The organism is Paenimyroides viscosum (assembly GCF_003858535.1).
Lineage (GTDB): Bacteria > Bacteroidota > Bacteroidia > Flavobacteriales > Flavobacteriaceae > Flavobacterium > Flavobacterium viscosum.
In genome coordinates this window covers 1-57671 of the sequence record NZ_RQTJ01000017.1, presented here as the reverse complement: position 1 = coordinate 57671, position 57671 = coordinate 1, and the positions used below count along the sequence as shown (strand labels likewise).

Annotated in this window: 57 protein-coding genes, 1 tRNA gene and 1 pseudogene (1 of these 59 running past the window's edge); 42 read left to right on the top strand and 17 right to left on the bottom strand. The window is 34.1% G+C overall.

Going from position 1 to position 57671, the window contains the following annotated elements:
* Positions 1-334 carry the 3' end of an Ig-like domain-containing protein gene (locus EG242_RS09220; protein ID WP_124899608.1) on the top strand. Its footprint begins 4550 nt before the window's first position, so only the last 334 of its 4884 coding nucleotides appear in the window; the start codon falls outside the window, past its left edge; it ends in the stop codon at positions 332-334.
* A 71-nt stretch (positions 335-405) separates the two neighbouring features.
* On the opposite strand, the gene EG242_RS09215 is transcribed toward EG242_RS09220, so the two are convergent.
* From EG242_RS09215 to EG242_RS09205, 3 genes are read right to left on the bottom strand one after another with little or no spacing between them, the layout of a single operon-like run.
* A complete protein-coding gene (locus EG242_RS09215; protein ID WP_124899607.1) occupies positions 406-1704 on the bottom strand; it encodes a mechanosensitive ion channel family protein in 1299 nt (432 codons plus the stop codon).
* A 41-nt stretch (positions 1705-1745) separates the two neighbouring features.
* The gene (locus EG242_RS09210; RefSeq protein WP_124899606.1) at positions 1746-2624 is read right to left on the bottom strand and encodes an OmpA/MotB family protein; all 879 of its coding nucleotides are present in this window, start codon (positions 2622-2624) and stop codon (positions 1746-1748) included.
* A 17-nt stretch (positions 2625-2641) separates the two neighbouring features.
* Positions 2642-3403: an exodeoxyribonuclease III gene (locus EG242_RS09205; protein ID WP_124899605.1), complete on the bottom strand. Its 762-nt coding sequence runs from the start codon at positions 3401-3403 to the stop codon at positions 2642-2644.
* Positions 3404-3629: 226 nt separating this feature from the next.
* Between EG242_RS09205 and EG242_RS09200 the strand changes: the two genes are divergently transcribed.
* The 4 genes from EG242_RS09200 to EG242_RS09185 all read left to right on the top strand — a co-directional run bounded on the left by EG242_RS09200 (position 3630) and on the right by EG242_RS09185 (position 8616).
* On the top strand, positions 3630-5444 hold the full coding sequence (locus EG242_RS09200) for a GNAT family N-acyltransferase (RefSeq protein WP_124899604.1): 1815 nt from the start codon (positions 3630-3632) through the stop codon (positions 5442-5444).
* Positions 5445-5614: 170 nt separating this feature from the next.
* Positions 5615-6526, top strand: a complete 912-nt coding sequence (locus EG242_RS09195; protein ID WP_124899603.1) for a hypothetical protein — start codon at positions 5615-5617, stop codon at positions 6524-6526.
* A 10-nt stretch (positions 6527-6536) separates the two neighbouring features.
* Positions 6537-7526, top strand: a complete 990-nt coding sequence (locus EG242_RS09190) for a T9SS type A sorting domain-containing protein (RefSeq protein WP_124899602.1) — start codon at positions 6537-6539, stop codon at positions 7524-7526.
* Positions 7527-7605: 79 nt separating this feature from the next.
* Complete coding sequence (locus EG242_RS09185; RefSeq protein ID WP_124899601.1) at positions 7606-8616, top strand: T9SS type A sorting domain-containing protein; 1011 nt, start codon at positions 7606-7608, stop codon at positions 8614-8616.
* A gap of 284 nt (positions 8617-8900) precedes the next feature.
* On the opposite strand, the gene EG242_RS09180 is transcribed toward EG242_RS09185, so the two are convergent.
* A complete protein-coding gene (locus EG242_RS09180; RefSeq protein ID WP_124899600.1) occupies positions 8901-11174 on the bottom strand; it encodes a zinc-dependent metalloprotease in 2274 nt (757 codons plus the stop codon).
* A gap of 148 nt (positions 11175-11322) precedes the next feature.
* Between EG242_RS09180 and EG242_RS09175 the strand changes: the two genes are divergently transcribed.
* The gene (locus EG242_RS09175) at positions 11323-12255 is read left to right on the top strand and encodes a bifunctional riboflavin kinase/FAD synthetase (protein WP_124899599.1); all 933 of its coding nucleotides are present in this window, start codon (positions 11323-11325) and stop codon (positions 12253-12255) included.
* A 2-nt stretch (positions 12256-12257) separates the two neighbouring features.
* Positions 12258-13634: an HTTM domain-containing protein gene (locus EG242_RS09170; RefSeq protein ID WP_124899598.1), complete on the top strand. Its 1377-nt coding sequence runs from the start codon at positions 12258-12260 to the stop codon at positions 13632-13634.
* Here EG242_RS09170 and EG242_RS09165 read toward each other — a convergent pair.
* Positions 13534-14352: a UDP-2,3-diacylglucosamine diphosphatase gene (locus EG242_RS09165; protein WP_124899597.1), complete on the bottom strand. Its 819-nt coding sequence runs from the start codon at positions 14350-14352 to the stop codon at positions 13534-13536. The genes EG242_RS09170 and EG242_RS09165 overlap by 101 nt on opposite strands.
* Before the next feature lie 2 nt (positions 14353-14354).
* The gene (locus EG242_RS09160; protein ID WP_124899596.1) at positions 14355-14807 is read right to left on the bottom strand and encodes a 6-pyruvoyl trahydropterin synthase family protein; all 453 of its coding nucleotides are present in this window, start codon (positions 14805-14807) and stop codon (positions 14355-14357) included.
* Positions 14808-14878: 71 nt separating this feature from the next.
* On the opposite strand from EG242_RS09160, the gene EG242_RS09155 reads away from it, so the two are divergent.
* The gene (locus tag EG242_RS09155) at positions 14879-15421 is read left to right on the top strand and encodes a hypothetical protein (protein WP_124899595.1); all 543 of its coding nucleotides are present in this window, start codon (positions 14879-14881) and stop codon (positions 15419-15421) included.
* Positions 15422-15755: 334 nt separating this feature from the next.
* Here EG242_RS09155 and EG242_RS09150 read toward each other — a convergent pair whose 3' ends face one another.
* The gene (locus EG242_RS09150; protein WP_124899594.1) at positions 15756-16517 is read right to left on the bottom strand and encodes an enoyl-CoA hydratase/isomerase family protein; all 762 of its coding nucleotides are present in this window, start codon (positions 16515-16517) and stop codon (positions 15756-15758) included.
* A gap of 99 nt (positions 16518-16616) precedes the next feature.
* Between EG242_RS09150 and EG242_RS09145 the strand changes: the two genes are divergently transcribed.
* Entirely contained in the window at positions 16617-18152 is a 1536-nt protein-coding gene (locus EG242_RS09145) for a hypothetical protein (RefSeq protein WP_124899593.1), read from the top strand.
* 1 nt (position 18153) lies between these two features.
* On the opposite strand, the gene EG242_RS09140 is transcribed toward EG242_RS09145, so the two are convergent.
* On the bottom strand, positions 18154-18738 hold the full coding sequence (locus EG242_RS09140; RefSeq protein WP_124899592.1) for a thymidine kinase: 585 nt from the start codon (positions 18736-18738) through the stop codon (positions 18154-18156).
* 100 nt (positions 18739-18838) lie between these two features.
* Between EG242_RS09140 and EG242_RS09135 the strand changes: the two genes are divergently transcribed.
* From EG242_RS09135 to EG242_RS09125, 3 genes are all read left to right on the top strand, one after another.
* Positions 18839-19813: a hypothetical protein gene (locus EG242_RS09135; RefSeq protein WP_124899591.1), complete on the top strand. Its 975-nt coding sequence runs from the start codon at positions 18839-18841 to the stop codon at positions 19811-19813.
* Between the two features lie 153 nt (positions 19814-19966).
* The gene (gene rsmI / locus EG242_RS09130) at positions 19967-20662 is read left to right on the top strand and encodes a 16S rRNA (cytidine(1402)-2'-O)-methyltransferase (RefSeq protein WP_124899590.1); all 696 of its coding nucleotides are present in this window, start codon (positions 19967-19969) and stop codon (positions 20660-20662) included.
* Positions 20655-21077, top strand: a complete 423-nt coding sequence (locus tag EG242_RS09125) for an OsmC family protein (RefSeq protein ID WP_124899589.1) — start codon at positions 20655-20657, stop codon at positions 21075-21077. The genes rsmI and EG242_RS09125 overlap by 8 nt, the downstream gene beginning before the upstream one ends.
* Before the next feature lie 77 nt (positions 21078-21154).
* On the opposite strand, the gene EG242_RS09120 is transcribed toward EG242_RS09125, so the two are convergent.
* Positions 21155-21823 carry a hypothetical protein gene (locus tag EG242_RS09120; protein ID WP_124899588.1) on the bottom strand — a complete coding sequence of 223 codons (669 nt, stop codon included), beginning with the start codon at positions 21821-21823 and terminating at the stop codon, positions 21155-21157.
* 155 nt (positions 21824-21978) lie between these two features.
* Between EG242_RS09120 and recJ the strand changes: the two genes are divergently transcribed.
* The 12 genes from recJ (at position 21979) to EG242_RS09060 (ending at position 36934) form a co-directional block, all read left to right on the top strand.
* Positions 21979-23673 (top strand): single-stranded-DNA-specific exonuclease RecJ, encoded by a 1695-nt coding sequence (gene recJ, locus EG242_RS09115; protein WP_124899587.1) that lies wholly within the window; start codon positions 21979-21981, stop codon positions 23671-23673.
* 111 nt (positions 23674-23784) lie between these two features.
* Positions 23785-25824, top strand: coding sequence for a T9SS type A sorting domain-containing protein (locus EG242_RS09110; RefSeq protein WP_124899586.1), 2040 nt, complete (start codon positions 23785-23787; stop codon positions 25822-25824).
* A gap of 115 nt (positions 25825-25939) precedes the next feature.
* Positions 25940-26932 (top strand): aspartate-semialdehyde dehydrogenase, encoded by a 993-nt coding sequence (locus EG242_RS09105; protein ID WP_124899585.1) that lies wholly within the window; start codon positions 25940-25942, stop codon positions 26930-26932.
* 60 nt (positions 26933-26992) lie between these two features.
* Positions 26993-28168 carry an MFS transporter gene (locus tag EG242_RS09100; RefSeq protein ID WP_124899584.1) on the top strand — a complete coding sequence of 392 codons (1176 nt, stop codon included), beginning with the start codon at positions 26993-26995 and terminating at the stop codon, positions 28166-28168.
* A 20-nt stretch (positions 28169-28188) separates the two neighbouring features.
* On the top strand, positions 28189-28521 hold the full coding sequence (locus EG242_RS09095) for a hypothetical protein (RefSeq protein WP_124899583.1): 333 nt from the start codon (positions 28189-28191) through the stop codon (positions 28519-28521).
* Positions 28522-28697: 176 nt separating this feature from the next.
* On the top strand, positions 28698-31043 hold the full coding sequence (locus EG242_RS09090) for a TonB-dependent receptor (RefSeq protein ID WP_124899582.1): 2346 nt from the start codon (positions 28698-28700) through the stop codon (positions 31041-31043).
* Positions 31044-31061: 18 nt separating this feature from the next.
* Positions 31062-31511, top strand: a complete 450-nt coding sequence (locus EG242_RS09085) for a DUF4625 domain-containing protein (RefSeq protein WP_124899581.1) — start codon at positions 31062-31064, stop codon at positions 31509-31511.
* Positions 31512-31659: 148 nt separating this feature from the next.
* Complete coding sequence (locus EG242_RS09080; RefSeq protein ID WP_124899580.1) at positions 31660-32100, top strand: DUF4625 domain-containing protein; 441 nt, start codon at positions 31660-31662, stop codon at positions 32098-32100.
* Positions 32101-32112: 12 nt separating this feature from the next.
* Positions 32113-32850, top strand: a complete 738-nt coding sequence (locus tag EG242_RS09075; protein ID WP_124899579.1) for a hypothetical protein — start codon at positions 32113-32115, stop codon at positions 32848-32850.
* Between the two features lie 85 nt (positions 32851-32935).
* On the top strand, positions 32936-33670 hold the full coding sequence (locus tag EG242_RS09070) for a hypothetical protein (protein ID WP_124899578.1): 735 nt from the start codon (positions 32936-32938) through the stop codon (positions 33668-33670).
* Between the two features lie 78 nt (positions 33671-33748).
* Complete coding sequence (locus EG242_RS09065; protein ID WP_124899577.1) at positions 33749-35860, top strand: prolyl oligopeptidase family serine peptidase; 2112 nt, start codon at positions 33749-33751, stop codon at positions 35858-35860.
* Between the two features lie 72 nt (positions 35861-35932).
* Complete coding sequence (locus tag EG242_RS09060; protein WP_124899576.1) at positions 35933-36934, top strand: toxin-antitoxin system YwqK family antitoxin; 1002 nt, start codon at positions 35933-35935, stop codon at positions 36932-36934.
* A gap of 64 nt (positions 36935-36998) precedes the next feature.
* Here the strand turns inward: EG242_RS09060 and EG242_RS09055 are convergent, their stop codons facing one another.
* The gene (locus EG242_RS09055; protein WP_124899575.1) at positions 36999-37247 is read right to left on the bottom strand and encodes a hypothetical protein; all 249 of its coding nucleotides are present in this window, start codon (positions 37245-37247) and stop codon (positions 36999-37001) included.
* 102 nt (positions 37248-37349) lie between these two features.
* Between EG242_RS09055 and EG242_RS09050 the strand changes: the two genes are divergently transcribed.
* Together EG242_RS09050 and EG242_RS09045 are read left to right on the top strand one after the other, a co-directional pair.
* Positions 37350-38387, top strand: a complete 1038-nt coding sequence (locus tag EG242_RS09050) for an NAD(P)-dependent alcohol dehydrogenase (protein ID WP_124899574.1) — start codon at positions 37350-37352, stop codon at positions 38385-38387.
* 168 nt (positions 38388-38555) lie between these two features.
* Positions 38556-38759, top strand: coding sequence for a hypothetical protein (locus EG242_RS09045; protein WP_124899573.1), 204 nt, complete (start codon positions 38556-38558; stop codon positions 38757-38759).
* 35 nt (positions 38760-38794) lie between these two features.
* Here the strand turns inward: EG242_RS09045 and EG242_RS09040 are convergent, their stop codons facing one another.
* From EG242_RS09040 to pepE, 3 genes are all read right to left on the bottom strand, one after another.
* Complete coding sequence (locus EG242_RS09040; RefSeq protein ID WP_124899572.1) at positions 38795-39112, bottom strand: GNAT family N-acetyltransferase; 318 nt, start codon at positions 39110-39112, stop codon at positions 38795-38797.
* 61 nt (positions 39113-39173) lie between these two features.
* Positions 39174-40523: an acyl-CoA dehydrogenase family protein gene (locus tag EG242_RS09035; protein WP_124899571.1), complete on the bottom strand. Its 1350-nt coding sequence runs from the start codon at positions 40521-40523 to the stop codon at positions 39174-39176.
* Positions 40524-40579: 56 nt separating this feature from the next.
* Positions 40580-41287 carry a dipeptidase PepE gene (gene pepE, locus EG242_RS09030; RefSeq protein WP_124899570.1) on the bottom strand — a complete coding sequence of 236 codons (708 nt, stop codon included), beginning with the start codon at positions 41285-41287 and terminating at the stop codon, positions 40580-40582.
* A 109-nt stretch (positions 41288-41396) separates the two neighbouring features.
* Between pepE and EG242_RS09025 the strand changes: the two genes are divergently transcribed.
* From EG242_RS09025 to EG242_RS08995, 7 genes are all read left to right on the top strand, one after another.
* Positions 41397-42098: a hypothetical protein gene (locus tag EG242_RS09025; RefSeq protein ID WP_124899569.1), complete on the top strand. Its 702-nt coding sequence runs from the start codon at positions 41397-41399 to the stop codon at positions 42096-42098.
* A 50-nt stretch (positions 42099-42148) separates the two neighbouring features.
* Positions 42149-42877: a hypothetical protein gene (locus EG242_RS09020; protein ID WP_124899568.1), complete on the top strand. Its 729-nt coding sequence runs from the start codon at positions 42149-42151 to the stop codon at positions 42875-42877.
* Positions 42878-42911: 34 nt separating this feature from the next.
* Positions 42912-43304: a twin-arginine translocase TatA/TatE family subunit gene (locus EG242_RS09015; protein ID WP_124899567.1), complete on the top strand. Its 393-nt coding sequence runs from the start codon at positions 42912-42914 to the stop codon at positions 43302-43304.
* Positions 43304-43894, top strand: coding sequence for a phosphatase PAP2 family protein (locus EG242_RS09010; protein ID WP_124899566.1), 591 nt, complete (start codon positions 43304-43306; stop codon positions 43892-43894). The genes EG242_RS09015 and EG242_RS09010 overlap by 1 nt, the downstream gene beginning before the upstream one ends.
* A gap of 234 nt (positions 43895-44128) precedes the next feature.
* On the top strand, positions 44129-45043 hold the full coding sequence (locus EG242_RS09005) for a hypothetical protein (protein WP_124899565.1): 915 nt from the start codon (positions 44129-44131) through the stop codon (positions 45041-45043).
* 9 nt (positions 45044-45052) lie between these two features.
* The gene (locus EG242_RS09000) at positions 45053-46051 is read left to right on the top strand and encodes a T9SS type A sorting domain-containing protein (protein ID WP_124899564.1); all 999 of its coding nucleotides are present in this window, start codon (positions 45053-45055) and stop codon (positions 46049-46051) included.
* 196 nt (positions 46052-46247) lie between these two features.
* The gene (locus tag EG242_RS08995; RefSeq protein ID WP_124899563.1) at positions 46248-47285 is read left to right on the top strand and encodes a hypothetical protein; all 1038 of its coding nucleotides are present in this window, start codon (positions 46248-46250) and stop codon (positions 47283-47285) included.
* Here EG242_RS08995 and EG242_RS08990 read toward each other — a convergent pair.
* Positions 47262-48145: pseudogene (locus EG242_RS08990) on the bottom strand (IS982 family transposase). The gene EG242_RS08995 and the pseudogene EG242_RS08990 sit on opposite strands and share 24 nt — an antisense overlap.
* Before the next feature lie 213 nt (positions 48146-48358).
* On the opposite strand from EG242_RS08990, the gene EG242_RS08985 reads away from it, so the two are divergent.
* Positions 48359-49417: a T9SS type A sorting domain-containing protein gene (locus tag EG242_RS08985; protein ID WP_124899562.1), complete on the top strand. Its 1059-nt coding sequence runs from the start codon at positions 48359-48361 to the stop codon at positions 49415-49417.
* A gap of 167 nt (positions 49418-49584) precedes the next feature.
* Here the strand turns inward: EG242_RS08985 and EG242_RS08980 are convergent, their stop codons facing one another.
* Together EG242_RS08980 and EG242_RS08975 are read right to left on the bottom strand one after the other, a co-directional pair.
* A complete protein-coding gene (locus EG242_RS08980) occupies positions 49585-50286 on the bottom strand; it encodes a Dph6-related ATP pyrophosphatase (protein ID WP_124899561.1) in 702 nt (233 codons plus the stop codon).
* Between the two features lie 5 nt (positions 50287-50291).
* A complete protein-coding gene (locus tag EG242_RS08975; RefSeq protein ID WP_124899560.1) occupies positions 50292-50933 on the bottom strand; it encodes an O-methyltransferase in 642 nt (213 codons plus the stop codon).
* Between the two features lie 174 nt (positions 50934-51107).
* Between EG242_RS08975 and EG242_RS08970 the strand changes: the two genes are divergently transcribed.
* From EG242_RS08970 to EG242_RS08935, 8 genes are all read left to right on the top strand, one after another.
* Positions 51108-51287 (top strand): hypothetical protein, encoded by a 180-nt coding sequence (locus tag EG242_RS08970; protein WP_124899559.1) that lies wholly within the window; start codon positions 51108-51110, stop codon positions 51285-51287.
* 25 nt (positions 51288-51312) lie between these two features.
* Positions 51313-52353, top strand: a complete 1041-nt coding sequence (rlmN, locus tag EG242_RS08965) for a 23S rRNA (adenine(2503)-C(2))-methyltransferase RlmN (RefSeq protein ID WP_124899558.1) — start codon at positions 51313-51315, stop codon at positions 52351-52353.
* 233 nt (positions 52354-52586) lie between these two features.
* Positions 52587-53207: a hypothetical protein gene (locus EG242_RS08960; protein ID WP_124899557.1), complete on the top strand. Its 621-nt coding sequence runs from the start codon at positions 52587-52589 to the stop codon at positions 53205-53207.
* An 88-nt stretch (positions 53208-53295) separates the two neighbouring features.
* A complete protein-coding gene (locus tag EG242_RS08955; RefSeq protein ID WP_235831894.1) occupies positions 53296-53829 on the top strand; it encodes an RNA polymerase sigma factor in 534 nt (177 codons plus the stop codon).
* A complete protein-coding gene (locus EG242_RS08950; protein WP_124899555.1) occupies positions 53830-54513 on the top strand; it encodes a hypothetical protein in 684 nt (227 codons plus the stop codon).
* Complete coding sequence (locus tag EG242_RS08945) at positions 54513-55544, top strand: hypothetical protein (RefSeq protein ID WP_124899554.1); 1032 nt, start codon at positions 54513-54515, stop codon at positions 55542-55544. Before EG242_RS08950 ends, EG242_RS08945 begins: the two co-directional genes overlap by 1 nt.
* Before the next feature lie 10 nt (positions 55545-55554).
* Positions 55555-56043: a thioredoxin domain-containing protein gene (locus EG242_RS08940; protein ID WP_124899553.1), complete on the top strand. Its 489-nt coding sequence runs from the start codon at positions 55555-55557 to the stop codon at positions 56041-56043.
* A 107-nt stretch (positions 56044-56150) separates the two neighbouring features.
* Positions 56151-57125 (top strand): porin family protein, encoded by a 975-nt coding sequence (locus EG242_RS08935; protein WP_124899552.1) that lies wholly within the window; start codon positions 56151-56153, stop codon positions 57123-57125.
* 34 nt (positions 57126-57159) lie between these two features.
* Here the strand turns inward: EG242_RS08935 and EG242_RS08930 are convergent.
* Positions 57160-57230 (bottom strand) — tRNA-Trp (locus EG242_RS08930).
* Positions 57231-57671: the final 441 nt, after the last annotated feature.

The window sequence follows — 57671 nt, the reverse complement described above, 5'->3', positions numbered from 1 at the left end:
TCAAACAACGTATTACGGTGTATTAATAAATGCCAACAATTGTGGAAGCGCAGTGCCAACCCCGGTTACGGTAACGTTAGATTTAAGTAATGAATCGTTAGATTTGGCACAGTTGAAATACTATCCAAACCCGGTAGATTCTGAATTAAACATCAGCTATATTGAAGAAATCAAGAAAGTTGAAGTGTATACGATAACAGGTCAGAGGGTATTTGGAAACGATTACCAAGGCAACGAAGTAAAAGTTGACTTATCAAGATTAAGTGCAGGAACGTATTTAGTTAAGATTGAAACAGCTAAAGCTTCACAGTTTGTGAAAATCGTTAAAAAGTAAGATTTAAATAATAATAATTGAAAAACCGGTGAGTGTAATGCTCACCGGTTTTTTTGTTTTACAATTTAATGTTATTGTTTTTCATTCATTGTTGCTAAAAGCACTTCATGAATATCGGAAGCACTTGGTAGCTCAAAAAGCTCTAATTTGAAGTAGGGAACAACAGCTAGCACATGATCAAATATATCAGCCATTATGCCTTCGTATTTAGGCCATTCAACTGTGTTTGTAAAGGTATAAATTTCAATAGGTAAACCGTGTTCGGTAGGTTGCATGTGCCTAACCATTAAATGAAACTGTTTATGAATGTTACTGTTGTTTAATAAATAACGTTTTATGTATTCGCGAAACAAGCCAATGTTTGTCATTCTACGTCCATTTACTAGCATTGTAGGGTCATCTACATGATTTAGGTTATATGTTGATATTTCTTGCTGACGTTCAATAATATACGATTTTAAAAGTTTTATTCGTTTTAAATCCTCGATCTCATCTTGTTGTAAAAATCTAATAGATCCCATTTTAATATTCAATGATCGCTTTATACGACGACCACCAGATTTTTGCATGGTTCGGTAGTTTTTAAACGAATCGCTAATCAATGCGTAAGTAGGAATTGTAGTTACGGTTTTATCGAAATTTTGAACCTTTACGGTACTTAAATTGATCATTAAAACGGTTCCGTCTGCGCCGTATTTTGGCATTTCGATCCAATCGCCTACACGAACCATATCGTTTGATGATACTTGAATACTGGCTACAAATCCTAAAATAGTATCCTTAAAAACCAAAATAACAATTGCCGATGCCGCACCCAAGGCAGTTAGTAAACCATAAGGTTCTTTGCCGGTTAATTCAGAAAAAATTAAGATAAAACAAACAATATAAAGTAAAATAGATACTACCTGAAAATAGCTGTCTAAAGGTTTGTCTGTAAAACGTTTGCGGCTGTGTAGTACGTCTTTAAACGTGTAAAAAACCGATTTTAATAATAATGTAAAGGCAACAATTAGCGCAATGTCTACCATTTTTACCGATAGATACGTTATTTGTGGAAAACCAGTAAAGATTAAAGGTAACGACTGTTTTGCTATGATAAGCGGAATTAAATAGGTAAGGTATTTTAGTACTTTATTATGAATTAAAAAATCATCGAATCTAGTTTTGCTTCGTCGAATGGTTTTAATAAGTACCAACATTAAAATTCTACGCAATACAAAGGCTATAAAATACAACAGCACAAAGAATACAATTAGTAGTGCAATGGTATTAATGTAGTGTGCTGCCTGACTATTTAATCCAAATTGTATTAATAAATTGTATCCAAAAGAGTAAATAGCACTTTGTAATTGTTCGTGTAAAACGTTCATAATATTTAATTTAAAAATCCCGGTTTTAGCCGGGATTAGTGTTATAAGTCATTTAATAATTTTGATATTTCGTCTAATTTCGGGGTAAGAATTACTTCAATACGTCGGTTTTTAGCTTTCCCAGTTGCAGAACTGTTTGATGCCATTGGTGCATATTCACTACGTCCGGCGGCAGTTAGGTTCTTTTTGTCGATACCATTGGTTTGTTCAATAATATTTACAATAGCGGTAGCACGTTTGGTTGATAAATCCCAGTTAGTGGTTATTCCTCCGCCTAAATTACCCATGATTTTATCGTTATCGGTATGTCCTTCAATTAAAATAGAAATATCTGGGTTTTTAGCTAAAACTTCGGCTAATTGTTCCACTGCATTTTTACCCTCGTTACTTACGGTCCAGCTTCCAGAAGGAAACAACAATTTGTTTTCCATTGATACATAAACTTTTCCGTTTTTTTGTTCAACCGTTAAGCCTTTTCCTTCAAATTCAAACAAAGCTTTAGAAAGTGTTTCTTTTAAATTGCGGAGGTTTTTATCTTGTGCAGCCAATTTACCTTCTAGCTCTGCAACACGTGACGATTTTCCGTCTAACTCGTTTTTTAAACTGTTTAAGCGTTCAATTTCTGCCTTAATTGCTTGGTCGCTATTCTTTTCTAAACTTTGGTAATCTTTCTGTAGTTGATCGTAAGAAACTTTTAATTTATCACGTTCTGCAACAGCATCTTGTAACTGACTTTGTAATGATTGATTCTTTGTCCCTAAGTCAAAAGATTGCGATTTTAGATCAGATGATTCACCAGTTAATCGTTCTAATTCTTGTGAACAGTTTTTATACTTTTCGTCTAATTCGTTATATAATCTTCTGGTAACACAACTTGTTAAAAAGGGTATGCAACAAGCTGCTAATATTATTTTTTTCATATTTCTAAATGTTTTTATTAATCAATTTCTATCGCAACAGGGCAATGATCAGAATGTTTAGCATCGGGCAGAATATAGGCACGTTTTACACGATCTTTCATATTTTCTGCAATTAAATTATAATCAATTCTCCAGCCTTTGTTATTGTTTCGGGCATTTGCACGATAGCTCCACCACGAATAGTGATGCGGTTCCGGATTCAACATTCTAAACGAATCAATAAATCCGTTTTTCATAAAAGTATCCAACCATTCACGTTCTTCAGGTAAAAATCCCGATACTTTTGCATTGCGAATAGGGTCGTGAATATCAATTGCCTGATGACAAATGTTATAATCACCACAAATAATAAGGTTTGGAACTTCTTTTTTCAGCTCATTAATGTAATTCTGAAAATCTGCCATGTACTGAAATTTATGCCCCAAACGATCAATATTCGTTCCCGAGGGCAGGTATAAAGACATTACAGAAACATCGTCAAAATCTACCCGAAGGTTTCTTCCTTCCTTATCCATGTGCTCAATTCCGGTACCAAAAACAATATTTTTAGGTTCGGTTTTACATAAAATGGCAACACCGCTGTAACCTTTTTTTTCTGCCGAAAAATAATATTGATACGGATATCCCGCAGCAGTAATTTCTAAAACAGGAATTTGTTCTTGTGTTGCTTTTATTTCTTGTAAACAAATAATGTCGGGGTTTGCAGCTCGTAACCAATCTAAAAAACCTTTAGTTATAGCTGCTCTTATGCCGTTGACATTGTACGATAAAATTTTCATTATTATTTTGGTGTTTTGTCAAAAATACATATTTCAGTCTTTAATAAAAATACATTTAACGAGTTGTTTTGTATTTTGTTATAAATTATCTTATTAACAAAGTTTTAATACTAACGTAAAATTTATTATATTTAAAACCATAACCTTACAATAAAACTATATTATAAATAAAATAGGTTTTAAATAGGTGTGAAAGGAATTGTTATCTTTGCAAAAAAATAGTTAAATGGGGTTGGTAACCGCTAAAGAAATTGCGCGCGTAATAAAATTAGAAAAGTATGGGTTTATTGGTACTTTTTCTGGTTGGTTGTTAATGAAAGTGCTTAAAATATCAGAATTAAACAAAATTTACGATAGAAACAAACATTTAGAAGACGTTACTTTTTTAAATGCCATTTTGAACGAATTTCAGATTGAGTTTGAAATTGACCCAGAAGAATTAAAAAGATTACCTAAACAAGGTCCGTATATAACTGTTTCAAATCATCCGTTGGGCGGTATTGATGGTATTTTATTGTTGAAATTAATGCGTGAACGCGATCCCGATTTTAGGATCATTGCGAATTTTCTATTGCATAGAATTGAGCCTTTAAAGCCGTTTATAATGCCGGTTAATCCGTTTGATAATCATAAAGATTCGCAGTCTAGCGTATTGGGCTTAAAAGAAACCTTACGCCATTTAAGTGATGGAAAACCATTAGGTATTTTCCCGGCAGGTGAAGTTTCTAATTTTGAAGAAGACGATAAAATTGTAGACAAACCTTGGGAAGAAGGCGCTTTAAAATTGATAAGAAAAGCACAAGTTCCGGTTATACCTATTTACTTTCACGCAAAAAACAGCAGGTTGTTTTATATGCTGTCTAAAATTAGTCCAACATTACAGACAGCCAAACTTCCTTCCGAATTATTAACGCAAAAAGACCGTGTAATCCGCGTACGTATTGGAAAGCCTATTACGGTTGCCGAACAAAACGAACACGGTGAGTCAATAGAAATTTTCGGAAAATTTTTACGACAAAAAACCTATTTACTAGCGAATACTACTAAAGACGATAAAAAGCAATACATTAAAATACCTTCATTTAAACTGCCAACACCTCCGCCAAAAGAAATTGAACGCCCTGTGCTATTAGATTTAATGGTGAAAGAAGTTGAAGGTTTACGTAAAGGGGACAATCGATTGTTGCAGAGTAAAAATTACGAAGTTTTTTTAACCGATGCTTGCAATATTCCGAATATTCTACGTGAAATAGGCAGATTGCGCGAAATTACTTTTAGAGCGGTTGGCGAAGGAACAAACAAATCTATTGATCTAGATAACTACGATACTTTTTACAAACACATGTTCTTGTGGGACGATGACGCTAAATGCATTGCCGGAGCATACCGCATGGGTATAGGTAAAGATATTTATGCCAAACATGGTATTAATGGTTTTTATTTAACCGAATTGTTTCGTTTTGAACCCGAACTACATTCCATGATGGAACAATCTATAGAAATGGGTCGTGCCTTTATTATTGGTGTATATCAGCAAAAGCCTATGCCGTTGTTTTTATTGTGGAAAGGAATTGTGCATACCACACTGCGTTACCCAGAACATAAATATTTAATTGGTGGTGTAAGTATTAGCAATCAGTTCTCGGATTTTAGTAAATCGTTGATGATTGAATTTATGAAATCGCATTTTTACGATCCGTACGTAGCACAATATGTTCAGCCTAAAAAAGAATATAAAGTGCAGTTGAAAGATGCCGATAAAGACTTTGTTTTTAATGAAGCCGAAGCCGATTTGAATAAATTTGATAAGCTGATAGAAGAAGTAGAGCCAGGCGGATTGCGTTTACCAGTTTTAATTAAAAAGTACATAAAACAAAATGCTAGGGTAGTAGCTTTTAATGTTGACCCATTATTTAATAACTCTGTTGATGGGTTAATGTACATACGTATTGCCGATTTACCCGAAAGTACCGTTCGCCCCGTAATTGAAGAATTACAATTAGAATTAGAACGAAAGATAAACGAAAAACAAGAAGAATAATTGTTACTATAAAAAGACTAAATTAATTTTTAGTCTTTTTTTGTTTTGTTTAATTTTATGTTAAAATATTTATTATATTTACTTTATTAAACATTTAAAACAATTATTTATGAAAAAATTACTTTTTTTATTGGGGGGTAGTAACCCTTGCAGCTTGTACAACAGACAGCGTGTTTGACGACGTAGATCAAACAAACAACAGTTCTCAAACAGCTAATGGAAACAGTGGCGGTATGACTACAAATTCTTACACTGGCCCCAATGGCTACAAATCTTTTTGGGACATATTCAACCGTGAATACAGAGAAATGTGGTATCATTACGAAAACACAACCGAATATTCAGGTACGCCGGCAGCACGTCTTGTATTTGAGGTAACACCTTATATTGGGCTGGCTTATTCTGATGATTTTATTGACGGTATATTTAAAGATGTAGCAGATCCTTTTGCAATTCCTTATGATTTTATGGGTTCACCTACTAAATATCCCAACATGTATCCAGCTCCAACATTTAATGAAATTGGTAATTTTGTGCCAGCCAAACCCATAACGTTATCTGGTTTTGCTGCCCCAATTTGGGATAATACGGTACTTAGGGTGTTTTCTACAGATCATTGCCATGTTATTGGTACTAATGTTTTTGCGGGGGGTAACAATCCAAATGGAATATTCTTTGATATTTCGGCACCACCAGCACCTTATCAGCCAAGTACAACGCAAGAAGAATGGTTGCTTTCACAGTATGGAAAAGTATTTTTTTACTATTGGGAGGCTATTGATCCTATAACTTTAAATGTAGTTGCCGAAGGGTATATTATGCCAAAAGTTGATACTAGCGATGCTGCTTTTTGGACAGATACCACCGTTACCGCTAGTTTACCAATAGGTGTTACAGCAAAGTTATTTTACAATACGGGTAACCCTTCATATGAAGTTGTTTTAGAAGACGGTATTTTTCCAAGTCAAAATACATTTACTTACACAGTTGGTACACGAACTTACAATTATACAGTAGATTTGACAACCTTTTTAGGAGGTACTAATAATCCCGTTTCCGAACTTAAATTAACTTATTATTAAAAGTTTATTCATGAAAAAAAAATTCACCATATACCTTTTTTTATTGTTTGTAATACCTACTGTAAAAGCGCAAGTATTGTTTAACGAAGATTTTAACAGTTACTCTGCAGGTCATTTAATAAACGATTATACCAGTACTACTCCTCAGCAAGGGGGGTGGTATTCTGGAACCACACCTCCTGTAACAGCAAGCGCAATGGTTACGCCAGAAACGGGTAAAGGTAATGTGTTAGTTATAACTTCTAATGGCACATTATCTTTTGGGGCAGTTAGTTTTAGGCAAGCGCAAGGAGTTATAGATGCTTTGTGGAACAATCGTACGGCTGGTAATAATATTTTAAAGGTTGAATATGAATTTTATGGGACTGATAATTTTATTGGAAATTGCGGTATTACAAGTCAAGGGTCAACATTAATTAATGTGGTTTTTAATAGTGTTTTTAAACGCATTGTGTGTAATTATTGGTATGCTACATCTCATAGAGAGCTCATTTTAAAAAATTATAATACAGACCCGTTTCCGTATAATATGTGGATAAAAGCAGAAATGTTTGTAGATTATAATACCAAGAATGTGTATTTTTATATACCAACGCTCAACTTCCAAAAAGCTGATAATTTTTCTCACAGCAGATTACCTGAAGGATTGTCATTTGGTGTAAGTAGTTTAAATTTATCATCAGTAGTTAAGTTTGATAACATAAAAATTACTGCATTGCAAACATTGCCATCGTACATATTAAGTAGTAACGAACAATTAGCTGCTAAATTTAATTTATACCCTAACCCGGCAACAAAGGTGGTAAATATTACCAACAGCGAAAATATGTTGGTACAGCAAGTTACCGTTTATGATGTTTCAGGAAAATTGATAACCACCCAAAACTTTAATGAGCAAGCAGAAATACAGTTAAATGTAGAAAGTTTAGCAAGCGGTACGTATATGTTACATTTACAAACTAATGAAGGTACAGCCGTTAAAAAGTTGGTTAAAAAGTAATTTTTTAGTAATACCACTTTCTGGCAACATTTTGCTTTAACATTAACAGTAAAATAATTAATGCATGTAAAAAGGAATTATGAAAAACGGTAAATTATTTTTAATATCGTTATTGTTTGTACCATTTACAACACAAGCACAAACTTTTTTTACCGAAGATTTTAATAGTTACCCCACAGGGCATTTGAATACCAACTATGATGACACCACCCCCGGACAGGGTGGTTGGTTGGTATCACGTGGTAGTATTGGTTCAGGAACGGGAATGATAACTGCAGAGGCTGGCAAGGGTAATGTATTAACAATAACTTCCAATTCAGCCACAATACCAGGTAGCTATAGTTTCAGGCAAGAAGATGGTTTTTTAACTACGTTGTGGAACAACCGTACCCCAGGTAACAACATTTTTAAATTTGAATATGAGTTTTATGGGGTGGGTCAGATAAATTTTGCTGTACATATTCTAAATTCTTCTAATGTGAATGCTACCATAATCAGTTTAGCATTTCAGTCAAACTTCGGTCCAAACTTGAATCGCATAAGCGGTAGCTATTTAGAAAACACAAGTTTTAAAACACTTAATTTAAAAAATTACAACACAACACCTTTCCCGCACAATATTTGGATAAAGGCAGAAATGTTTGTAGATTACAATGCCAAGAATGTATATTTTTACATACCCACATTAAACATTCAGGCAACTGCTCCTTTTTATCATAATACCATACCTTTTTCTCTAGATTTTAGTGCAGGAAGCTTAGATATAACATCTATAGTAAAAATAGATAACATAAAAGTTTCAGGGTTAAAAACCTTGCCGTCTTATATATTAAGCACTAACAAGCAGTTGTCTTCAAAATTTAATTTGTACCCCAACCCGGCAACCAATGTAGTTAACATAACCAACACTGAAAATATGGTTGTACAACAAGTTACTGTTTATGATATTGCAGGAAAATTGATAACCACCCAAAACTTTAATGAGCAAGCAGAAATACAGCTAAACGTAGAAAACTTGGCAAGCGGTACGTATATGTTACATTTACAAACTAATGAAGGTACAGCCGTTAAAAAGCTGGTAAAAAAATAGTTTTCTGTATGTTTTATTGTTTTACAGTATAAAAAGTTAAGGTTTAAAAATAATTGCCGATTTACCCGAAAGCACCGTTCGCCCCATAATTGAAGAATTACAGTTAGAACTGGAACGTAAGATTAACGAAAAACAAGAAGAATAAAAAACGAGGAAATCTCATTAGTTATGAGACTTCCTCGTTTTGTTAATAGATTAAAGATATTTGTATTAATATTTAATGAGAAGCTGAAATGAATTCAGCTTGACAATCGCTATCTTTTAAGACACGCTCTTTATTAAATCTACTTTTTAATAAACTTATGTGTGGCAGTATATTTACCAGTATTAATAACCAAAATGTACGTTCCAGTTTGTAAATTCTCCACATTTATTTGTTGGTTTACTTGGTTGGTGTTTTCTTGAAAAACCGTTTTAATCAATCTGCCGTTTAAATCAAAAATATCAAACTTAGTTTTACCCGTATCTTTTGTAGAAAATTCAACATTTAAAACATTTGTTGTTGGGTTCGGATAAATATTTAAATCAGCAATCGAAACTTCTTCTGTATTCAAATTTGGATCCCACAACGTGAATTTTTTAGAAACCGTGTAAAAAATGTTTCCTACAGCTTCAATTTTAATTCGGGCATCATACGTACTTGTTAAGTTAGTTGGTATTGTAACTGTTGCGTTTCCGTTATTAGGTACATTTAATGCTAAGTCTGTGTATGTAGTACCATTATCGGTAGAAACCAAAATATTTACATTTACTGTATTAATCTTGTTTGCTGTTGTTCCACCAACATTCCACGTAATGGTTTTGGTATCGCCCATAAACCAAACAGCTTCTGTAGTACCTGGGTTGTTATTTGGCGCGGTAATTACAAACGGACCTGTGTTAGCTACCGTAATTGTTACCGGTTGTGTGTAAACAACCCTTGCGCCTGTTGGGTTATTGTCACGCACGGTTGCAACAAAACTATAATTTCTACCTACTGTTGCCAAACGTTCCCATCTGCTACCTACAATTCCGGTGCTAAAAGTTGTTCCGTCTAAAACAGTTGACATATCTGGAAAAGAACGGAAATTATTTGTACTTGGTGCTACCGATCTAAATGCAGGACCAGTCGTAGCTGTTTCAACAGGTGGTTGTGTGGCTATTTGTGTGTTAATTTGTTCAAAAGTATAGGTTAATGGATCGCTATTAACATCTGTAGCTGTTGTGCTTAATATAAAAGGTGTTCCGTACGGAATAGTTTTCGCTGTTAGCGGTGTAACAACTGGCGGTGAATTAGTTACTGTTGTTTGTTGTGCACAATTTGCAGATAACAAAAATATTTGCATTTCTCTAATGCTAATGTAATGGTAATACGCATCAACATTGCTTTGAACATCGGGGTTACAAATACCTGCGTAAGACATAATGGTACTGCCGCTGCCTACTTCCATTGCAGTATTGCTGTTTCTATTAGATTGGCATGAATTATTAAAGGTATGATTTGCGCCAAATTGATGTCCCATTTCGTGTGCTACATAATCTACATCATACGGATCGCCTACCGGTGAAGGTGAACCTGTAATACCCGATGCTTTTGCCCATGTATTACATACCGATCCTAAACTTGCCAAACCACCTTGCCCGGTACTAAATGTATGTCCAATATCGTAATTGGCTGTTCCAATGATGGCGTCAATTTCATCTTGACTTTGATCAATTAATGCATTAGCATTATTATTACTAAAAGCATCAGAAGTAATAAAAATGATACTTTTATTATTGGCAATTAAGTTTAAATGCACATTTAACTCCCTTTCAAAAATTTGGTTTAAGCGGGTTAACGTTACATTCATTGCAGCTAAAACAATCTCTTTTTTTTGATCTAAAGTTGTATTTGGTGTTCCAACAGGTACGTTGTTTATGTGAAAAGCTGCGTATTCAATGGTACACGCTAATGCCAAACGATATGTTCTGCGCTTATTATCTAAACTTAGTGTTTGTACAGGATTTTCTAGTGTAGTAATGGCTTCATCAAAACTATCGCCTGGAACCAAACAGGTAAAATTATTTTTTGGTAATTCTAAATTGTTGCGTTGATACACCATAACGTTATTTAAATCGTTAGTGTAATTATCAATATAAAAAACAGATCCATCGGCTTTCATTCCCATTGCATGAAATCCAAAAATATCAGAAATACTTATACTTACGCTATTTCCATTATTTTTTGTATCAACTGCTTTTAAGCTTCTTATGTTTGATACGTTTTCTGCGAGCTCCGTTTCCATAGTCGAGTTGTTGTAAACCCAATAAGTAGACAATTGTCCGTTTGCATCTGGTAAGATTACTGTTAGTTTAGAAGGTGCATCAGATAATTCTGGAGCTTCTTTTGCCCATTCTAATACTTTTTTTAAGTTGAACGAGTAAATTTTAAAATTTTGTGGATAATGCGTTCTAACGAATTTTTCCTTTTCAGAAAAATAACGTTCTGTATTTTCGGTAAACGGGTTTAATTGTGCAAACAAGTTTCCTGTAAAGAAAATAAGTATTAAACAAATTAGTTTGTTGTAAAATTTCATAAAAAATGATTGTTTCACCAAAAATACTAACTTTATTGATAACAGAAGTTTATCTTACTATACTTTTTTTAATTGTAGCACATTAAGATTCTTCTAAAATAACTTTGGTTCGTTATTTTATTAATAACTTTGGAAAAAACTGTAAAAAGTGAACGTTTTTAACTCAGTACAATCTTTTAAATTTGCAAAGAAAACCATTGTAACCCTTGGTACTTTTGATGGTATGCATATTGGGCATCAGGCAATATTAAACAAATTAAAGCTTCAAAAAAAAATATATGGTTACGAAACCTTGGTGCTTACTTTTTTTCCGCATCCACGAATGGTTTTAAAAACCGATCATCAAATATCATTATTAAACACTATAAACGAACGCGTTAAACTAATTGATCATTTTGGTATTGATCATTTGGTAGTGCAGGAATTTACGCAGGATTTTGCCAATTTATCTGCCGAAGAATTTGTAAAAACTATTTTGGTAGATCAATTTAACATCGGAAAAATTATTATAGGATACGATCACCGTTTTGGAAAGAATCGTTCTGCTGATATTCACGATTTAATAGAATTCGGTAAAAAATATCATTTTGATGTAGAACAAATTTCTGCCGAAGAATTAAACGATGTTTCTGTAAGTTCAACTAAAATCCGCAACGCCTTAAATGTGGGTAATGTAGCATTGGCAAAAACCTATTTGGGCTATCCGTATATGGTTTCGGGCACGGTAGTTACAGGTAAACAGTTGGGCAGAACCATTGGTTATCCCACAGCGAATATTCAGGTTGCCGAAGATTACAAGCTAATTCCTGCCATTGGTGTTTACGTGGTTGGTGTTACGCTTAAAGATAAAGATTTTTACGGAATGTTAAGTGTGGGAACAAACCCGACGGTTGGCGGAACCGAAAAAACAATCGAAGTTTATATTTTTGATTTTAACGATACCATTTACGACGAAGAAATTACCGTTCGTTTTCTTACAAAAATTCGGGACGAAGAACATTTTGGTTCGCTAGATTTGTTGATTGAAGCCTTAAAGAACGACGAGGTTTTTTCTCGAAATTTCCTTTCAAATATGGATTAGTTATGTGGAAAAAAGCATTTCAGAAAATAGATAATTCTTCATTGGTGATTTTTCGGATTTTTTTCGGAATCATTTTCCTTGCCGAAGCTGTTGGTGCGTTAGCATTGAAATGGGTCGACCGAAATTTTATTGAAACTACCACGAATTTTACTTTTATCGGGTTTGAATGGCTGTTGCATCTGCAAAACGAAACCATGTATGTGGTTTTTGGTTTAATGGCTGTAGCTTCTGTCGGAGTGATGTTAGGGTACAAATACCGATTTTCTGTTATTGCACTTACAGTTTTATGGAGTTTGTCTTATTTCGGACAAAAAACATCGTACAACAATCACTACTATTTAATGTGGTTAATTGGGTTAATCATGTGTTTTTTGCCTGCAAATGCGTATGCTTCTATAGATGCTAAACAAAATCCGTCGATAAAAAAGAATTACATGCCGCAATGGGTTCGTCTGGTTTTTATAATTCAGGTAAGTTGTGTGTATTTTTACGCTACGATCGCTAAGTTTTATCCCGATTGGTTAGATGGAACGGTAACCCGAAATATGTTTTTAGGTATGACCAATGCGCCGGAATTTGTGCAAGGATTTTTCAAAAAAACCGAATTTCAGTTGTTTATTGCATACATGGGAATTGCTTTTGACGGACTAATTGTTCCTGCATTACTGTGGAAACGTACCCGTTGGTTTGCTATAATTGCTTCGTTAATTTTTCATGTATTCAATTCTATAACTTTGCAAATTGGTGTGTTTCCGTACTTTGCATTGAGTTTTTGTGTGTTCTTTTTCCCGCCTAATCAAATTCGGAATTTCTTTTTTAGACGCAAACCAAAAGAAGAATATCATGGCGAAACAATTACAGATTATGGCGCTATTTTCAAATACTTTTTTGTTCCGTATTTAATCATTCAAATTTTATTGCCAATTCGTCACTGGTTTATTAAGGGCGATGTTTTATGGACCGAAGAAGGACATCGTTTAAGCTGGCGAATGATGTTAAGATCGCGCACCGGAGAAACGCATTTTAAAGTGATCGATAAAAAAACAAACGAGCGTTTAACTTTTAATAATACAGAATTACTGAACGAAAAACAGCGTTCGCGCTTAAATGCACCCGATGTTATTTGGCAAATGGCACATAAAATTAAAGATCATTTTAAAAGTCAGGGGAAAGATGTGGCTGTTTATGCCATGCAAAGTAGGGTAAGTATTAATATGCGACCAAGCAGCCGTTTAATTGATCCGGAAGTTGATTTAACTTTGGAAGAATGGAACCACTTTAAACACCATGATTGGGTTTTGGAAGAAAAGGTTCAGAAAGATTCTGGTTTGAAAAAGAACAAAGTTCAAAACCTAAAGAAGTTAAAGTTCCAAAAGTAAAATACTGAATCCAATCGCCTAAATTAATGTACAAGGCATTTGCATTGTTTTTCAACGGCAATGTCATTGGTAAATGTCGGTGCCCAAAAATAAAATAATCTGCAAATTGTTCGTTCACCTTTTTATTGGCGTATAAAATAAGCCATTCTTTTTCCTCGCCCAAGTATTTTGCATCATCATCGCCCGAAATTAGTTTGTTTTTTACCGATAAATATTCCGCCAAACGTACACCAATATCGGGATGTAACCAACGAAACAACCACTTTGAAAACGGATTGGTAAACACTTTTTTCATGCGTTTGTATCCGTTGTCGCCCGGACCCAAACCATCGCCATGACCAATAAAAACGGTTTTGTCAAATATTTTAAAAACTTTAGGTTCATGAAAAACAGGAATATCCAGTTCTTCTTCAAAATAATCTTCCATCCATAAATCGTGGTTTCCTACAAAAAAGTAAATAGGCAAGCCGTTATCGCGCATTTGTGCCAGTTTTCCCAGAATACGGACAAATCCTTTGGGAACAACCTTTTTATATTCAAACCAAAAATCGAACAAATCTCCTACGATAAACAACGCACCGGCATCTTTCTCAATAGCGTTCAACCACTTTAAAAATAAGGCTTCGCGCGGAAGACTTTTTTCACGGGTAGGTGCTCCGAAATGATGGTCGGACGTAAAATAAACTTTTTTATCTGCAGGGATTTCTAACGTAATCATGCTTACAGGTTATCAGAAGCAAACCATTCTGCGTATGAACTTTCGGTTTCTTGTAAACGCAAAGAAAATAATTTGATGTTTTGCGGCAAACGATTTTTAATTCGTTCGGCATAATCAATCACTAAATTCTCGCTTGTAGGTTGATAATCCACCAAGATAACATGGTGTCCACGTTGTTCTAACTCCTTAGCCAATTCTACGTGCGGCGTATTTTGGTTAAAAACAGTAGCATGATCAAACTGATCTACCACTTCTTCGCGTACAATGGTTTTTAAATCGGTAAAATCGATCACCATTCCGTATTTTACATGGTTTTTATCGGTTATAGGCTGCCCAATAACGGTAACCGACAGTTTGTAGCTGTGTCCGTGAACATTTCTACATTTTCCGTCGTAACCATAAAGTGCATGACCGGTTTCAAAAGTAAATTGTTTGGTGATTCTGATAAAACTCATGATTCGAAAATTTTAGCAAAATTAGTGATTTAAAATTTAATGTATATTTGAAGTAGCAATAAAACAATCTTATGAAGAAATTTTTTACCTTATTTAGTCTTTTATTCCTTTTAAATTCATGTGGAGTAGTTAAAATGGGAGGGCTTTCAGACGACTTTAATGATCTTACCGATCAACAAAAAGCAATGATTAAATCGTTTGAGCCAAATTTACAAACAGATAAAGATAAAATTTATGTTATTAGTGCATTAGAATTGCGTGAAGAACTGAAAAAATATCCTAAAGCATTGGTTTATACTTTTGCAAATGGTTGTTCGTCTGAATTTTGTAAACCGTTATATGTTTATGAAAATTGGGCAAAAAAGAATGACTATAAACTTTTCTTGGTCATGACCAGTTATTTTAATTTAGATTATACTTTGGCAGAAAGTTATCAATCGCAATTATATGTAATGGACAGTAATTATTTTGGGAAACAGCTTAAAAGAAGATATGTGACCTATTTTGATAATGAATTAAAAGGTTTAAAATATAATGCAAAAGAAAATTGGGATGGAAGTTTATTCTTTTTTGAAAACGGCGAATTTGTTAAGAATTTACGAGAATTGCCTTAGATAATTAAATAAATGATTGATTTTTCTAAAAAAAAACACTATGTTTTTAGTGGTTTTTTTGTGCATACATGAGAATTTGAGTTATTTATCAAAAGTTTACATCCGGTAAGCTTTTTTGTTTTTTATTTAGAAAAAATATTTTATATTTGAACAAAATAGATAGAGTTTTTTTCTCAATCATGTTTTAAAAGGTTAATACTCAAAAGTCTGTGTTTTTCACAGGCTTTTTTGTTTTTTTTATAAATTAAGGATTATATTTAGTTTTTAAAATTATGAAGAATTTTAAAATTTATTGATTAATAGTTGAAGAGCCTGCTTTAGCAGGCTCTTCATATTATTTCCCCTTAAAAGCATTCAGCGCATTCACGGTAAAATCAGATAAAACCAATTTACCCGAAATAGCAGCGCGTTCTTTTAAAAGTGTATCCCAATTTTCGGTACCTTCCCATAAAACCTTTTTCATTTCGTATAAAGCTTCTGGATTATAAGTGCTTAAACGTGTAGCAAATTTTTCCAAGGCTTCGTCCATTTGTGTAGCATCATCAAACAATTGCGTGAATAATTTATTATCAAAAGCCCAATTGGCACTTTTCCAATTTTCGGCATCAAGCGTCATTTCCGCTAAAGCAGGTTTGCCAATTTTACGGCTCACAGCAGGTTCAATCACAAACGGACCAATACCAATAGCCAGTTCCGACAATTTAATCGAAGCGTTTTTAGTAGCAAACGTATAATCGCAAGCTGCAGCCAAACCAACACCACCGCCAACAGTTTTTCCTTGAATACGACCAATAATTATTTTATTCGATTTTCTCATGGCATTGATAACATTGGCAAATCCGCTGAAAAATTGTCCGCCTTGTTCCAAATTACTCACTTGCAACAATTCATCAAACGATGCACCTGCACAAAAAGCCTTTTCACCTGCACTTTTCAATACAATAACTCGGATATCATTATTCGAATTTAAAGCGTTAATAGCATTTGTTAGTTCTGCCAGTTGCGAACTTGGGAACGAATTACTTGCCGGATGAAAAAATTCAACAACAGCAATAGAATTCTTAAAAGTTGTAGTAACGTATGATGTAGTTTCCATTTAAAAATTTAGTTTGTTAATACAAAGATAAACCATGTTGGCAATTTGTTATTTATTTTTGATAAATATGTACATTTGCAACGTTTTAAAAAGAGAAAAATGTTGAAATATCTTGTAATTTTAGTTTGTATTCCTTTTACGGTAACTGCCCAGCAAGAAAATGCGGTGTATTACGCTGCGCCCTATCTACAAATTGAAGATGTTCATAAAAAAGCAACTGCCGACGGAAATGATTTTGGATACAATGTTTTGATTCACCCTAATTCACCATTTATTCAAGAAGGTTTCTTTATGTGGGTTGACGATCAATGGTACGAAATTTTAAACACAGGCGAATTATTTAAACCGTATGCCGATTTTAAAACGCTTTTTACGATATCAAAAGACAATAAAAATCCGTTAAAAATAAAAGATGTAAATGATGTAGTTTATCTGTTTCCGGTGGAAGCTTTAGATACTTACATTGTTTCGGCTTCTGATTTTACCACACTTTCAAAATCAATAAAAAAACAAGATTTAATTACATATACAAAACCAGCTGAGATTGTTCCTGAAAAAAAACCAGCAGTTTTAGACGTAATTGAAGTTGTAGAAGTTCCTAAAAAAGAAGTTACCGCTGTTCATGCAAAAGAAGAAGTTGCTGTTACTGCCGAATTACCTAAACTAACTACCAACGAACCGGTTTTGATTACCAGCGAAGATCCGCAATCTGTTTTGTTAGATGTGATTGAAGTTGTTGAGGTGGTAAAAAGAGAAGAAGTTCCGTTTAATCCTACCCAAAATACGATTGTAGAAAATACTGAAATTATTGAAGAAGCACCAAAAGTTGCAGAAGAAGTCCCTGTGAAAATATCGGCAACTAACACACTAATTATTGCAAAACCTAGCAATGATTACGAAATTGCCGTTAACGAGGGTTTTGATGGAACGGTAACCGAATGGATTGAAATGATTGATGCAAAAGGTGGAAAATCAGCCTACCAGCAAGCTGTTGACAAAGGTTACGTTGGAACGGAAGAAGATTGGATGAAAATGCTTTGGGGACGTGAAGTAGATGTTGAAATTGCAAAACGCGATAAAACCACTGCAATTGTAACCGAATGGATACAATCTTTAAATACATCTAAAGGAAAATCGCCTTACGAAATGGCTTTGAAACATGGTTTTTACGGAACATTCACAGAATGGGTAGAATCTGTAGTTGGGAACGATGGCGAAAAAGCATACGAACACGCGCAAACCAAAGGTTTTGAAGGATCTTATAAAGAATGGATCGAACAACAGCTAAAAACATCAAACCAAGAGGTTTTAAGAAAAGAACTATTAACTAAAACGCAGATGTTTGTTGCGCCAAACGTGTTAATGCCTTTAAATAGTGAAGTTACAGAACCTTTAACTTTTGATTTATTTGATTATTATAATCAATTTTATGGATCGGCAGTAATTAGCAGTGCAGATGCAAGTAACAATGCGCTTGAAATTAAACCAACCGATTTAGAATATCAAATTACTTGGTTTGAAAAAGATAAAGTAAAAATTATAGAACTAACCAAAGACGGACTTTTAAAATACCAACCGTTAGAAGGTGTTTTAGATACAAACACCAAACTAAACGTTCGTTATATTTTAAAGTAACCTACTGATCTTCTCGCATCGCCTTGTAGTAAGCCGCTCGGCTTAAAGGCTCGTATTCATTGGTTTCGCCCAACATAACCAAATTATCGTTAGCTGCTTTTCTAAAGCTATAGTTGGCTAAATTTCCGGTGCGTGTGCAAACCGCGTGTACTTTGGTAACATATTCGGCAGTCGCCATTAAAGCAGGCATTGGTCCAAAAGGCTGCCCTTTAAAATCCATATCCAAACCAGCAACAATAACGCGGATTCCGGCGTTAGCCAAATCGTTGCAAACAGTAACAATTTCATCATCGAAAAACTGCGCTTCATCAATCCCGATCACATCACAACCATCGGCTAAAATTCTAATATTTGCCGCAGCAGGAACAGGCGTGGATCTAATTTCGTTTCCTTGGTGCGAAACCACATTTTCCTGGTCATAACGCGTATCAAGAGCAGGTTTAAAGATTTCTACACGCTGTTTGGCAAACTGTGCACGGCGCAATCTACGAATCAATTCTTCGGTTTTTCCCGAAAACATCGAGCCGCAGATCACTTCGATCCATCCAAATTTTTCTGTATGATTTACCGGATTTTCAAGAAACATTTTAGCAATTATAAGTTGTTTAAAACAGTTTTTTCTGTTACTTTGTATCCTGCAAATTTATCAAAAAATAAGTTGGTAAAATTTAAAACCGTTAAAAGTTATGAAGAAAATCATTGAATCAGATTTAATAAGTATCGCCCACCGAATCTTGAAATTAAAAGATAAATCGGAAATTTCTTCTTTGCTGAAAGAAACCGAACTGCTGCATAACAAATTAGTTTTACTGCAGTTTTACGAAGATAACAAGTTTCGATTGGATCCTTCGCTAACTCCTGAAAAATTGTTGGAAGATGTTAAAGAAGAGCAACCTGTAAGCGTTTTTTTAACGGAAGAAAAGAAAGACGATGTGGTAACTTTTGAGGAAGAATTAATTACACCAATTGAATTAAGCGTAACCAACGCAGCAGCTATTGAAGCAGCGCCACCGGTTGAAGCTTCTGTTGAAAATGTAGAAGAAGAGGAAGAGAAAGAAGAAGAATCAACAGAGGAAGTTGTAGAAGAAATTCCTACTGAAGAAGAATCAGAAACCGAAAATAATACGATAGAATTTACACCATCGATCGAAGAAACCATAAAATCGGTTGAAGAAGTTGAGGAAGAAATAAAAATTGTTGAACAGTTAGATCCTGTGGAAGATGCAAAAGAAGCGGTTGAACGTGCTACGTTAGAGATCGATCCGGTTTTTTCTATTCCTCATAACGAGCTTTTTAATACCAATGATTCTAACGAAAAAGAAGAAGATACTTTTAAGGGATCGCAGCATTTTGTAACCAATCAGGCAGCAGAAAAATCGACAGAAAATTACCGTCAAATTCCTTTAAACAAATCGATAAACGATGCGTTTGCCAATAAAATTTCGATTGGTTTGAATGACAGAATTGCGTTTGAAAAGAACTTGTTTAATGGTAGTAGCGACGATTTAAATCGAGTAATTGCGCAGTTAAACACGATTGAAAGCTACGAAGAAGCAAAAGATTTTATCGATGATCTAGTGAAACCCGAATTTAACAACTGGAACGGAAAAGACGATTACGAAACCCGTTTTATGCTGTTGGTTGAAAAAAGATTTTTGTAGTAATAATTATCACAATAAACTGTCATTCTGACGAAGGAGGACACGAGCGATAGCGAACTGGCGAAGCAATCTGTTTCATTTTTAATAGAGATTCTTCATTCCACTTCGTTTCATTCAGAATGACAAAATTACGTTTAAAAAGAAACTCAAAAAATGAGTAAATTATACATTGTGCCAACGCCCATTGGCAATTTAGAAGACATGACTTTTAGAGCCATTAAGGTTTTAAAGGAAGTCGATTTAATTTTGGCAGAAGACACGCGCACCAGCAGCAAATTGTTAAAGCATTTTGAAATTGGTACGCAAATGCACAGTCACCACATGCACAACGAGCATCAAACGGTGGAACATACGGTGCAGAAATTAAAAAACGGACAAACTATTGCGTTGATTTCTGATGCTGGAACGCCCGCGATTTCCGATCCCGGATTTTTGTTAACACGTGCCTGTGTAGAAAACGATATTCCTGTGGAATGTTTGCCGGGCGCAACTGCTTTTGTACCGGCATTGGTAAACAGTGGATTGCCAAATGATAAATTCGTGTTCGAAGGATTTTTGCCCGATAAAAAAGGTCGTCAAACGCGTTTTTTGGCATTGGCAGAAGAGACCCGAACCATGATTTTGTATGTATCACCACACAAACTGGTAAAAACATTGGCGGAATTTGAAACCTATTTTGGTAAAGAACGCCAGGTTTCGGTATCGCGAGAATTATCAAAACTGCACGAAGAAACCGTACGCGGATCGGTAGAAGAAGTGTTGAAGCATTTTGAAGTCAAACCGCCAAAAGGCGAAATAGTTGTAATTGTAGCAGGTAAACAAAAAGAAAAAAAGAATAAAAATGAGTAGCCATAAAATAACCACAACCTGGAAAGGAAACATGCAGTTTGAATCGACCAATCCGGGCGGTTCGTTAATCATTGATGCTGCCGAAGAAGTAGGCGGAACAAACAACGGACTGCGTCCGAAAGCGTTGATGTTGTCGGCTTTAGCAGGCTGTTCGGGGTTGGATGTTGCTTCGCTGATTAAAAAGATGAGGTTAGAAGTAACCGATTTCAACATTGAAACACAGGGCTTTTTAACCGATACCGAACCACAGGTTTATGATAAAGTTACGGTTACCTATCATTTTTACGGAAGTAATTTAAACGAAGAAAAATTAAGCCGTGCTGTAGAACTTTCGGTTGAAAAATATTGCGGAGTTATGCATATGTTTCGCAGTTTTGCCGATGTTAAAATTGAAACAGTTTTTCATAAGGTTTAAAGAGAAAGGAAGCTATTTGGCTTCCTTTTTGTTTTTCTAGAAAATTTACTTTCTATAAAATACATGGATTTCAAATATTACCTAATATTATCTAAATAATAAAAAATGCGTTTTTCCATGTATTGTTCAGCGGTTAGGTTTAGCTCGAAAGGATAAATTTTATTGTGAATATTTAGTTCTTCATTAAATTTGGCACTTTTTATTAAACTTTTGAATTCTCTAGTGGTTTTATAATTTTGAAATTGATTTTTACATTCATTTAAATATTCTTCATGAGTTAAATTTAGTGATTTGGTGACTTTTCCTTTGCTAAATTGAAATATTAAGTACTTTGAGTTATAAGAATCAGACCATCCATTTGTGTCGGTTGAAATTATTTCACCATTAGGTATTATAACTATTTGATTAACATTCATTAATATTTTATCATCATTTGGAAAATAATCTTTAAAAACACTTTTTACTTGTAAATAAGTGTTTATACCTTTTACATAGATATTTACATCGGTTAAGTATAGGTTAGAATTAATTATTTCATAAGTAAATATGAATGGATAATAATTTGCTGTTGTTATAACGGCTTCTTTTGGCGCAACAAAGTCACTCTCATGAAAATACTTATGAGCAGGAGAAAAATAATCTATATCAAAATCGTATTTCTTACCATTATACACTAATGTATCAGGAATTTGAGGTGTGGAAAAAACTTGGGTTGAGAAAAAGAAAATAAAAATTAAAAATGACATTTTCATCAGATTTCGATTTTAAATTATTTGCTACGATCCAATATACATATTCTTTTTAAATCAGCGACAAAAATCAACCTTGCAAAAACCATAATATTAAAATAATTTTGTACCTTAAACGCACATCATTTTTGGGGTGCTTTTACATTTTTACTATGCGTTGGTCTTTAAAACAAAATCCTGATCCTGAAATTGTTCAACATTTAATAACTTCATTAAATGTAACGCCGCTTATTGCCAATTTGTTGGCGCAGCGCGGTATTGCCACATTTAATCAGGCTAAAAAGTTTTTTCGACCAGAATTAGAAGATCTGTGCAATCCGTATTTAATGAAAGATATGGATAAAGCCGTTACACGTATAGAAAAAGCCATTTTAACCAACGAACGTATTTTGGTTTTTGGCGATTATGATGTTGATGGAACCACGGCGGTTGCGTTGATGTCGTCTTATCTTAAAAGTTTTTATCCCGATGTTGATACGTATATTCCCGACCGATATGCAGAAGGTTACGGAATATCAAACCAAGGAATCGATTACGCCGAAGACAACGGAATTACACTGATTATTGCGTTAGATTGCGGCATAAAATCAATTGATAAAATAGAATATGCCACTCAAAAAGGAATCGATTTTGTAATCTGCGACCACCATTTACCCGGCGATGAGGTTCCGAATGCCGTTGCGGTTTTAGATCCCAAACAAAAAGATTGCAATTATCCGTTTAAGGAATTGTGCGGTTGCGGTGTGGGTTTTAAATTGATACAGGCTTTGGCGGCGAATCGTGAGGAAACCATCGAAGATTTAATTCCGTATTTAGATTTGGTTGCAACAGCCATTGCGGCCGATATTGTGCCAATTGTCGATGAAAACCGCATTCTGGCATATTACGGTTTGCAGGTTATTAATAGCAATCCGCGACCGGGTATTTTGGCAATGAAAAAGCAGTTTGCTATTAAAGAATTTACGATTACCGATGTGGTTTTTAAAATTGCACCCCGAATAAATGCTGCTGGACGCATTAAACACGGAAATTATGCCGTTAGATTATTGACCGAATTTGATTTGGATGAAGCCATTGAATTTGCCAAAGAAATTGACGAGTTTAATATGAACCGACGAGTTTTAGACCAGCAGATTACCGAAGAAGCCTTAAATCAAATCATTGAAAATAACGAAGAAAATACGTTTTCATCGGTTGTTTATCACGAAAGCTGGCACAAAGGTGTTATTGGAATTGTTGCTTCTAGGTTGATCGAAACGTATTATCGCCCAACTCTTGTTTTCACAAAAAGCGGCGATTATCTTGCAGCTTCGGCTCGATCTGTTAAGGGGTTTGATGTGTATCAGGCATTAGAAAAATGTTCGGAACACATTATTCAGTTTGGCGGTCACATGTATGCAGCAGGTTTAACAATTAAAGATTCTGAATACGAAAATTTTAAGTCGAAGTTTGAAGAAGTGGTAAAATCAACCATTTGTGAAGAACAGCAAACCGAAGAAATTGAAATTGATGCCGTGGTGAATTTTGATGATTTTGATGAAAAAACGCTCCGTATTTTGAAACAGTTCGAACCGCATGGTCCCGGAAATATGACACCTGTTTTTTTAACTCCCAATGTTTTTGATACCGGCAATGCGCAGTGTATCGGCAAAAATAACGAGCATTTGCGTATGTTCGTCAAACAGAATAATTCAAAACCTTTTCCTGCAATTGCCTTTAAAAAAGGCGAAATGCTTAATGCAACAAAAAATCTTAAATTAATGAATATGGTTTATTCGTTATCAGAAAATCAATGGAAAGATAACGTAACCATTCAACTTCAGGTAAAAGATTTTGTGGTAAATTGATAAATGAATGCATATGTATCAAATTATTATTTATAATCTATGGTATTGGTTGTTTTTTAAGTTAAAAAATTGCATATTGCATTATTTTAGTTAACTTGAAAACAATGACTTATGCAAAATAAACTACACACAATGGTTTGTCATCCCGAAAGAATTGAGGAGTATCATTTTCAAATTTCAAAATTTCCTTATTTACAAACCCTTTTACTCTATATTTTCTATATTCTATTCTGTATTCCTGCTGCTGCCCAACCCTACCAATGGGACTGGAAATTAAGCGGTGGTGGCAGTAACGGGAATACGGGCGAGGCACAATCCAATTTTGACAGAACTTCAGAACAGATTTATGATATAAAAGTAGGGACCGATAACAATTACTATTTTCTTGCTACTGTTCGGGGTACTTTTGGAGTACACCTAAAAGATCAGCCTGTAAGTACCTACAATTATTCAAAAAACAATGATATTTTTTTATTTTCTACTACATGTGATGGTACCGTGCGTTGGAGCCGTGCTATTGGTGGAGGAGCGTCTGATGAAGCATATAATTTTGTGCTAGATAGTAATAATAATGTGTATATAGCAGCTAAAGTTGATTACTTCTTAAACTGGCCGGGACAGAAAAATTACCCTGTATATTTTTCCGAAAATGATTCTGTAGCACTGCCTGTTACTTCTTGGACGATCCCTTTTGACTACACTATTCCTTATGAAATGTATAAAAAAGCTTATTTGCTAAAATACGACAGTAACGGAAATCTTGTTAAAAAGAAAGCAATAGAAAGTGATCCTCTTACAGGAAACGATTTTAACCAGCCGTCGATAAGTAAGCCTTATACTCCTATATTATACAATTTGGCTATTGATAGCAATGATAATATCCATTTTATGGGAAAGTTTGGAAGAGGGAATTATTTAGACAACAATTTTAACGTACCAGTAAACTATGGCTATAATTCTTATACCCAAAAAGGTTTAATGCAACACCGATTAATAAAATGCGATAGAAATTTAGACTACATAAGCGATATGGTATTACCCGTAAAAGATTCAACTGACTTTGCACATCCATCAGTTATCTCTTTTACATACGATGAAACCTTAAACCGTTATTACATTGCAGGTATGCAGTCAGCGAACATAACACACAACGTTTTCACTTTAACATACGGTGGTAAAGCCTTTGTAGAACGTTCGTTTATACTGGCAATCAACGGTACAGACGGTAGCGAGGTATGGCGCAGAGAAATACATACTGATAAGATCGGTACTCTTATAGCTCCTAATCAAATTACTTCTTTAATTGTAGATCCTGCTAATTCCGATGTATATATTGGAGGTAAAATATATCAGAACTATTATGCGCAAAATATGCCAAAAATATATGATCCTCATAACCCTGTAACCACTACTCATACAATTCAAACCACTATAAAGTTTAATGTGCCATTAGTAGTAAAGTTTAATAGCAGCGGTACTATACAGTGGGTAAAAACACCTACAGCGCGAACCCCTAATTTTACCACCGATGGCCCCATGAATTTTAAAGGTTTTACCTTCCGATACAATGAGATAGCTTTCGGTGGTTCAGATGCTTATTATGCCTGGGATAGTTTTTCAACGAATCGTACGCAATTTTACTGGGCAGATGCTGTTTTGTTACGTTTTAATAAACAAACCGGAACAACCGTTGGTATGGATGTTATACCTGGTTACGGGGACGAATCTAATAGTATACTTGCCGTAGCTGCAGATAACGATGGTAACTACATTACGGGTGGTATTTTCTTTAATGGTATATTCCGTAATAGTAATAACAATGATCTTGCAGATTTAGTAGGTACATTATACACCGATTTCTTTGTAGCCAAGCTGGCTGCAAGTGCCTGTGGTACAGCAGTAAGCACAGGTAGGTTTAACAAACTAAACGTAACGGTGTATCCCAACCCAACAAACGATATCCTAAACATAGAAGCACAGGAAACCCTACATAATTATGAAGTGTACAATGTATTGGGGCAGCAAATACAAAAAAACAACTTTAACGGCAACAATCAAATAAACTTGCATGGTGTAACAGCAGGTACGTATTTTATAAAAATTACTACTACTCAGGGTAGCGTTGCTACAGAAAAAGTTGTAAAAAAATAAATAGCTAAACAACTTCAGGTAAAAGATTTTAATACGCAGTAATTTCATCATAAATTATTCAAATTATTGCATATTTTTGCTACTGCAAATTTTTAATCTTAAAACAAATTTATCTATGAGAGTAGCTGTAGTTGGCGCAACTGGAATGGTTGGCGAAGTAATGCTGAATGTTTTGGCAGAACGTAATTTTCCTGTAACAGAATTAATTCCGGTAGCATCGGAAAAATCGGTTGGTAAGGAAATAGCTTTTAAGGATAAGAAGTATAAGGTGGTGAATTTGCAAACAGCCGTTGAAATGAAACCCGATGTGGCATTGTTTTCGGCAGGTGGAGAAACTTCTTTGGAATGGGCACCAAAATTTGCCGAAGCAGGTATAACGGTGGTAGATAATTCGTCGGCTTGGCGAATGGATCCTACTAAAAAATTGGTTGTTCCTGAAATCAATGCGAATGTGTTGACAAAAAACGATAAAATCATTGCGAACCCAAACTGTTCCACCATTCAATTGGTTATGGCATTGGCGCCTTTGCATAAAGAATATACCATTAAACGCGTGGTGGTTTCTACCTATCAGTCGATCACTGGTACAGGCGTAAAAGCCGTGCAGCAGTTAGAAAACGAATATAATGGTGTAAAAGGCGAAATGGCTTATAAATATCAGATCCATAAAAATGCCATTCCTCATTGCGATTCGTTTTTAGACAACGGTTATACCAAAGAAGAAATGAAGCTGACCAACGAAACCATGAAAATTTTGGACGATGATACCATTAAGGTTACGGCAACAGCAGTTCGTATTCCGGTAGTTGGTGGACATAGTGAGGCAGTGAATATTGAATTCGAAAACGATTTCGATGTAAATAAAGTTCGCGCGATACTTCAAAACACTCCGGGAATCATGGTACAAGACAATTTAGACACTTTTACCTACCCAATGCCTTTGTATGCACAAAATAAAAACGAGGTTTTTGTAGGACGTATTCGTAGAGATGAAAGTCAGGAAAACACATTAAACATGTGGATTGTTGCCGATAATTTACGAAAAGGTGCAGCAACAAATACCATTCAAATTGCAGAATATTTGTTACAAAACAATTTAATAGGTTAAAAAAATAATTCATAAAATATAAAGAAAGTTTCTCACTGTGGAAACTTTCTCTTTTTTGATATGATAGAGAAACTTTGGACGGCTAATTTTTTAAAAGCCTGTTTGGCAAACTTTTTAATGGGTTTTGCCTTTTATTTAATCGGTACCACCATGCCATTTTATATTGGAGAGAAATATGGGGCAACCGAAGCCGAAACCGGTTTGGTGCTGGCAAGTTATATTATAGCCACCTTGTTGGTTCGTCCGTTTTCTGGTTATATTGTAGATGCGTTTTCGCGTAAAAAAGTGTACCTTATTGCGTATTTCTTTTTTGTTTTTGTTTACTTTGGATATATGTGGGCATCTACCATGACGCTTTTTATTATTGCCCGAATGATGCACGGTGTTACTTGGAGTGTAATTACCACCAGCAGTAGTACGGTGGCTATTGATATTATTCCGGCAAAACGCCGAGGCGAAGGTTTGGGCTTTTTTGGTTTAACTACTACCATTGCCATGTCTGTTGGTCCGTTTATAGGCTTGTATTTATATGAAAACTTCGAGTTTAAATATAATTTTTACAGTACCATTGTTGTAGGTATTTTAGGATTTATTACTGCGTTAACCATTAAACTGCCAAAACGTGAATTTAAACCAAAGCAAGTATTGTCATTAGATCGTTTTATTTTAAAACCTGCTCTTCCAATTGGTATAAACGTGTTGTTTATTGCTATTAGTTTTGGTATGCTGTTTACGTATGCTGCTAAATTCGGACTAAACGAATTAAAAATAAGCAGTACCGGTTTTTTCTTTTTATTTATGGCGATAGGTATGGCGGTATCGCGTTTTTTTGCAGGAAAATTGCTTGATAAGGGTTATGTAAACTACCTTATGTTAACTTCGTTGTTTATTATAGGATTGGGATATACTGCTTTTGGATTGGCTACATCAGAACTATTATATTTTGGATCGGCATTGTTTATTGGTTTAGGATATGGTATGGCATCGCCATCGTTTCAAACCATGATTATCAACATGGGTACAAACGACCAGCGTGGAACAGCCAATTCTACTTTTTTCTCGTTTTACGATTTAGGTATTGGTATAGGTATGGTTATCAGTGGTTTTTTAGCCACGGTTCTACCGGCAATAGGTAATTTGTTTGTTTTATGTGGGGTTTTATCGTTTGTAGCCTTGTTTTACTATTATTTTGTGACGGCTAAAGTTTACGCCAGAAAAAAGTTAGCTGTTATGTAAAACTTTTCTAACTTTGTAACATGTCTGTAAATAAGCGTTTCATATCGTTGTTTTTTAGCATTTGCGTTCTTGTAACGTTGATGTTTCAATCTGCGCACACTTATTCGCATTTAATTACCGATTTTTTAAGTACAGATTCGCATCACACTAAAAATGATCAATTGGCAAACCATCATTCAGATAATTGTCAGATTTGTCATTTTACTTTTAGTCCGTTTACAACTGTTACCGCAGATGTAATCGTATTTTATTCTTCCATAACCTACCCCAAATTAAACGCAACGCACCATACAAGCTATGTTAATGCTTCGTTTGATTTTATCTCGCTTCGCGGTCCGCCGGTTTTTGTTTAAACTGTAAGATTTATCGATGAATAAATTGTCATGTAAGTCATTCCAAACTTGATTTGGAATCTCATTAACTTCATGTAAAAATGTGAGAAGCTGAAACAAGTTCAGCTTGACAAATTGATTTAATTCATCCGCATAAATAAAATCAAAATCATTTACAAAAATTAAAAATTCACAAAATGCGTTTATTACTAACGGTTGTTTTGTGCATGTTTGGCTATAGTATATTGGCACAGCATCAATTACAAGGTGTGGTAAAAAATACGATGGGCGAAACCATTGCAAACAGCCATATTGATTTAAGCAGTAATTGTGTGGATACAGATGCATCGGGTACTTTTATTTTTACGGATCTGCAAAGCGGATCGTATACATTAAAAGTTTCGGCAGCTGGTTACGGCGTTTATCAGGAAAAAATTTATTTGAATCAGTCAAAACAAATTACCGTTGTTTTAAGTGAAGAAGAAACCTTGGAAACAGTTGTAATTCATACCGCACAGCAAAAAGCTTACAATCAGCAGAAAGTTACACAGAAATATCTTCAGGATAATTACAGCAACAGTTTGGCAAAAACATTGTCAAACGTTGTCGGGTTAGATGCCATTACTGTTGGATCACAAACTGCAAAACCTATGATGCGCGGCTTGGGATTCACGCGTCTGGCTGTTACTGAAAATGGTATTAAGCAGGAAGGACAACAATGGGGTGCCGATCACGGTTTGGAAATTGATGCCTTAACAACCGAAAGTGTTGAGGTTATTAAAGGTGTTGGTACTATTACGCACGGGTCGGACGCGATTGCAGGCGTGATAGAAGTGAACAACGAAACAATTCCGACCGATGGTTTTAAAGGGCAATACATTACAACGGCTCAAAGTGTAAACAAATCGTGGGCAAATGCACTGAATATGTCGTATAAAAAAGGTGATCACTTTTATAAATTCAAAACAACGTACACCACATTTGCCGATTTTAAGGTTCCGGTTGATGAAATAACGTATCTATCTACAAAAATTCCGTTGACAAATGGAAATATGACCAATACTGCCGGAAACGAACTATCGGTTTACGGGCAATGGGGTTATGTAAAAGATGATTTTCAGAGTATTTTGAGCATCAGTCAGTTTCAAAACAAATCGGGATTTTTTTCAGGTGCACACGGAATTCCGTCTGCGAATGATGCCAAGCCCGATGGTAAAGAACGAAACATCGGCATGCCGTATCAGCAGGTAAATCATGCGAAAGTGACGTATCATGCCAAGTGGTTAAACACGCATGATGTGTGGGATTTTAAGTTTGGTTTTCAACGCAACCACCGTCAGGAATACAGCTTGTTTCATTCGCATTATTCCAATCAGGTTCCGCCCGAAATCAATCCTGATTTAGAGTTAGATTTTAAATTGAATACCCTGAACGCCGAATTATCGTACAAAAAAGACTGGCTGTTAGATCATACTACTATTTTAGGTGTGCAAAGTCAGTATCAAACCAACGATATTACGGGTTACAGCTATTTAATGCCGGAATATGACCGTTGGAATTTAGGCATTTTCGGTAAACATACTTGGAATTTTGCAACCAATTGGAATTTGGAATTAGGCGCAAGATATGATGTTGCCAATGTAAAAGTTGCCGGTTTTTTTGATGAGGTTTTGTTCGATTATTTATCGCAACGTGGCACACCAGAAGATCAGGCTTTGCAGAATGCTCAACGAGCTGTGCCGTTATCTAAAGATTTTTCTAGAGGAAATGTAGCCTTTGGCGTATCGCACCAAATCACGGCCGATTGGGAAAGTACGCTTACAGTGGCATCAAACTTCAGGTTTCCAACGGCAATGGAATTAAGTTCGAACGGAATTCACCATGGCGCTTTTCGTCACGAACAAGGAAATCAAAATTTAGATGTAGAAAAAGGCTGGGCTTTTGATTTGAGTCAGCATTTCCATAAAAATAACTTTAAAATAAACGCAAGTGCTTATTTATATTATTTCACTAATTACATTTTCTTAAAACCAACGGGAACGTTTTCTATTTTGCCACACGGCGGGCAGGTTTATAAATACGACCAGTCGAAAGCGATGCTTACCGGTTTAGAGGTTGATGCGCATTACCAGTGGAACAAATTTGGTTTCCAGGCACAGGCGGCTTATTTGTACAATAAGCAGATTAGTGATTCGGGTGTTGATTATCCTTTGCCGTTTTCAACCCCAATTAACGGACAATTCAATGTTCAATACCGTTTGAACGACGGTAGTTTGTTGCAGCAAAATCAGTTTCAGGTTGGAACTAAAACGGCATTGCAGCAAAACAGAATTGCCCAAAATGAGGAAGTAACGTCGGGTTATACCATTGCAAATGCACAATTTAGTTCGGTACTTAACTTTAAAGGTTTTAAACCACAGATTCGTTTGCAGGTAAACAATGTTTTTAACACGGTTTACTATCATCACAACAGTTTTTACCGCGCTTTGGATATTCCGGAGTTTGGCAGAAACATTCAAATTTTTATAACAATACCCTTTTAATTTAAAAAGAAATCAATCATGAAAAAATTAGCAAGTTTAAGTTTAGCAATAATTAGTTTAATAGGAATTTCATCATGTTCAGACGATGATGCGGTGGTAGATACAACAAAACCAACCATTGAAATTATAACGCCAACAGATCATCAGGAAGTTGAACCGGGATCAGTTTTTACGGTAAAAGCAAATTTGGTAGACAATGTAGGTTTGGCAAGTTATAAAATCGAAATTCATTCGGCAGATGACGGTCACGAGCATAAAGCGAAACAACTTTTAGCAACTGATTTTGAATATTCTTTTGTTGGCGAAATAGCGAACAAACCAACAGCCTATACTTTAGAGCACGCAATTACTATTCCTGCCGATGCTGCCGAAGAACATTACCATGTGGGAATTACGGTTTTAGATGTAAACGGTAACCAAAATCAGCAGTTTGTAGAGATTTTTATTGGTCACGATCACCAACATTAATAGATTCATTGTTTTTTATAGATCCCAAATCGTTTAGGTTTGGGATTTTTTATTAAAACATTAACTAAAATCTGACTTTTAAGGTCATTTTATAAATACTAAAATTTGAAATTAATCGTTTATCTTTGAAGATTAAATGAATTTAATTATGAAATTTTTCAAACAAATAAGCCTTTTGTTTTTAATGACATCAGCCTTTACTTTTGTAGGCTGTAACAATGAAGACCCCGATACTGTTGGTCCTACAATTGAAATTACCAATATTCCAGACAATAAAGAATTCAAATTCGGAGAAGATTTATTCATGAACTTTATGTTTACCGATCAAACAGGTGTTTATGAATATTCTTTTGAAATTTATTCAAAAGAGTCTTTACCAAAAGAGTTTACTGTTGCCGAAAAAGTATTCGATTTAAACGGCTATTTTAATGAGATTAATCAAAAACAGACAGTATTATTACCGTCAAAATCTAGTACCGAAACCTATGCAGAGGGCGATTATGTTATTAAGGTAAAAGCTTCTGATATCAATCAAAGAATATCAACATATTACAAACCAATCCGTATTGTTTATCCGGTAGCAGAATAATTATAAAAATTTATGAAAAAGATTGTATTAAGTATTTTAGTGGCAGTATCTACAACTTTTGTTTCGTGTAAAAGCGATGACAACGTTGCCGATATAAAAAAACTTCCAAAATCAATTACCAGTGTAAGCGGTAATTTGCTGTTCACTTACAGCGCAAACGGGCAATTGGTAAAAATAACAGATAAAGATTCGGAAACCGAATATACCGAAACTATTTTTACCTATGATAATTCTGGTAAAGTAACAAAATTCGTAAACATTTACAATAGTCCAAGTGGTACAGAAACAGAGACGTATACCATTAGTTACCCTACAGCAAATCAGGCAAAGGTAACCGATGAAGATAGTGATTACACGTTGGTAAATTTTAACGAAAAAGGTCAGGTTTTAAACTTTAATAGTTTTGGTGACGTAACTACTTTTTCATACGATACCAAAGGAAATATTGCTAAAATAGTGAACGACAATTCTACAACAACGGCAAATTATAATAACGATAAAGGTATTTTAAGTGGTACAACGTCGCCTAAATGGGTATTGTTGTTAAGCGATTTCGATTTATATTATTTTAGCGAAAACAATCCTATTTCTGTTACAAATGTTTCAGAATACGAAGGAACAACTTACACATATTCCGAAAGTTATTCTTACCCTGTAGAACATATTATTGCAGGGTATCCTACGAGAATGTCGGTTAATTATACCGAAAACGGATCAACAGATAACGAAGTTTATACCATTAATTATTAAAAGATTAACTTCTTATAAATAAACTCCTTTCTTGTTTATATGGAAAGGAGTTTTATATTTGCACCAAATTTATAAAATCATACTTATGAAAAAATTAGTATTATCGGCTTTTCTTTTAGCCGGATTTATGTTCACATCTTGTGATAAAAACGATGATAACACAACTGTTGAAGAAGGAACAGTAGATGTATCAAAAATGTACTTGCCATCTAAAATTACAGCAGATGATTATACAACAATTTTTACCTACAACAACAAAGCGCAATTAACTAAAATTGTTGAAAGCGATGGGTATGAATACACATTTTCTTATTCTGGCGATCAGTTAGTTGAAGCTACTGCTACAGAAAGTAACATAAAAACGTTCTATACTTTTTCGCAAGCAGGAACAAAGTTAACTGTTAATATGAAAGCTGAAATTAACGGTCAAACGCATAATGATACCGAAATATTAACTTTAGATAGTAAAGGTAATTTGCTTAACGACGGATATTTTAATTATACTTACGATGCCAACGGAAATATAACTAAAATGAAAAGCGATGATAGCGAAGAAATTGTTCTTAAATACGATGATAAAAACGGAATCTATAAAAATGTAAAATTACCACAATGGGTTTTTGCTTACATCATGTCAGAACAACTTAATATAGTTAATAATGTGGTAGATATCGATTACGAAGATTCAGAATTTCCTGAAGATAACTTTACCGGAACGGTTACTTACAATTACAATGCAGACAATTATCCTGTAAAAATGGTAGCAAAATCTACTTTAGAAGATGATTTTTCTCAAACAATAGAATATACTAAAAAATAGTCTTATTTAATTCAGATAATTAAAAACTTGCCTAATCCGGCAAGTTTTTTTATTTTGCAGGTTATCAAAAACATAATCATGAAAAAATTAGTTTACTCTATTTTTATTGCTTCGGTTGTATCCCAAACCGTAAATGCCCAAACAAATCAAATGAATTATCCAACTACCGATAAAAAAGATGTTATTGATGTTTACTTCAATACTAAAATAGCAGACCCATACCGTTGGTTAGAAGACGACCGATCTGCCGAAACAGCCGCTTGGGTTACGGCACAAAACAACGTAACTTTTGCTTATTTAGATCAGATTCCTTACCGCGATCAGTTAAAAAAACAGCTGACAGAAAAATGGAACTACGAAAAAATTAGTGCTCCGTTCGTAGAAGGCGATTTTACCTATTATTTTAAAAATGATGGTTTGCAGAATCAGTCGGTTTTGTATCGTAAAGACAAATCGGGTAAAGAAGAAATCTTCTTAGATCCAAATACCTTTTCTAAAGACGGAACCACCTCGTTAGCCGATGTTTCTTTTACCGAAGATGGAAGTTTGGTTGCTTACGCCATTTCAGAAGGTGGAAGCGATTGGAGAAAAATTATTGTTTTAAACGCAAAAGACAAATCAGTAATCGGCGAAACTTTGATTGATGTAAAATTTTCAGGAATTAGCTGGTACAAAAACGAAGGTTTCTATTATTCTAGCTACGATAAACCAACCGGATCAGAACTTTCTGCAAAAACCGATGAACATAAATTGTATTACCATAAATTAGGAACGTCGCAAAAAACCGATAAAGTTGTTTTTGGTGAAAAATACAAGCGTCGTTATGTTGGCGGATACGTTACAAACGATCAAAAATATTTGGTGGTATCAGCAGCAAATGCAACATCGGGTAACGAATTATACATTCAAGATTTAACAAAAGCAAACAGTCAAATTCAAACAATTGTTACTGGTTTTGATAACGATTATTCTATTATTGATTCTAAAGACGGAAAGCTTTATATCGAAACAAACTTAAAAGCTCCTAATAAAAAATTAATGGTGGTAGATGCTGCAAAAATTGTTAATTTAAATGCTTGGGAAGATCTAATTTTAGAAAGCGATAACGTGCTTGATTTATCTAAAGCCGGTGGTTATTTCTTTGCGCATTATATGAAAGATGCTGTTTCGGTGGTGGATCAGTTTGATTACTCAGGAAAATTTATTCGCAAGATTGAATTGCCAGGTTTGGGCACAGCAAGTGGTTTTGGTGGTAAAAAAGACGCCAAAGATTTGTACTTCTCTTTTACAAACTACATAACTCCAGGAACCATTTATAGAATGGATATCGCTTCAGGAACATCAGAAGTATATCAACAGCCAAAAGTAAAATTCAACCCAAACGATTACGAATCTAAACAGGTTTTTTACGCATCTAAAGACGGTACGCAAGTGCCTATGATGATTACCTATAAAAAAGGAACAAAATTAGATGGAACCAACCCTACGATGTTATATGCTTACGGAGGTTTCAACGTATCGTTAACTCCGAGTTTTAGCATTGCTAATGCCGTTTGGTTAGAAAACGGTGGTGTGTATGCGGTACCAAATTTACGCGGTGGAGGTGAATACGGTAAAAAATGGCATAATGCCGGAACCCAAATGCAAAAGCAGAATGTGTTTGATGATTTTATTGCAGCAGCCGAATATTTAATTAAAGAAAAATATACATCTTCTGAAAAATTAGCCATTCGCGGTGGATCAAACGGAGGGTTATTAGTTGGTGCAACCATGACCCAACGACCTGATTTAATGAAGGTAGCTTTGCCAGCAGTTGGAGTACTGGATATGTTGCGTTACCACACGTTTACAGCGGGTGCAGGTTGGGCGTACGATTACGGAACAGCCGAAGATTCTAAAGAAATGTTCAACTATTTAAAAGGATATTCGCCGGTACATAACGTAAAAGAAGGAGTTTCGTATCCGGCAACAATGGTTACCACAGGTGATCATGACGATAGAGTAGTACCAGCGCACAGTTTTAAATTTGCAGCTGAATTGCAAGCGAAAAATCAAGGAAACAACCCAATGTTAATTCGTATTGATGTAAATGCAGGTCACGGGGCAGGAAAATCGGTTCAGCAAACCATTAACGAAAATGCCGATATACAGGCGTTCACACTTTGGAATATGGGCGTTACGAAGTTGTAGTTTCAAACCTTATACTTATTTAACACCTGCAAGATATTTATTCTTGTAGGTGTTTTTTATTAAATTAGCAATATGATGAATTTATTTAGATACACTATATTATTTCTATTCACGGTTTTTATTCTTATCAGTTGTAAAGAAGGTGATTTTAATGATGAATCCAAAAGAAATGAAAATTGGGCATATTGGATTGATGAAAATTCAGGTAAAGCTTCGTGGATTCCAATAACAGATGAAACCACCGTGGATAATGGTCTTTATCACTTATTTTTTTCAAATGGAAAACTTTTTGAAAAAGGTAGATTAAAGAATAAAGTTCACGTAGATACTGTTTTTAGATATAATGAAATGGGTAATGTTATCAAATATCATATTTATCAAAAAGATACTATTTTGTATGTTTATTTAAAAGATGGGGATTATTTAGAGAAATATCATAACGGTCAGATTTATGAAAAGGGTAAATTAACAAATGGTATTTTTAATGATGATTGGATTAGATATTATGAAAATGGACAGCCCGAATGGATACAAGAATATGTAAATGGAACTGGCTTAGTTACTTGGTTTTTTGAAAATGGAAATGTTTCCTCAAAATCATATCGAGTTAACAGAAAGCCACATGGAGAAGTTAAGCATTGGTATGAAAATGGTAATTTAAAAGAAGTGTCATATTGGATAAATGGTTTACAAAATGGTTTATATACTCTTTATTATGAAAATGGAGCTTTGAAAAATGAAGCAGAGTGGAAAGATGGGAAATCTCATGGAAAAAATGAACATTGGTACGAAAATGGAAATAGAGAATTAATTCATTATTTCGATAACGATGTAGTAAGTGGAAACTTGAAAAAGTGGAATGAAAAAGGGCAATTATTACTAGAAGAGAATTATGATAATGGAAATTTAAATGGAAAATTTGTAAAATATCACGATAATGGAGTTATTTCTATAAATGGATATTTTAAAGAAAACAAACCATTTGGAATTTGGGATGATTTTGATGAATCAGGAAAATTAATAAAAAAGAGATATTTCGAAAACGGAAATTTAATTAAAGAAGAAAAATTTTAAGCATAAAGACCAAACAAAAATCCATCGTTTAACACGATGGATTTTTTGTATAATATTACTTTATTTAGAAATCGGAATCCTTCATAGGTTTGTCGCCGTTAGCCATTGAAAACTTAATAGATTTTTTAGGATATTGTTCAAATGAAATATCACTAGGATTTGTTATTAATTTCTTGATACTAATTTTATCACCTAACTGAAAGTTTGCTGTAACCATTTTATAATCTAACAAATAAGGTCCGCAGAAAAAATTTCCTTTTTCATCTTTTTCAATGATTCCTTGGTATAAGCCTTCTTTCGTTTCTTTTCCCATAACGTTTTATTTAAAGTACAAAGATAAAGACTATTTTTATGATTGTGCAGAATTATATTATTATTTGAAAAGCGTAACTTTATAGCTCAAATAAAATAATTCATGTCAACAAAAGCTTATGCAGCCTTTAATGCGGTAGATCCGTTGGGCGCACATACCATAGAAAGAAGAACTTTAAATGCGAAAGATGTTTTTATTAAAATAGAATATTGCGGCGTTTGTCACAGCGATTTGCACACAGCAAAATCAGATTGGGGACCAGCCAATTATCCAGCTGTTCCAGGTCATGAAATTATTGGTCGAGTGGAAGCGATTGGAATGGAAGTTACCAAATTTAAAATCGGAGATATTGTAGGCGTAGGTTGTATGGTAGAATCGTGCCAGCATTGCCATTCGTGCGATGAAGGTTTAGAGCAATATTGCGAAAATGGTTTTACAGGAACTTATAATTCTAAAAACTCCAAACACGGCGGAATCACCTATGGCGGCTATTCAGAAAACATTGTGGTAGAAGAAGATTTTGTGTTAAACGTGCCAACTAATCTACCGTTAGAAAATGTTGCGCCTTTATTGTGTGCCGGTATTACAACTTGGTCGCCATTGCGCCATTGGAACGTAAAAAAAGGCGATAAAGTAGGTGTTGTTGGTTTAGGAGGTTTGGGGCACATGGGCGTTAAGTTTGCTAAAGCAATGGGTGCACACGTGGTAATGATTACAACATCTGAAAGTAAAGGTGCAGATGCGATGAAATTAGGAGCCGATGAGGTGTTGATTTCGAAAGATGCAGAACAAATGAAACAACACAATTATAGTTTCGATTTTCTTTTGAATACTATTCCAGTCGCTCATGATGTAAATCCGTATTTGTTGTTATTGAAATTAGATAAAACCATGTGTATGGTGGGTGCAATAGAACCGTTTCCTATTCATGGTGGTGTGTTGATTAACAAGCGTAGAAACATTGCCGGATCTTTAATCGGCGGCATTAAAGAAACACAAGAAATGCTTGATTTTTGTGGCGAACATGGTATTGTATCCGAAGTAGAAGTGATCCAAATGCAAGAAATTAATGAAGCTTATGTTCGTATGCAACAATCGGATGTTAAGTATCGTTTTGTAATTGATATGAAAACGCTGTAGTTAAATCACGTTAAAATGTCATTCCGACGAAGAAGGAATCTTTGAGATTCTTCACTTCACTATGTTATGTTCAGAACGACATTCCTAACTCTATTCTGAAGAAATATAACCAATTTATTAGATACTAAATTAATTGTTTTATACGTTATTACTTTAAATAGAATCATTATGAAAAAAACAGTTTTAAATCTTTTGGCAATTGCATCTGTATTAACAACAATTAGTTTTTTGTTAGATCGAGATGTGGTTGAAATTAGTACCACAATGCGTTTTGTAGAGTATATCTTTATGCTTGCCATTTTTTTTACAATTATTTCAGGATTTTATTTTGGAATAAAAGCTGTAACAAAACGATTACAGATTGTTAAATAATAAGCAAAGGCTCTTGAGAAATCAAGAGCTTTTGCTTATTCTTCAAAACCTTTAAAATTTTCATTCACAATGCGTTTCCATTCCGGATGTTTTTTAATGTACGCAAATACATACGGACAAATTGGGTATAAGGTAAACTTATTTTTTTCTAAATACTGTAATGTTTTTTCTACCAAAACAGCTGCAATTCCACGTCCTCCTAATTCTTCAGGAACTTCGGTATGTATTAACTTTATAACATCGGTTCCTCTTTGGGTAAAGTCGATAAATGCGATATGACCGTCAATGGTTAATTCAAAACGTTTACTTTCATCCTTTTTTATGACTTCTAAGTAGTTAAATTCTTCTTTCATAATTTTTTTGTTTTAGTAAAGATAAAAATTGCGAAGTTTAGGTTACTTAATTCGGATTAATTTAAACAAAAGCCGAAAATCCGGTAATGCTTCTACCCACAATTAACGAATTAATTTCTTTAGTGCCTTCGTACGAATAAATTGCTTCGGCATCGGCTAAAAATCGAGCTACATTATATTCTAACAAAATACCGTTTCCACCCATTACTTCACGAGCGCGCGACACAATATCCCGAGTTCGCATAGTACAGAAAACCTTAGCTAAAGAAGCGTGTTCGTCTTTTAATTTGTCGGCATCTTGTAATTCCGATAAGCGAAAAACCATGGTTTGCATGGCTGTTAAATTTGATAACATTTCTACCAAATGATTTTGGATTAATTGAAACGCAGCAATAGGTTTTCCAAATTGTTCGCGTTGCGTGGTATAAGCCAACGCATTTTCGTAGGCACCACGTGCGCAACCAACCGCCATCCAAGCAACTCCGGCTCGTGTAGCTTGCAGAACTTTGGTAGTATCTTTAAAACTATTTGCATTTTGTAATCGATCTTTTTCATCAATCATACAATTGGTTAAGGTAATTAAACCGTTTTGTACAATGCGCAATGCCATTTTATCTTTAATTTTTTCTACTGAAAACCCTGGAGTTTCGGTTCGAACAATAAAGCCTTTTACTTGGTTATCTGCTACATCACGAGCCCAAATAATAACAATATCAGCAAAAGTTGCGTTACCAATCCATTTTTTTTGTCCGTTTAATTTCCAACCATTTTCTGTTTTTTCGCAGGTAGTCGTCAATCCGCCGGCAGCACCCGATCCTACTTCAGGTTCTGTAAGTCCGAAAGCTCCAATTTTTTCGAATTTTTGCAATTTAGGAAGCCATTCTTGCTTTTGTTCTTCCGATCCGCAACGATAAATACTTCCCATACACAAACCACTTTGTACGCCGAAAAATGTTGCAATGGAAGCATCAACCCGAGCCAATTCACAAGCGATAATTCCTTCTAATAAAGACGATTTTCCTGCACAACCATATCCTTCGTAATTAATTCCACAAATATTTAATTCCGCTATTTTAGGAATAATTTCATGAGGAAAACTATCGTGCAGCCAATATTCGTTTACAATGAGCGCAATTTCTTTTTCCATAAAAGCACGAACTTTTAATTGAATTTCACGTTCGTCAGTTGTTAATCGATCACTGATGTCATAAAAATCGGCATCAATTGGTGGTACTTCATGTTTTTTATTGGCATTGTTCAGTAGGTGAACAATCCCTTTTAGCTGATCGTCATTTAAAGAACCTACAGATTCCATTAGTTTTTTTAGATCGACTTTTTCATTCAGTTTTTGCAGTGCACCAATATCAATAGATTGAATTAAATCGATGGTTTTCTTTATTTTATCAAGCATAATTTTCTTTTCAAGTTACAAAAAAGAAATAAAAAAACGATCTGTAAAAGATCGTTTTATGATAAGTTTGATAAATCTGAATTAGGTTCTAATTCAATAGGTTGTTGGTTTTGTCTGAACAAACGGGCAGTTAAACTACCTTTCAATGTGATTTTTGATCCGCGAACTTCTAACCAACTTCCTTCGCGCAATCCTAAAACTGGTTGTGTATTAAAACTGTGAAATTCATTAATTCGTGTTTCTCTGGTTTCGCCCATGTGGGTAGATCCTTCCACAGGATCTAAATAATGCGGATTGATGTTAAACGGAACCATTGCCAATGTTTGAAAACTCGGCGGATACACAATAGGCATGTCGTTGGTAGTTTCCATAGTTAAACCGGTAATATTGCTACCAGCCGAACATCCTAAATAAGGCGTGCCGCTTTGCAATACCTCTTTTAAAGGCAATAGTACTTTGTGCCAATACAATTGTTTAACCAATAAAAAAGTATTTCCACCACCTGTGAAAATTCCTTCAGCTTTTTCAATGGCTTCCACAGGATTTTCAAACGTATGTAAACCAACTACTTTTTTTTCGATTTTTGCAAAAGCTTCGGCAACTTTAGCGGTGTAATCGTCGTGCGAAATTCCGCCCGGTCTTGCATAAGGTATAAACAATATCGTTGATGCGTTTTTAAAATGATCTTTTAAAGTAGGTAGTAAATATTCTAAATAACCCAACCCAAAAACGGTTGAGGTACTTGCTATGATTAAATTCTTCATGAGTTATAAATAAACAACAAACTTATTTATTTAACAATTGTTTACCAAAACCATGATTATGTTTTAACATTTTTACAGATACTTTTGGTGTAAATCAAATAAAACATTTATGAAATACATTTACTTTTTAGTACTTTTAGTATCAACCGTGTCGTTTGCGCAAGATCGAAATCAATATAAAATGCGGTTAATGATTACCGAAGTTGGCATTTTTCCATTAAAAGTTATCAATGTATCTACACAAGAAGTAGTTTTAACTGATGTTGCAGGTTATTTTGATATCAAAATAAAACCAAATGACGAATTGGCATTGATTGAAAACGAGTTTTATCAATTGAAATATTTTATAAAGGTTAACGATCTTGAAAATACTATAATTAGGATCTATCCTGAACCATTATCAGAAGTTTTAAGAGAAGTTACCATAAATAAAATCACATCGAAATCATTGGGATTTAATTCCGCTGAAATTAATAAACACATCTTCAAAAGAAATCCAAACGCAAATATGGATTTTAAAGCGATGTTTATGTGGCTGCTTAAAAAATTAAGCAAAAATAAAGGTGATTTGGAAGAGTTTGTAGAACGTAGTCCAACGCAAATGAATCCTTATGTAGCAGGTTTGCCAAGAAATATTATGACTGATTATTTGAAAATTCCTGACGAGCTAGTCGAGAAGTTTTATTATTATTTAAACGATGATTATGTGATAGACGAATATATTAAAAGTGGCGATGAAGCTAAATGGCGTATGTATTTGTTAGATAAATCGTTTCAGTTTTTGGAACAAGAAAATATACCGTTGCGTTAAATAAGTGATAATACATTTTGTGCTGATAAAAGAATGAATAGTTTTGTAAAATGAATAAAAGTACTACCTATATATTATTGTTGTTTTTTGTGCTGCTTGGAACTTTAAACGGTTTTGCGCAGAAAAAAAACATATTAGGAAAAGTTGTTGCTAAAACGCGCGATTTGGAAGGTATCTATGTAAAAAACACTAGTTTAAATACTTCTGCACTTACAGAGAAAGGCGGATATTTTTCTATAGAAGCAAACCCGAACGACACCCTTATTTTTTCGGCAGTGCATTTAATAGGTCGTGAAAAAGTATTATCGTACGCCGATATGAACAAATCAATCGTTTTTGTGCCCATGGAATACGCCGAAAATCTATTAGATGAAATTATAATTGATCGCCGTGTTACAACCGAAAGTTTAGGCTTAGGTGGTGCGCGAAAACTAACACCTGCACAACGCAGACTGCACAGAGCAACAACATCAAACGGCGGAATTATTCCTGTCGATGCTATTATAAATGCTATTTCTGGAAGAACAAAAATGCTTAAAAAAGCGGTGGAGTTAGACGAAGAATATTTGTTTGTCAACCAACTTTTAAACAAATTTCCGATTGAGTTTTACTTGGATAAATTAAAAATTCCAGAACAGTATTATATGGCATTTGGGTACTTTTTAGCACAAGATCCAATTATAATAACATCGTATCAAACAGTAGATATTACGCAGCTTAACCTTATGTACACAGAAAAAGCTACAGAATTTTTAGAAATTGTAAAGGTTTTAAAATAATAGTTTTACGTAACTTTGTAGTAAAATAATTAAAATGTATTTAAATCTATATATAAGTCCGCTTTTTTTAGGAATTGGTGGTGGCGAAATGGTACTAATTGTAGCAGTTATTTTAATGCTTTTTGGTTCAGATAAAATTCCCGAAATGGCGCGTGGCTTGGCAAGGGTAATTAATCAAGTTAAAAATGCATCGAACGATTTAAAGTCTGAAATTACTAAAACAGTAGATGAAACAGGTGTAATTAAAGATATAAAAGAAGCGGTAAACGTAGAAGATATCAAAAAACGCATTGGTTTAGACGATATTAAAAGTTCTGTTAATTTAGACTTGGATAAGTACAATCCATTAAACGATGTACAACAAGAAATTGACAAGGCGAAAGAAGATATTGAAACAATGACCGGCCCAATTAAACGCCAAAACTAATGTTAGAAAATCTTATTGAAAAAGATCAGCAACTTTTGATCTACTTAAATAATTTAGGAACCAATTTTTTGGATCCTATTTTTATGTACATTACCCACCAAATTAACTGGTGGCCGTTTTTTATAATTCTTATTTTTTTACTGTTAAAAAAGATTTCGCTAAAACAGTTCGGACTTTTAGTATTGGTACTAACGGTTTTCTTTGTTTTTACCGATCAAACAACCAATTTAGTAAAATACAGTGTAGCTAGATTACGTCCGGTGAACGATCCGTTAATTGAACCTTTTTTGCGTATTTTAAGAAAAGCAAATAGTCCGAGTTTCTTTTCGGGGCATGCATCAAATTCCAGCGGTTCTATATTAATCATCTTTTTAATTATGAAAAGATATTACAAATACGCCTGGCTTATTTTCTTTTTCCCGTTGATATTTGCTTATACACGCATTTATCTGGCATTGCATTATCCGTTAGATATTTTATGCGGATACATTTTCGGTATTGCTTCAGGGTTTTTATTTTATTACATCTTTAAATATTTCAACAATAAATACAAACTTACAGACAAACAACAACAAAACGCTTTCGAATAGAAAGCGTTTTTGTTTTATATAAAAAGTGTGTTCTTTTTTGTATTTTATTTAACATTTTGTTAAAATTTTGATTATATTTACAATACACTTAATTAAAAATTAGAACATTATGAAAAAATTACTTTTTTTACTGGGGGGGGGGTAGTAACCCTTACAGCATGTACAACAGACAGCATTTTTGACAACGCAGATCAACCAGACAACAGTTCACAAACAGCTGATGCTAATGGTGGAATGACTACCAATAGTTACACTGGAACTGTTGCAAACCCAAATGGCTACAAATCTTTTTGGGACATATACAACCGCGAGTATAGAGAAATGTGGTACCATTATGAAAACACAACGGCTTACCCAAGTACGCCGGCAACACGTCTTGTATTTGAGGTAACACCTTATATTGGCTTGGCTTATTCTGATAATGATGTGTTTGATAGTACATTTTTCGATGAAAGTACAAATATAGGAGAAGGACCATTTATCGGTTTACCTACACAATTCCCCAATATGTATCCAACTCCAACATTTAATGAAATTGGTAATTTTGTTCCGGCAAAGCCCATAACGTTATCCGGTTTTGCTGCACCAATTTGGGATAATACGGTACTTAGGGTGTTTTCTACAGATCATTGCCCTGTTATTGGTGCGAATATAAATAGTGCATACAATCCAAATTTTATTTATTTTGATATTTCGTCACCGCCTGCACCTTACCAAACATCTACTGCTATGGAACAAGATTTTTTATCTAAATACGGTAAAGTATTCTTTTATTATTGGGTAGCTAAAGATCCTGGAACGTCTTTGGTAATTGCCGATGGTTACATTACGGCATATTGCGATACAGGCGATACAACCTATTGGGCAGATACTACCATTCCGGCATCAAATTTACCGGGTGTAGGTTCTGCAAAATTATATAAAAATATTAGATGTAATGATAATGGTTTTCGTTCTTACGAACTTGTTTTAGAAGATGGTACGTACCCGTCTGAAACTGTATTTGCGAACCCTTTAAATGGGGTGAGTTATAGAGTAAGTATTGAAACTTTTAGAGGAGGGTATAGCTATGGGGGTGGTCCTAGTTCTGGTATTGGTGGTACCGCTATGGGTGGTACCGCTTCAACAGTAAAACTAGAATTAAATTAACATAAAACAATGAAAAAAATAGCCCAACATATCATCATCTTGTATGTGTTTTTTATTTGTTTTGCAACACAGGCCCAAACTTTTTTTGCCGAAGATTTTAATAGTTACCCCACGGGTCATTTAAATACCAACTATGATGATACCACCCCTGGACTTGGGGGGTGGTTGGTATCAAGGAGCCCTACTAGTTCAGCCACAGGAATGATTACTGCAGAGGCAGGTAAAGGCAACGTGCTAACAATAACATCCAGTTCAACTACACAAACAGATAGCTACACTTTCAGGCAAGAAGACGGTTTTTTAACCACATTGTGGAACAACCGTACCCCGGGAAACAACATCTTTAAATTTGAATATGAGTTTTATGGGGTGGGTACCTTTGGTGTTTCTGGAAGTATATTAAATAATTTTACTATAGTTAATATTGGCTTTCAATCACTAACAAACTTAAAACGCATATTGGGTAATTACTTAGATAATACCAGCAGTAAAACACTTATTTTAAAAAATTACAACACCACACCCTTTCCGCACAATATGTGGATAAAGGCAGAAATGTTTGTAGATTACAACAACAATAATGTATATTTTTACATACCTACATTAAACCTACAAGCAACAGCACCTTTTTATCATAATACCATACCTTTTGCTTTAGATTTTGATGCAGGGAGTTTAGGAGCAACATCTATTATAAAAATAGACAACATTAAAGTGTCAGGTTTAAAAACATTACCGCCTTATATATTAAGCACCAATGAACAATTGTCTGCAAAATTTAATATGTTCCCAAACCCGGCAACAAACGTTGTAAACATAACAAACAGTGAAAATATGTTGGTTAACAAAGTTGTTATTTACGATATTAGCGGTAAGCAGTTAAGTACCCAAAGTTTTAACAACGAAGGTGGGATACAACTAAATGTAGAAAACCTGGCAAGCGGTACCTATATGTTGTACTTGCAAACAACAGAGGGTATTGCAGTTAAAAAGTTGGTTAAGAAGTAGTATCTTCTATTTTGTAAATTGTATTGCTGTATAATTTAATAGCAAAATCCGAGTAAATCATTGCAATTTGTGGTGAAAAGTCAAACGAGTAAGAGTTAAGTAGTTGTTTATGTAAAATTTAATTTTTTATTTTATTTAACAGGGTGTTAAAAATTTTGTTATATTTACAATACAATCAATTAAAAAAATAATTATTATGACAAAATTTACCAAAATTTTGTGGGGGGGGGTAGTTGCCTTAACCCTTACAGCATGTGCAACAGACAGCGTTTTTGAAGATGTAGAAATGCAACCACAAGAAGAGGCCGGTTCACAGTACCAAACCAACAGTTTTAATAACAACAATAGTGGGCAAAGTGCTTGGTATAGTTCAACTGGTATAGGTTGGTGGGGTGATAATTATATTTCGCCATGGGATATATGGTATAGAAATCATCCTAGTCCCGTTCCTGGTTTTGGTATTTTACAGCCTTGGTATTATATAACAAACGGTAATGTAGATGACCATTCTATTTATGATATTAGAGTATATTCGTATGTAGGGCTGGCGTATTTTGATGGAGTTAACGATGGAGTTTTTGATGATACAAATCCACATTCTCCTAATTCTATTTCTTTAACTACAAATTTCCCTACTTTGTATGCTAATAACCAAGAAGTAGGAAATTTGGTTAGAGTTGCAAATATGTTTACTGTACCTGCTAATAGCGGGCTCCGTATAGAAGATAAATTGCTGCATCTAGCTAACACTCAAAACCCAGCTCAAGGATCTGGTCAAGGTTTCTTTTTTTTAGCTAATATAACTCCTCAAGAACAAGATTTGTTATATAACTATGGTAAAGTTTTTTTCTACGAAGTAGAAGTTTACGATAGTACTACAGGTGCATTGGTGTTAAGTACCTTAATGCATCCTGAAATAAAAACGTTACCTTCAGGTCCACCAGATTTGAGAGATCATGGTTGGAAACGCGTAAAAGATTTAGGGGGTAATCTATTATCAGGTGCCATACCTGGCATTGCTGCTACGGCACCACTATATTACTTTCATGATGATACCCCAGGAGTGCCACAAGATACACAATGGGATATTGCGGCACCTTTCGATGGCAATCTTTGCAATTCACGAGAAGTGGTTTTTGATGTTGGAACTGGTGTACCTCATGAGGTGGATATTGACAGTACCTATAAATTAAAATTAACCCGTAGTGCATTATCCAACGAGATTAATTTTTAATTTGTTGATGTTTCTATTAAACACAAATCTATTCAAATATTGAATAGCGGTAAGTGTTGTAATTTTAGTCAAAATTCTTGTTTTATATCCCTGAAAAGTTTTGGCATAATTCCTTCTTATCATAAACTGGTCACATAGTTGAGAGAATAAAGTCTCAATCCTTTTCCTGTATTTTTTAAAGGGATAAAACTGTGGTTTATAGTCTTTCTGATTTTTTCTTTTTGGCGTTTCCAATTGTATATTTACCTCCTTAAATAAGTCTAGCTGTATAGTGCTAGAAAGATAGCCCTTATCGGCAAGTATCACACAGTCGGATAGTTGCATTTTAATATCTTGTAAATAATGAATATCATGAACCGAAGCAGGAGATAAATCAAAGCTCTGAAAACACCATTAATTGAACAAACAGCGTGTAATTTATACCCGTAAAAATGTAAGTTTTGAGAGGCACAAAATCCTTTATTTGGAATAGCGTAATCTGTTTCTTTACAAATTTTACTACGTGATGAGCGTGAAATTTTACAAACCTCCAACGGCATACTATCTACTACAAAAAAGGTTTCAAACTCATTAAATTTTTCAACCATTTTCATTCTGATTTCTTCCATAAATGGAAATAGTTTTCTTTTTCTTCTGTTATAAACGCTTCGCTCAATTCTGGATGCAATTTCAAAACCTTTTATGTCTCTAAAAAGTTGATGTTCAGAATCAATCGATTTGAATTCCGCCAAAATCATTAAGCTAATCAATTCTATATCAGATAGCTTTGGCTTTATTGGCTTGAAATACATATTTTCAAATTCTGCTATTTTACGTAATTCGATTAAAATTAATTTGTAACTTGCTTCTAAGTTGCTCATAATTGTATCTGATTGTTAGTCAATACAATATACTAATTATTAGTGTTTTGAGCAACTTTTTTATAATGCACTACGGGTTAAAATTAGGCTTTTTTGCTTCGGGCCAAACAGGTTGGATAAATTCTGCCCTTCATTTAACCGTTACAGGTAGATAGATTTTAATAAACAAGGCTGCGCAAGCAGCCTGTACTTTTAATTACTTATTATGAAATTATGAAAAAGAATTTATTTATTATACTTTTACTATTGTCTGTAAGCTACACCAACAGTCAGGTATTGTACACCGAAAATTTCGACAATCACAGTGTTGGTAATTTAGGTACCAATACCACAGGTACTATGCCTGGACAATGGGGTTGGTTTACCTATTCTCAAAATACACAGTCTAACAGTTTTTTTACCATTGTAAACGAAACCGGTAGGGGCAAGGTGCTAGACATAAGCACAGGGTTAACAAGTGCTGAATCTCTTCTTGCTTTTAAAACAAACCTAAGCCCGTTAATAAATAACCGCAATACAGGTAATGATGTTTTGATGTTTGAAATTGACTATTACACCGGTTCAAAACATGCTACCAACACAGCTGGAAACACAAGTAGAATTGTTATAGCAGGTAATGATGGTAACGTATTAACTTATCCTACAGCAACAAATTTAGCGGTGGTTGCATTAGAAAAAACAGTCGGTAAATTCAGCGCTCACCCTTTTGTAAGTAATAATACAGCAATCGGCGAGTATATACCTTTTAATACGTGGATTAAATTTGTTTTTTATTTAGATTATACAAACAGAAAAGTATATTTTGAAATTCCTTATTTAAATAAAGTTTTTGTAACAGATTTTTTAAAGAACGAAACTTCTATCAATTTAATTCAAGATTTTCCTATTAATTCTATTTTATTAGATGCAGGTGTTGTAAGTGGTATAAATAACCCGCAAATATATACCCGCAACCGTTACGATAACATTAAAATAACGGCATTAGGCGCGGTGCCGCCAGAGGTTATTAATTTAGGTATTAACGAACAATTGTCTGCAAAATTTAATATGTTCCCAAACCCGGCAACAAACGTTGTAAACATAACAAACAGTGAAAATATGTTGGTTAACAAAGTTGTTATTTACGATATTACAGGCAAAAAATTGAACACACAAAATTTTAATGGTGAAACCAAAATACAATTAAATGTAGAAAATTTAGCAAGTGGCACCTATATGCTGCACATACAAACCAACGCAGGTACAGCAGTTAAAAAGTTGGTTAAGAAGTAGTATCTTCTATTTTGTAAATTGTATTGCTGTATAATTTAATAGCAAAATCCGAGTAAATCATTGCAATTTGTGGTGAAAAGTCAAACGAGTAAGAGTTAAGTAGTTGTTGATCAAAACAAACTTACCGATAAACAACAACAAAACGCTTTCCAATAAGAAGCGTTTTGTTATGAACTTATTTTTGCTTGCCAATATTCAAACGTTTTTGTTTTTCCGTTGTCTAACTTAATATCGTACGAAATTTTATTGGTGTGTAAAATAGTAAAATCTACTTTGTTTTTAAACAATCTACCTGCATAAGATAGGGTATGGTATTCGCCATTTTCTCCGCAAACATCAACATCATCAGGAAATAAGCTAATGGTTTCATGGTTTAAATCTTTACCAATAAATGTTTCATTTAATTTATTGGCTTGGGTAACAATAATTTTTGTTTTAATTCCCGATTTTAAAAAATCGTTCATCACTTCTGCCGATGACATATTCCAAAGCGGTTCAACAACCTCAATACCTAAAGGATTTAATTTGTTTTCACGATACGTTTTTATATCGGTCAAAAAAATATCTCCAAAAATAAAATGTGTAACACCTTGTTTCTTAAAAAAATCAACGGTATCGCTCATTTTACTATCGTAATCAGATAAATCTTTAGCAAATAATACCGTATATAGTGGAATGCCAATGCTTTTGGCTTGTTTATCCAAAATATCTACTGGAATAGAATGTACAGAAGATGTTAAAGTTTCTTGGTTGATGGTTGTTAGTAGCGAAACAACATTAAATTCATCTTGCTCAAGTATTTTTAGCAAAGCCAAAGCAGAATCTTTTCCGCCACTCCAATTAAATACCGCTTTTTTTCTTTTAGTCATTAATTTTATTTTATTCTACTAACCGTTAAACCATCGCGTATCGGCAGTAAAACCGTTTCAACCCGTGTATCTTCATTCACAAGTTTATTAAACTCTAAAAGTATCGGTGTTGATTTATCGTTTTTTTGAACATCTTCTAAAACCTTTCCGCTCCACAATACGTTGTCCGATAGAATAATTCCGCCTTTATTCATCATAGGGACAATTAAATTCCAATAATTAATATAGTTTTCCTTATCGGCATCAATAAATACCAAATCGAATTTTTTGTTCAAAGTAGGTACTATATCCAAAGCGTTCCCAACATGCTGAATAATCTGGTCTTTAAATGCCGAGGCGCTGAAATATTTCTGTTGAATATCTTCCAATTCTTCATTAATATCAATGGTATCAATAGTTCCGTTCGTTGCCAAACCTTCTGCCATACATAAGGTAGCATAACCAGTGTATGTTCCCAATTCTAAAATATGTTTTGGTTGAATGATTTTTGAAAGCATACTCAACACACGCCCCTGAAAATGACCGCTTAACATACGTGGTTGCAGTATTTTTTGATACGTTTCCTTATTTAACTGCTGTAAAAGCTCAGGTTCGGCTGCAGAATGTTTTTCTATATAATTCTCTAATTCTTCTGAAATAAAATGCATATACTTTTATTTTCTGGTAAAGATAATCAACAATTTTATAAATAGTTCAATGTTTTGTAGTTTATGATTTGATAATAGTAAGGCTTAAAATGTTAAATATCAAATAATAAACAGTTGTTTTTTATCGTTATAAAGTAAAAATATTATATTTAGAAACTATTTAATAATAAAAACATGAACACTACATTTAAAAATGCCATTGTTGGTTTAGGCTTTGTAAGCTGTGCAATGATTTTAACGGCAATTATATCTTTAGGAACAGCAAATAACAATAAGGACGCTCATTTACTTGCCAAAGCAAAAATCACAAAAGCGGTTACAGCAACTTCAACCGAAATTCAAAATATAAAATAGCTTTTTTTTGTTGTAACTTTGCAGCATGAATACAGTTAAAAAAGACATACGCAGTTTAACCAAAGAGCAAATACGTGACTTTTTTGTGGCGCAGGGCGATAAAGCTTTTCGTGGTAATCAGGTGTATGAATGGTTGTGGAGCAAGGGCGCGCATAGTTTTGACGATATGACAAACATATCAAAAGAAACCCGCATTTTGTTAGAACAGCACTTTGTAATAAACCACATTCAGGTAGATACCATGCAGCACAGCAACGACGGTACTATAAAAAATGCGGTACGTTTACACGATGGTTTAATTGTAGAATCTGTTTTAATTCCTACCGAAAAACGTACAACAGCCTGCGTGTCGTCGCAAGTTGGTTGCAGTTTAGACTGTAATTTCTGTGCAACGGCGCGTTTAAAGCGCATGCGTAATTTAGGTCCCGATGAAATTTACGATCAAGTCGTGGCTATTGATCAGGAAAGCAGACTGTATCACAACCGTCCGCTATCCAACATTGTGTTTATGGGAATGGGCGAACCGTTGATGAACTATCCGAATGTAATGAAAGCGATCGAAAAAATCACTTCAGACGAAGGTTTGGGAATGTCGCCAAAACGTATTACCGTATCCACTTCGGGTGTTTCAAAAATGATTAGAAAAATGGCAGACGATGAGGTTAAATTCAATCTGGCTGTTTCACTGCATTCGGCAATCGAAGAAACCCGAAACAAAATCATGCCATTTACCAAAAGTTTTCCGTTACAAGAACTGCGCGAAGCGTTAGAATACTGGTACCGAAAAACAAAAAGCAAAATCACTTACGAATATGTAGTTTGGAAAGGCATTAACGACGATAAAAAAGCCATTGATGCGTTGGTGAAATTCTGCAAATATGTACCCTGCAAAGTAAACATCATTGAATACAACCCAATTGACGATGGCGAATTTCAACAAGCCGACCCAGTTGTTATCGATGCGTATCTTAAAGCATTAGACAATGCCGGTATTGTAGCAAAAGTGCGCCGATCTCGCGGAAAAGACATTGATGCTGCCTGCGGACAATTGGCTAATAAATCATAATTTACTTTAATTTTGTCATTCCGGACTTGATCCGGACACGAGCTTGCGAACTGACGAAGTAATCTCATTATAATTAATCTTTCATTTTTAATAGTAATTATTTGAAGCTTTTTCCGGCTTTCCGCTATATCTTTCTTGTTGCCCGAGCGGAGTCGACGGCAACAAGAAAGGATACCGCTGCAATCCGGGCTATGAATTCCGAAGTTTTTATTATATTGGTTGAAAAATAAATAATGTTTCAATATATAAGAACAATTCTTTTCTCAATCCTATTTATTATTACATCAAATTTTGATGTTTATGGGCAATCTCACAATGAATACGAAATATATTCAACCATAATTAATAATAAAGAAATTAATTGGACAAATAAAAATACAATTCTTGTTATTAGAAATGTAAAATTACATGATGATTCAAGAGAGTTGTTAAATATGTTAAAAGCTGATCAAGAGTTGATTCTTTCAGGTTTTTTTGACGATGAATCAGCAAAGAAATATGAAACCGATCAAAATTATCAAGATGCTCTTTTAGGTTTGCTAAAAACTTCGACTCAAAAAATCAAAATCAAATCTTTTGTTGATCCAACATTTAATCTTAAGTCAATTAGCAAAAGAAAATTCAATTCTTTCTTTAAACGTGATATTTATAAGGATTGGGATCAAATATATAAAAAATATCAATCAAATTGGGTAGTCGAATTTTCCAAAGTAAGTTTTTCAGGAAATTATGCAGCGGTATATTACGGTTATCACTGTGGAGGTTTGTGTGGTTCTGGACAATTATTAGTTTTAGAAAAGAAAGATTCTGCAAATTGGGTAGTCATTTCTACAGTAAATCTATGGATGAGTTAATCATTCAAAAAAAATAGTTAAAAAAAAACAATCATCTTACAACCTTTTCCGTTTCTTTTGCGTCTATGTATGTAAAGAGTCAAAACAATTGAATCTAAAAACAAGTTTTACCGAGTCTGAATTAATAAATCAGGTACAAAACAACAACCGCGCGGCACAAAAACAATTGTTCGATCAGTTTTCGCCAATCATGTTAAGTACCTGCAGGCAGTATATAAAAGATCTTCACAATGCTGAAGATGTAATGCTGTGCGCTTTTATGAAGGTGTTTCAAAACATAAATCAGTACCGGAACGACGGTAGTTTTGAAGGTTGGATCCGCAAGATTATGATTCGCGAAAGCCTTTCGTTTCTTCGGTCAAAAAAAGAACTCAATTTTATAGAAGATGCCAGTCAGTCGGTATTAAGTGTGGTTTCAGATTCTTATGAAATATCAAACGATTACCAAAAACTGATTGACGATTTGCCCAAAGGCTGCCGATACATTTTTGTATTGAGTGTGATTGAAGGTTACAAACATCAGAAAATTGCCGAAATGCTGAATATTTCTGTCGGAACATCAAAATCGCAACTGGCATACGCTAAAAAATTACTAAAACAACAAATTGAATTAATACGATAGATGATGGAGGATTTTGAAAAAGATATAAAAGAACATTTTCAGCAACGGCAAATAAAACCTTCTGGAAATGCTTGGGAAAAAATGGAACAGATGCTAAATGCAGATAAACCTGTTCAGCAAGAAACCAAAACTATTTATTACATGCTATCGGCTGCAGCATCGGTCTTGTTGTTTATAGGTTTGTGGATTGTATTTCAGAAAGAAAATCAAGTTCAATTTCCTGAAACAAAACCCACGGAACAATTCGTTGTAAACAAACCTAAAGATGCTACACCTATCAAAAACGAAGAAGAAAAAAAATCAGTATTAATCCGAGATAAAGAACTGATTGTTGCTAATAAGTTTCCGACTAAAGTTCATTTAACGAAATCGGTTTCAACAGAAATTGTTCAAAATAATAGAGATCAGCCAAAAGAAAATGAAGTAGGTGAGGTGGTGCAAAATCATCACATCATTCAAAAATCAGATCAAAAAATAGAAGAAAAGGTTTTGGCGCATCAATCTAAAGTAGAAATTAAAGTAAATCGTGAACGTTTACTTCGCAGCGCGGAGATTGAACGACAAATTGACAACATAACTACCGAAGAAAAATCTATTAGAAAAGATATTGTTCTTTGGAAGTTGATAAAAGAAAAACACAATAACTTTATTGGAAATTTTACTAACACTGTAGAGATAGAATAATGAAAAAAGTAATTTTAACCACCGTTTTTTTATTGAGCCTTTTAAATCTTCAGGCACAAGAATTTTTTAGCGAAAAACGTCCAGTACAATCGGTAAATCAATTTACCAAAAAGGTTAACGATATTTCGTATGATATTGATTTAATCATAAAAAACAATAAAGACAAACTGGCACAAGAGTTGAACGAAATCGATCAAAAAGTAGAAAACAACGAGTTAACAAAAGCCGAAGCTGATAAGTTGCGCAACGAAAAAGCCGAGTTTTATGCCAAGCAAATTGAAGAAGAAACCGAAAAGCAATCAGATAAAATAAAAATACTTATCAATAATAAAATTGAAGATAATATCAATTTTAGTTCTGATATGACAGCGTATCAAAAGCAATTAATAGAAAATAAATCATTATTTATGGTAGAGTATAGATTACTTGGGCACAGTTTCTTACTTATTGATGAGACTGCATATAAAGATTATTATGCAAGTGGTTTTCTTTCTTCTGTTGGAGTTGGAATGGGGGCTAAAACGCGTGTAGGAAAAGAAACTTCTCGTATTTATTGGAAATCTATGTTAGACGTTAATTTCCATCTATTTAAGATAAAAGATAATAAAACATTTGAGAATATTAATAACGAAACTGTTTTAGTTGATATCGATTTTCCTGTAACTAATTCAAGAATGAATTTTACTGAACTAAATTGGTCTAATTATTTGGAGTATGATTTTTCGAAAAGAAAATATGATGAGTTCGGAAATTCTATTATAAAATCTCGTCAATCATTTTATGTAGGTCTAGGAGGGTTTTTAGGATATTCACAATTAAGCAGACAATTAGAATATGAAGTTGATGGAGAAAAATACAGACAAACAACTGCTGCAAAATTCAATTCCAATCAATTTATTTATGGAGTAGGAGCTTATGTTGGTTATCAAAATTTTAGTTTAAGAACAACATATAATTTAAACTCTATATTTAAAAGATCGTTTTCAGATCAAAACATATTTAATGTAAGTTTGGTGTTAGAATTGTTTTAAACCAAATACTATGAAAAAAATAATTTTATTTATCGCCCTGTGTTTTTTTACAGCTTCATCATTTGCCCAAGCCGAAATTAAAACACTTACTGCAAAACAAGTCTATGATTTAATACAGCAGTCCAATAAACCTTCAATTGTTGAGTTTTGGGTTCCAAATTGTTCAAATAATGTTGAGATTGTAAAAGAATATAAAAAAGTTGTTGAAAAATATGGTAATGAAATAGATTTTTATTTAATGGGCATTACCGCAAAGCCAGAATTAGTACAAGAACTTATTGATAAAACAGGCTTTAATTACCCATTATATATTATTAATGTGGCCCAGCAAATTAATTTAATGGAAAAGCGAACGGTATTTGAACAACAGTTTCTATCACTTTTTAAAAAGAAACATAGGCAATTTATAAGGGTGTATATAACAAAAGATCATAAAGTGTTAAAAATCAATAAAGCTTTAGATATTGATGAAAAAACATTGGGTAGATTATTAGAGTAAGAGTGTCAGAATTTATAATTAAATGTTAAAAACGGCACAGCATTTGTTGTTCATTGTAACAAATTACTAAATTATACTACTCACTCTAAAAATTAAAAAGAACAAAAATGAAAAAACTATTATGTATTGCCTTGTTAGCTTTTGGTGCTAATGCACAAAATACCGATGCTGTAAATTATATAATCAACAATCAAGTATTAAAAACAGCTTATGAGAGTGAAATGTTAACATTTAAAGAAAAAATAGCCGTTGTAAACGAGCAAGTTTCAGAAGATGCTATAACAGAAAATCAAGCCTATCAAATTATTTCACTCATAATGGCACAAGAACAAGCCGAGGATACAGTTGATGCAGCCGATGAAAATTACGATTACGATTGGGGCAAAGAAACATCACCTTTCGATTTTGCAATGGCCGTACAAATGGATACCATTGTTAAATACGGCACCAAAACAACACCTTATTTAGCATTTGGTGTAGGTAACGTAGCTACCGATGGCGCTTTTGCAAATTCAGAATTCGGTTATATGCGTTCAAACTACTTCGAGTGGGGAGTTGCCGCACGTACACCTTTCAGCAAAACCAACAACAAATGGGGTATTCGTTACGGTTTAGGCTTTAAATACAATGGTTTGGCAACAACACAAAATCGAATGTTTGGTTTAAGGGGTGAAAATCAAACTGTCACAATGTCTGCTCCAATAAATTTACGTAAAAATTATGCGTATTTCCGCAACACCTATGTAACAATTCCTATTTCGTTAGATTTTACAACCACTTCAAAAACATATAACGAAGCAAACCGTCGTTTTACAACAAAAGAAGGAATCAACTTTGGAATTGGTGGATACGTTGGTTACAACATCAACTCAAAACAACACTTACGATATGAAGTTGGAGATTATAAAAACTATGAACAACAAAAAGGAGATTGGAATGTAAACGATTTTCAATATGGCTTAACAGCTTACGCAGGTAAAGACCACTTTAAGTTAGTATTCAAGTACGATTTAAGTCCTGTGTTCAGTAACAATGCAGTAGATCAAAATTATTGGAGTATCGGACTTCAGTTAGGATTATAAAAATAAAAACCAGCTATCAGCTGGTTTTTTTATGCACGGGTGGAGGGATTCGAACCCCCATCAACGGTTTTGGAGACCGCTATTCTACCCTTGAACTACACCCGTAGAGTAATTCGGTTGCAAATATAAAGGCAAAAAGCTTACAAAACCTAATAATTCATCTAAAGAAATTTCTCTTAAAACCTAAATTGTTTAAGTTCAGTACCTTTAAAGATGTATAGAATATTTAGGGCGTTCCCTTTTAATTCCGTTTCAAAACAAAATCCAGTAAATTTACTATAACAGCACAAAAGAAAATTCAAGTAGACAGTCGGGTCGGGCTATTCGCTCCAAGTCCTCGCTCGTCGTACCTCCTCACTGCGGGCTATCCGCTGCTATCCCTAACGCAAGCTGAATCGCATCCTGTCACTGCGAAGTTGAGAAGTTGTATAATTAAACTCACCGTGTCTCAGGTTTTCTGTATAATGTATATTGCATTTTAGCACAGCATAATAAAATCCGAGTAAATCAATGTAATCCGTGGTTAAATAATTTCAAATCCTTATT

Coding starts and splice junctions, on each gene's coding strand:
- EG242_RS09215 (WP_124899607.1), bottom strand. CDS start 1,704: ATGAACGTTTTACACGAACAATTACAAAGTGCTATTTACTCTTTTGGA.
- EG242_RS09210 (WP_124899606.1), bottom strand. CDS start 2,624: ATGAAAAAAATAATATTAGCAGCTTGTTGCATACCCTTTTTAACAAGT.
- EG242_RS09205 (WP_124899605.1), bottom strand. CDS start 3,403: ATGAAAATTTTATCGTACAATGTCAACGGCATAAGAGCAGCTATAACT.
- EG242_RS09200 (WP_124899604.1), top strand. CDS start 3,630: ATGGGGTTGGTAACCGCTAAAGAAATTGCGCGCGTAATAAAATTAGAA.
- EG242_RS09190 (WP_124899602.1), top strand. CDS start 6,537: ATGAAAAAAAAATTCACCATATACCTTTTTTTATTGTTTGTAATACCT.
- EG242_RS09185 (WP_124899601.1), top strand. CDS start 7,606: ATGAAAAACGGTAAATTATTTTTAATATCGTTATTGTTTGTACCATTT.
- EG242_RS09180 (WP_124899600.1), bottom strand. CDS start 11,174: ATGAAATTTTACAACAAACTAATTTGTTTAATACTTATTTTCTTTACA.
- EG242_RS09170 (WP_124899598.1), top strand. CDS start 12,258: ATGTGGAAAAAAGCATTTCAGAAAATAGATAATTCTTCATTGGTGATT.
- EG242_RS09165 (WP_124899597.1), bottom strand. CDS start 14,352: ATGATTACGTTAGAAATCCCTGCAGATAAAAAAGTTTATTTTACGTCC.
- EG242_RS09160 (WP_124899596.1), bottom strand. CDS start 14,807: ATGAGTTTTATCAGAATCACCAAACAATTTACTTTTGAAACCGGTCAT.
- EG242_RS09155 (WP_124899595.1), top strand. CDS start 14,879: ATGAAGAAATTTTTTACCTTATTTAGTCTTTTATTCCTTTTAAATTCA.
- EG242_RS09150 (WP_124899594.1), bottom strand. CDS start 16,517: ATGGAAACTACATCATACGTTACTACAACTTTTAAGAATTCTATTGCT.
- EG242_RS09145 (WP_124899593.1), top strand. CDS start 16,617: ATGTTGAAATATCTTGTAATTTTAGTTTGTATTCCTTTTACGGTAACT.
- EG242_RS09140 (WP_124899592.1), bottom strand. CDS start 18,738: ATGTTTCTTGAAAATCCGGTAAATCATACAGAAAAATTTGGATGGATC.
- EG242_RS09135 (WP_124899591.1), top strand. CDS start 18,839: ATGAAGAAAATCATTGAATCAGATTTAATAAGTATCGCCCACCGAATC.
- rsmI (WP_124899590.1), top strand. CDS start 19,967: ATGAGTAAATTATACATTGTGCCAACGCCCATTGGCAATTTAGAAGAC.
- EG242_RS09125 (WP_124899589.1), top strand. CDS start 20,655: ATGAGTAGCCATAAAATAACCACAACCTGGAAAGGAAACATGCAGTTT.
- EG242_RS09120 (WP_124899588.1), bottom strand. CDS start 21,823: ATGTCATTTTTAATTTTTATTTTCTTTTTCTCAACCCAAGTTTTTTCC.
- recJ (WP_124899587.1), top strand. CDS start 21,979: ATGCGTTGGTCTTTAAAACAAAATCCTGATCCTGAAATTGTTCAACAT.
- EG242_RS09110 (WP_124899586.1), top strand. CDS start 23,785: ATGCAAAATAAACTACACACAATGGTTTGTCATCCCGAAAGAATTGAG.
- EG242_RS09105 (WP_124899585.1), top strand. CDS start 25,940: ATGAGAGTAGCTGTAGTTGGCGCAACTGGAATGGTTGGCGAAGTAATG.
- EG242_RS09100 (WP_124899584.1), top strand. CDS start 26,993: ATGATAGAGAAACTTTGGACGGCTAATTTTTTAAAAGCCTGTTTGGCA.
- EG242_RS09095 (WP_124899583.1), top strand. CDS start 28,189: ATGTCTGTAAATAAGCGTTTCATATCGTTGTTTTTTAGCATTTGCGTT.
- EG242_RS09090 (WP_124899582.1), top strand. CDS start 28,698: ATGCGTTTATTACTAACGGTTGTTTTGTGCATGTTTGGCTATAGTATA.
- EG242_RS09085 (WP_124899581.1), top strand. CDS start 31,062: ATGAAAAAATTAGCAAGTTTAAGTTTAGCAATAATTAGTTTAATAGGA.
- EG242_RS09080 (WP_124899580.1), top strand. CDS start 31,660: ATGAAATTTTTCAAACAAATAAGCCTTTTGTTTTTAATGACATCAGCC.
- EG242_RS09075 (WP_124899579.1), top strand. CDS start 32,113: ATGAAAAAGATTGTATTAAGTATTTTAGTGGCAGTATCTACAACTTTT.
- EG242_RS09070 (WP_124899578.1), top strand. CDS start 32,936: ATGAAAAAATTAGTATTATCGGCTTTTCTTTTAGCCGGATTTATGTTC.
- EG242_RS09065 (WP_124899577.1), top strand. CDS start 33,749: ATGAAAAAATTAGTTTACTCTATTTTTATTGCTTCGGTTGTATCCCAA.
- EG242_RS09060 (WP_124899576.1), top strand. CDS start 35,933: ATGATGAATTTATTTAGATACACTATATTATTTCTATTCACGGTTTTT.
- EG242_RS09055 (WP_124899575.1), bottom strand. CDS start 37,247: ATGGGAAAAGAAACGAAAGAAGGCTTATACCAAGGAATCATTGAAAAA.
- EG242_RS09050 (WP_124899574.1), top strand. CDS start 37,350: ATGTCAACAAAAGCTTATGCAGCCTTTAATGCGGTAGATCCGTTGGGC.
- EG242_RS09045 (WP_124899573.1), top strand. CDS start 38,556: ATGAAAAAAACAGTTTTAAATCTTTTGGCAATTGCATCTGTATTAACA.
- EG242_RS09040 (WP_124899572.1), bottom strand. CDS start 39,112: ATGAAAGAAGAATTTAACTACTTAGAAGTCATAAAAAAGGATGAAAGT.
- EG242_RS09035 (WP_124899571.1), bottom strand. CDS start 40,523: ATGCTTGATAAAATAAAGAAAACCATCGATTTAATTCAATCTATTGAT.
- pepE (WP_124899570.1), bottom strand. CDS start 41,287: ATGAAGAATTTAATCATAGCAAGTACCTCAACCGTTTTTGGGTTGGGT.
- EG242_RS09025 (WP_124899569.1), top strand. CDS start 41,397: ATGAAATACATTTACTTTTTAGTACTTTTAGTATCAACCGTGTCGTTT.
- EG242_RS09020 (WP_124899568.1), top strand. CDS start 42,149: ATGAATAAAAGTACTACCTATATATTATTGTTGTTTTTTGTGCTGCTT.
- EG242_RS09015 (WP_124899567.1), top strand. CDS start 42,912: ATGTATTTAAATCTATATATAAGTCCGCTTTTTTTAGGAATTGGTGGT.
- EG242_RS09010 (WP_124899566.1), top strand. CDS start 43,304: ATGTTAGAAAATCTTATTGAAAAAGATCAGCAACTTTTGATCTACTTA.
- EG242_RS09005 (WP_124899565.1), top strand. CDS start 44,129: ATGACTACCAATAGTTACACTGGAACTGTTGCAAACCCAAATGGCTAC.
- EG242_RS09000 (WP_124899564.1), top strand. CDS start 45,053: ATGAAAAAAATAGCCCAACATATCATCATCTTGTATGTGTTTTTTATT.
- EG242_RS08995 (WP_124899563.1), top strand. CDS start 46,248: ATGACAAAATTTACCAAAATTTTGTGGGGGGGGGTAGTTGCCTTAACC.
- EG242_RS08985 (WP_124899562.1), top strand. CDS start 48,359: ATGAAAAAGAATTTATTTATTATACTTTTACTATTGTCTGTAAGCTAC.
- EG242_RS08980 (WP_124899561.1), bottom strand. CDS start 50,286: ATGACTAAAAGAAAAAAAGCGGTATTTAATTGGAGTGGCGGAAAAGAT.
- EG242_RS08975 (WP_124899560.1), bottom strand. CDS start 50,933: ATGCATTTTATTTCAGAAGAATTAGAGAATTATATAGAAAAACATTCT.
- EG242_RS08970 (WP_124899559.1), top strand. CDS start 51,108: ATGAACACTACATTTAAAAATGCCATTGTTGGTTTAGGCTTTGTAAGC.
- rlmN (WP_124899558.1), top strand. CDS start 51,313: ATGAATACAGTTAAAAAAGACATACGCAGTTTAACCAAAGAGCAAATA.
- EG242_RS08960 (WP_124899557.1), top strand. CDS start 52,587: ATGTTTCAATATATAAGAACAATTCTTTTCTCAATCCTATTTATTATT.
- EG242_RS08950 (WP_124899555.1), top strand. CDS start 53,830: ATGATGGAGGATTTTGAAAAAGATATAAAAGAACATTTTCAGCAACGG.
- EG242_RS08945 (WP_124899554.1), top strand. CDS start 54,513: ATGAAAAAAGTAATTTTAACCACCGTTTTTTTATTGAGCCTTTTAAAT.
- EG242_RS08940 (WP_124899553.1), top strand. CDS start 55,555: ATGAAAAAAATAATTTTATTTATCGCCCTGTGTTTTTTTACAGCTTCA.
- EG242_RS08935 (WP_124899552.1), top strand. CDS start 56,151: ATGAAAAAACTATTATGTATTGCCTTGTTAGCTTTTGGTGCTAATGCA.